Below are 57,047 nucleotides of genomic sequence, written 5' to 3' on the forward strand. Positions count from 1 at the left end.
GGGGCGGGGGGGGGCGGGGCGGCGGGGGGGGGGGGGGGGGGCCGGGGGGGGGGGGGGGGGGGGGGGGGCGGTGAGCGGAACCGGCGGCCGGGAACGGAGGGGTCGGTAGGGTGGTGCGGTGGAAGCGTTTGGGGTGTTGGCTGAGCGGGTTGTCGAGGCTCTACTGGAGTCGCGGCCGGGGGTTGCCACCGCGGCGGGTGACCACCGATTCGACGACCGGCTGCCGGACCTGTCAGTCGACGGGCTGACCGCCGATCGGGCGATGCTCTCCGACGCGGCCAACGCACTGTCCGAACTGGACCCGGACTCGCTCGACGTGGACGAGCAGGTCGACCACGCGCTGCTCACCTCATTCGTGGACCGGGAGCTGTTCGAGCTGACCGAGATCCGCTCGCACGAGTGGGATCCGCTGCGGCACAACCCCGGCCCGCTGCTGCACCCGCTGCTGGCCCGCCCGTACGCCCCCGCAGAAGTGCGGCTGACCCAACTCGCCGGCCGGCTCGCCGCCGTACCGGACGCCCTCGCCACCGCCCGCGCGACGCTGCGGGACATGCCGCGCATCCACGCGGAGACGGCGGTCGGGCAGTTCACCGGCACGGCAGCGCTGATCCGCGACGAGCTGCCGGCGTTGCTCGCCCAGGCGCCGGGCCACCTCGACCGCGTCGAGCCGGCGGCCACCGCCGCGATCGCCGCGCTGGACGAGTTCGTCGCCTGGCTGCGCACCGGCCTGGCCGCCGATGCCGGCCCCGGCCGTGACCCACGACTGGGCCGGCGCCGCTGGGAGGCCCGGCTCTGGCACACCCTCGACACCGAGTTGGGCGCCGCCGAGATCCAGCGTCGCGCCTGGGCCAACCTGGACCGGGTCACCGCGGAGATCCGCGAGGCCGCCGTCGAGCTGGTCGGTGGCCCGGCCGACGACGCGACGGTACGCCGGGCGTTGGACCTGCTCGCCGCCGAGCACCCGAACGACGCGACGATCGTCGAGCTGGCCGGGGTGACTCTGGACGAGGCGACCGACTTCGTCCGCGCACACGACCTGGTCACAGTGGTCGACGACCGGTGTGTGATCCAGGAGATGCCGGAGTTCGCCAGGGGGGTCGCCGTAGCGTACTGCGACGCGCCCGGCCCGCTGGAGACCGCAGTCGTGCCGACTTTCTACTGCATCGCGCCCACCCCGTCGGACTGGTCGGCGCAGCGGGTCGAGTCGTTCTACCGCGAATACAACGACCACATGATCCGCAACCTGACTGTGCACGAGGCGATGCCGGGGCACTTCCTCCAGCTCGCCCACGCCCGCCGCTACGTCGGCGGCACGCGGGTTCGCGCGTTGGCCGAGTCCGGCCCGTTCATCGAGGGCTGGGCGGTCTACGCGGAGGAGGTGATGACGGGGCTCGGCTTCGGTGGTCTGCCGGTGCGGTTGCAGCAGCTCAAGATGCAACTGCGGATGACCATCAACGCGCTGCTCGACCAGTTGGTGCACGCCGAGGACCTGCCCGAGGCCGAGGCGATGGCGTTGATGACCGGGCGCGGCTTCCAGGAGGAGGGCGAGGCGGCCGGCAAGTGGCGGCGCGCCCAACTGACCTCCACCCAGCTCTCCACCTACTTCGTCGGATACAGCGAGGTGGCCGAGATCGGCGCCGCCCGCCCGGACGGGGTGTCGGTCCGCGACTGGCACGACGCGATGCTCGCCCACGACTGCCCGCCCCCGCGCCACCTGCGCACCCTGCTCGGTCTCTGAGGAGAAACGCCGGGCCGCGCGGGTTTCAGCGCCGCCCGGCGGTCACCGTCGCGTCGATGAGCCAGCGAGAGATGGAGTACGCGGGCGGCAGTTGCGCCGGCAGCGCATCCAGGCCGAACCACTGAGCCTCGGTCAGCTCCCGCCCGTCGACCACCGGGTCGGCCTGCGGGTCGGCGGCACGGGCGGTGAAGCCGGCGAGCAGCACCCCCGGGCCGGAGATCGCCCACGGTTGGCTGCCAAAGTAGGCCAGCCCGTCGACGGGCAGCCCGACCTCCTCACCGACCTCCCGGCGTACCGCCGCCTCGAGTGTCTCGCCGGCCTCGACGAAGCCGGCCACCAGCGCCCACAGCCCGGTCGGCCCGGTGGCGTGCCGGACCAGCAGCAGCTCGTCAACGTGTCCGGGCGGACCGGGCCGGGTGATCGCCACCAGTACGGCGGCGGAGAGCTGCATCGGCACGTACAGGCCGCAGTCGGGGCACTGTCGGGCGGTCTCGCTGGGTCGGTCGGTCAGCTCCGCTCGGCAGGCGCCGCACCACCTGTGGGTACGCCGCCAGGTCAGCACCGCCAGCGCGCGGCCGGCGAGCGTGGCGTGCGGCTCCGGCACCTCGGCGGCGAGTGACGCCCAGCCGCGCGCCCGGCCGGCAAGGTCGTTGGCGGTGGTGGTCAGGTCGGCGCCCCAGGCGGGCACTCCGTCGAGCGTGCCCAGCGGCACCCAGTCGGTGTCGGCGGGCAGGTCGGCGACGCGGAGGGGGCGGCCGTCGACGCCGGTCAGCAGCTTCGCGCCGGTCACCGGCAGGGCCAGGTCGCCGGGGCCGGGAGGCCGGCTCCGGTCGGCCCCCGGCAGGAACCCGCCGGGCGGCGTGACGGTTCTGGGCTCGACAGGTGGATCGGTCACGAGCCGCCGGGGCGGCGGTCGACGACGTCGGCGCCGGCGGGCGGTTCGAACGCGCCCTCGTCGACGGCAGCGGAGTAGTTGCTCAGCGCCAGCTCCATCGGCTTGCCGTCGACCGGTCCGGTGAAGCTGCCGAGCACGCCCTCGGTGGTCACGCAGGCGGTGAAGTCGCCGGACGACGAGCTCTCGACCACGACGCAGGCGGCGTGGCGCCCGGCGACTGTGGTGTCACTCTGCTTGATCACCGCCTGTGGGTCGAGCGCTGCGGCGGTGAGCAGCCCGACCACCACTGGCGGCGTGACGAGGCCCTGCTGGTTGGCCTCGCCGAACAGCGTCACCGTGGGCTTGCTGCCCGGGGTGGGCGGGGTGATCAGCGTGCACTGCGGGCGCGCGGCGGTCGTCGTGCACCGGGTGATGGCCTCCGGGGTGACTGTGAGTTGCCCGCCCGGATAGGTGTACGTGGATCGCGCCGGGTCCTGCGCCTGCACGATCGCGGCGCGTTGGCCGCCGGGCAACTGGTAGTCGGCCGAGTAGGTCAACTCCAGTGCCCGATCGAGCCGGGCGGCGAGGTCGTTGACGAGTTCCGAGCGGCCCATGGCGACTCCGGCGTCCTCGAATGTCTGACAGCCGGTGACCGTGAGCGACGCGATGACCGACACGGCGAGCATGCGGAGGGTGGTCGAGGCGGCGGGCATGGCGACCAGCCTGGTGGATCTGGTCCGCGCAGCGCAAACCCGTTGCCGGTTGACGCCCGGAAATCCGGGAATGTCCGTCAACGCGGGGTGACCCGGGTGCGCGGGCGACGCCGTGCCCGTTCGCGTCGCCCGATACGCTGCGTTCAACACCTGCCTCAGCCGCACCGTCGCGGCCCACCCACGGACCGGATCACAACAACGAGGAGCGACTTAGTGGCAACCATCGAGGGAATCGTCGCCCGGGAGATTCTCGACTCGCGGGGCAACCCGACGGTCGAGGTCGAGGTCGGTCTGGACGACGGCACGGTAGCCCGCGCCGCCGTGCCCTCCGGCGCCTCCACCGGCGCCTTCGAGGCGATCGAGCTGCGCGACGGTGACGCCGACCGCTACCAGGGCAAGGGCGTGGAGAAGGCGGTCTCCAACGTCGAAGACAAGATCGTCGACCAGATCATCGGGTACGAGGCCAGCGAGCAGCGGCTGATCGACCAGAAGATGCTCGACATCGACGGCACGGAGAGCAAGTCGGAGCTGGGCGCGAACGCCATCCTCGGGGTCTCCCTGGCGGTGGCGAAGGCCGCTGCCGGCAGCGCCGAGCTGAGCCTCTTCCGCTACCTGGGCGGCCCGAACGCGCACCTCCTGCCCGTGCCGATGATGAACATCCTCAACGGTGGCGCGCACGCCGACTCGAACGTCGACATCCAGGAGTTCATGATCGCGCCGATCGGCGCGCCCACCTTCCGTGAGGCGCTGCGCTCGGGCGCGGAGGTCTACCACGCGCTGAAGTCGGTGCTGAAGAAGAAGGGCCTCTCCACCGGGCTCGGCGACGAGGGTGGCTTCGCGCCGAACCTGCCGACGAACGCGGCGGCCCTGGACCTGATCGCCGAGGCTGTCGAGAAGGCCGGTTACCGGCTCGGCACCGACATCGTGTTCGCGCTCGACGTGGCGGCCACCGAGTTCTTCGACAACGGCACCTACACGTTCGAGGGTGCCGCGAAGTCCGCCGAGGATATGAGCACCTACTACACGAAGCTGGCCGACGAGTACCCGATCGTGTCGATCGAGGACCCGCTGGCCGAGGACGACTGGAGTGGCTGGCAGACGCTGACCGCCTCGATCGGCGACCGGGTGCAGATCGTCGGTGACGACCTGTTCGTGACCAACCCGCAGCGCATCGCCCGCGGCATCGCGGAGAAGTCGGCGAACGCGGTTCTCGTCAAGGTCAACCAGATCGGCTCGCTGACCGAGACCCTGGACGCCGTGGACCTGGCCCACCGGGCCGGCTTCAAGTGCATGATGAGCCACCGCTCCGGCGAGACCGAGGACACCACCATCGCCGACCTGGCGGTGGCCACCGGCTGCGGCCAGATCAAGACCGGCGCCCCGGCCCGCTCGGACCGTGTCGCCAAGTACAACCAGCTGCTCCGGATCGAGGAGGAGCTGGCCGACGCGGCGCGCTACGCCGGCGCTGGCGCGTTCCCGCGCTACCGTTCGGCCTGAGACGCACGAAGCCTCGGGGGAGGGGTGTGACGATGCAGCAGCGCCGCACACCGGGTGGTCAGCGTCCCGCCCGCCGGCCGGGTCAGTCCGGCCGGCCGGGCGGTGGGCGCGCCACGCGGGGATCGGTCCGCGAGGCCGGCGTGCGCGCCGAGCCGCGCGCCGCCGGTCGCGCGCCGGGTGCTGCCCGCGGCGCGGAAGGCGTGCGCTCCGCGAATCGTCCCGCCGCCGCTCGGCGTACCGCTGCCGCTGGTGTCGTGAAGCGGCTCGCCGCACCCCACCCCCGTCGCTTCACCGGCCGGGCCACAGTGCTGTTCGCGGTCCTGATCGCGCTCGCTCTGGCCTACACCTATCCGGTCCGGGTCTACCTGGACCAGCAGGCCGACATCGAGCGGATGGAGGCGGCCCAGGCGGTGCAGGAGCGGGAGATCGCGAAGCTCGCCGCCGAGGCCGCCAACTGGAAAGACGACGAGTACATCAAGACGCAGGCTCGGGAGCGCTTCTTCATGGGCGAGCCGGGCGAGAAGATGATGGTGGTGCTGCACGACCCGGAGGGCGCCGCCCGGGACGCCGGGAAGTCGGCCGGTTCGGCCGCCCCGGCGGGGCCGTCGACCTGGTACGACACCCTCTGGTCGAGCGTGCGGGCGGCGGACAGCCAGCAGCCGGGCCAGTGATCCACCGACCAGCACACCAGGAGAGATGGGCACCGTGACTGTCGTACCACCGTCGGAGCCGGCGGCGGATTCCGTTCCCCTGCCGCAGCGCGAGCCGGCTACCGAGGCCGACCTGGCCGCGGTGGCCGCGCAGCTCGGCCGGACGCCCCGGGGCACCCGGGCGGTGGCCCACCGGTGCCCGTGTGGCCTTCCCGACGTGGTGGAGACGACTCCCCGCCTCGCCGACGGCACCCCGTTCCCGACGCTCTACTACCTGACCTGCCCCCGGGCCACAGCGGCGTGCAGCCGACTGGAGTCGGCGGGGCTGATGAAGGAGATGGCGGACCGGCTGACGACGGATCCGGAGTTGGCCGCCCACTACCGTGCCGCGCACGAGGACTACCTCACCCGCCGGGAGGCGATCGGCGAGGTGCCGGAGATCGCCGGCATCTCGGCCGGTGGAATGCCGGGCCGGGTGAAGTGCCTGCACGTGCACCTGGGCCACGCGCTGGGCGCGGGCCCCGGGGTGAACCCGTTCGGCGACGAGACGTTGGGCCTGGTCGAGCCCTGGTGGTCGGCGGGGCCGTGCGTGGACGTGCCGGCGGCCGAATGAGCACGCCGGCCGGGTCCGAGGCACCCGAGAGTCAGATTCTCGTACGGCGGGCCCGCACCGGGGACGTCCGGGGCATCCGACGGCTCGTCGACACCTACACCAATGACCGGCGGCTGTTGAGCAAGGCGACAGTCACCCTCTACGAGCAGGTGCAGGAGTTCCGGGTGGCGGCCCGCCCCGCCGACGGCGCGGTGGTGGGTTGCGGCGCGCTGCACGTCATGTGGGAGGACCTGGCCGAGATCCGCACGGTGGCGGTGGACCCGTCCTGCCGGGGCCAGCGCATCGGTCACCGGCTGGTTGGTGAACTGATCGACGCGGCCCGGGAGTTGGGCGTGGCGCGGATCTTCGTGCTCACCTTCGAGACCCGGTTCTTCGCCTCGTTCGGTTTCCGCGAGATCGACGGCGCGCCGGTGCCGCAGCCGGTCTACGAGCAGCTGCTGCGCTCGTACGACGAGGGTGTCGCGGAGTTCCTGGACCTGGAGCGGGTCAAGCCGAACACGCTCGGCAACAGCCGGATGCTGCTGCGCCTGTAGGTCAGGCCTTGCGGGGGTGGGCGGCGAAGAACTCCCACATCAGGTCGGTGGCGGACAGCCCCGCGGAGGAGGCGGCGAGTTGGCCCCTTGTCGCTCCCGGCCAACTGTGGCCCATGTCGGCGATCGTGTAGACGCTGACCTCGCTGCCGTCCGCGCACCCCGCCACCGTGTGCGTCACACCCGGCACCCTGGACGCCTTCGGGCTCGGCCGGCAGTTGAGCCGCTGCTGCCAGGTCCGCATGCCGGCCTGGAAGCTCGAGGCGTAGCGGTCCTGGCCGCCGATGAAGGTGATCACGGAGACCGGGCTCTTCGGCACGTAACTGTCGGCGGTGGTCAAGTTTCCGCTGTAGCCACCGCTGACCACCCCGATCGCTGCGAACGTGCCAGTGCTCTCCACCGCTGCCCGGAAGCTCATGTCGCCGCCGTTCGAGATGCCGGTGAGGAACACCCGGTTCGGGTCCGCGTGCCAGGTCTGCACCAGATGGTCGGTGAGGGCGTTGAGGAAGCCGACGTCGTCCTCGCTGCCGCAGCAGATCAGCGCGTTGAAGCCGCCGCCCTGCCCGTTGGGGTAGGCGACCAGCACGTTGTCCTTGTCGGCCTTGGCGTCCAGGCCCGCCAGCTCCCGCATCGAGGTTCCGAGGCCGGGATAGAAGTGCAGCGCGATGACCAGCGCGGAGGATCTGCCCGGGTCGTAGCCCGGTGGCGCGTGCAAGAGGTAAGTGCGGTCGAGTCCGTTGTGGTGGAGGGTGAGCTGGTGGTCACCGGCCGCCGGCCGTTCGCTCGACGCGGACGGTTTGGCCGGTGGGGCCGACGAGGGTTGCCCCCGCTCACCACAAGCTGCGGCAACGACCATGAGGCAGAGCCCCGTCAACACCGCCACTGTTCGCCGCACGCCGGCCACCCCCCGTCGACCCCGCGGTCCACACTGGAGATCATTCAGCGGCGAATCAACCCTTTCGGTCCTGGGCGAAGGCAGGCAGGCTGTTGCCATGCTTCGCCTCCAGCTCGGGTCGGCCGACCTGTGCCGTGTGCGGTTCGCCGATCGGCTGCATCCGGTCGGGATCGCGCTGCTGGCTGGTCAGTGGCTGCGCGATCCCACTGTCGCGGCGATGGCGCCGACCCTGGCCGAGCGGGTGGCGGCGGCCGAGGGCACGGCTGCCGCCCAGGCGGCCACAGCGGTCCTCCGGCATCTGCTGCCCGACCGTGGACGTCTGCCGGACTTCGTCACTCCCTTCGACGGCCTGGAGTCGGTGGAGGCCGGGCTGGAGGCGATCCTGGCGACTCCGGCGCGGCGGGTCCGCGCCGAGGTCACCCTGGCGTACGCGGACACGTCGGCCAGCCCGCTGCGGCGGCGGTTCGCGGCGGCCGACCCGGAGGTGCTGGACCTGTTCGGCGGGGCTGTGCGGACCTGGTTCGACGCGGTGCTCGAACCGCACTGGGCCGAGCTGGTGTCCGCGTACCGTCAGCAGGTGGCGTCTGCCAGCCAGCGGCTGGCGCAGCATGGCCTGGCCAGCCTCTTCGCCGGTCTGCACCCGGGGATCCGGTGGCGGGAGCCGGTGCTGGAGATACGGACGTGGTGGGACGGCGATCTGCCCGGCACCGGCCACGGGATCATCCTGCTGCCCTCCCCGTTGGCCGGGCCGCGGCCCCGGGTGCTTGTCGAGCAGGGTTACCCGATCCTGCTCGTCTACCCGGTGGTCATGCCCGCGCGAGGCGCTCCCGCCGACGACGATGCCCTCGGTCGGCTGCTCGGCGTCACCCGGGCGCTGGTGCTGCGCCGACTGGCGACCGACGGCGGGTTGACCACCACCCTGTTGTCCCGGGCCTCCGGGGTCAGTCTCTCCTCGGCCTCGGAGCACGCCACCGCCCTGCGGGCCGCCGGTCTGGTGGCCAGTGAGCGGGAGGGCGGGGCCGTCCGACATCGGCTGACCGTGCTCGGCGCGGAGCTGTTGGGTGCCGGTCGTCCTGTTGAGCGTGATGCCCCTGAGTCATCTTGATGCCTGTTAGTCATCGGGCTCAGTAGGGCGACCGGGCCCGCCAGGCTGGCTGCTGCCTGCTCGGCCCACCAGGCGGGCACCGCCGGTGCGCTGTCGTAGGGTGGCGGGGTGACGACGCGTGTGGCGGCCATCGACTGCGGGACCAACTCGATCCGGCTGCTGGTCGCCGACCTGCCCGACGCCTCGGCCGGGCCGCAGGCGCCGCTGGTCGACCTGACCCGGCGGATGGAGATCGTCCGGTTGGGGCAAGGTGTGGACCGCACCGGCCGACTGGCGCCGGAGGCGATCGAGCGGACCAGGGTGGCGTTGGCGTCGTACGCCGCAGACATTGAGAAGCTGGGCGCGCAGCGGGTGCGGATGTGTGCCACCTCGGCCTCCCGCGATGCCGCAAACGCCGCCGACTTCACCGAGATGGTGCGGGCCACCCTCGGTGTCGCGCCCGAGGTGGTCAGCGGCGACGAGGAGGCCCGGCTGTCGTTCACCGGCGCGGTGCGCGGGCTGCCAGCCGACGCGAAGGAGCCGTTCCTGGTCGTCGACATCGGTGGTGGTTCCACCGAGTTCGTGGTCGGTGACCGGGCAGCCGGGGTGCGGTCGGCGATCTCGGTGGACATCGGCTGCGTCCGGATGACCGAGCGGCACCTGCCCGGTGACCCACCGACGGCCGAGCAGGTCGCGGCAGCGCAGGCCGACATCGCCGCGGTGGTGGACCGGGCGCTCGCCGTGGTGCCCGGTCGCGAGGCGGCCACCCTGGTCGGCCTCGCCGGGTCGGTCACCACTGTGGTCGCCCTCGCGCAGGGCCTGCGGGAGTACGACCCGGGGCGCATCCACCACGCCCGGGTGTCGTACGAGGAGGTCGCCCGGGTGACAGCCGAGCTGCTGGGTCAGACCCGTGCGCAGCGGTTGTCGAACCCGGTGATGCACCCGGGCCGCGCCGACGTGATCGGCGCTGGTGCGCTGGTGCTTCGCGTGATCATGGAGCGGGCCGGGATGCCGTCGGTGGTCGCCTCGGAGCACGACATCCTCGACGGCATCGCCTGGAGTCTCCAGCCGGCCACGGCGCGCTAGCGAGAGCGCTTGATCAACTCGCCTTCATTGAAACCGCGGTGTCCGAGCGCCTCGGATGCCCCGACTTCCTGAAAACCGAGTCGATCTCGGCCGATCCCGGCCCGGGTGGGCTTCGCTTCAGTCCGTCGGCAGGTCAGGCCGGTGCTGCCGGATCCACTCTTCGACGTCGGTGCGCCGCCAGATCTGGCCCATCCGCAACACCTGATGTGGGGCCGGGAAATCGCGCCGGGACGCAACTACGGAAGCCCGGGCGCGGGACACTCCGCCGAGCATGTCTCGTATTTCAGCGATCCCCACGAACTCGCCCATGGGTTGACGGTAGGTAGCGTCGATTGTTCGACGACCGTTAACAGCGATCGAGGTTGACGATCGGCAACGGCGGTAGCACGATAGGGGGATGTCGGCGTCGAACGTTCCCCCAGCTCATGAGCGCCAGCGTCGGGCGGTACGGCCGCATCTGCCCATGCGGCCGCTGTGGCTGTGCCGGGTGTGTGCTGCCCCTTGGCCCTGCCAGCCCGCGCGACTGTTGCTGGTGTTGGAGTATCGACGGGACCGGGTTGGTCTGAGCATCTACATGGCTGGCCTGCTTCTCGAGGCCACCAAAGATCTGATCAAGCTCAATCCGAACCCCGCCCTGTCCCCGGCCGACCTGTTCGCCAGGTTCGTGGGCTGGACCGCCAAGGGGCGTGCTCACGATTCGATCGGCTCGGAACGCCTGGAATGGCCCTCGCGGGGCGAGTGATCAACTCGTCTTCATCGTCATCGGGATTTTCGGGCAGCCCTGCTGTCCCGACTTTCTGAGAACGAATCGATCGCCGTCCCCGTGCCCCGTGCCAAGATCCGAGCAACTTCCCTGGTGTTGCGGCCTGCGGAGCGCGGGAGGCAGCAACATCCCTGATGTTGCGCTGATTTCTCTCGTTGATCTCGCCGCACGCCCCTTGATCGCGCTCGATCGTTGAAATAGTGGCATCCTCGAACGCCGAGGCCACTGCATCCTGGATCGAGCACGATCAAGGCGTGTCCATGCCCCGTACTTCGCGCCCGTTGCCCCTGCTCGCGCCCGGCCCGGGCGTGTCGGACCGATCCGTTGACGCTACTTCGCAATACGCAGTAGTGTGCAATGCGTGGACACCACACAGTTGTTGAAGGGCGTGCTCGATCTGGCCGTCCTGGCCGTGCTCCGAGAGGAGGACGGTTACGGTTACGACATTCTGCGCCGGCTGCGCGAGGCCGGCCTGGAGGAGGTCGGTGACGCCTCTGTCTACGGGACGCTGCGCCGCCTCTTCGCCGCCGGCCTGCTCACCACCTACGTCGTGCCGAGCGAATCCGGGCCGCACCGCAAGTACTACTCACTCAACGTCGCGGGGCGCGACCAGCTGACCCGCTCCGGCAAGCTCTGGCGCTCGTTCGCCACCACAATGGACAGTCTGCTCGACGATCGGGGGATGGCGGCATGACCGTCGCGGAGCAGGAGATCACCGACTATGTGGCGCGGGTCCGGGCCGCTCTGGCCGACCTGCCCCCCGGGCAACGCGACGAGTTGACCGAGGATCTCGCCGACCACCTCACCGAGGTAGCCGCCGAGGCCGAGGGCACCCTGGTCGAGCGGTTGGGCGAGCCCGAGACGTACGCCGCCGAGCTGCGCGCCGCAGCCGGCGCCGCGCCGGGCAGCGGGCGCAACCTCGACCAGCGGGTGGCGAGCGCGATGGCCCGGGTCCGCGGCCGGCTGCGCACCATGGACACCCGTCTCGGCCCACCCCTGGGGTACGAGACGGCCAGCGACTTCCTCCGGCTGCTGCGCCCGGCCTGGTGGGTGCTGCGCGGCTATCTGGCGGCGATGCTGGTCACGGTGATCAGCACCGGTGGCGACTTCGGGCTGCTGCCGAGGCTCGGCGGCGAGCTACTTGCCGGCCTGATCATGCTGATCGGCTTCGTGCTCGCCTCCATCTGGATCGGTCGCCGTTCGGCCCAGCTGACCCGTTGGCCGCGCTCGGCCGTTCAGGTCGCCAGCGCGGTGCTTGTGGTCTTCGCGCTCGCCGGGCTGGTCGACGCGGAGAACGCGCGCGACAACGACTACTACTACGACCAGACTTCGGTTGACAGCCAGTACGGCCACATCCGGGACGTCTTCGTCTACGACGGGGAGGGCCGGCTGGTGGAGAACGCCCGGCTCTTCGACCAGAACGGCAATCCGATCCGGCTCGGCTACCACCCGGACTGCCCGAGCCCGCTCGACGTCTATGGCCAGCCGTTGCTGCGGCCGTACCCGTACTGCCCGGATCAGGCTCCCTTTGGGCCTCGTGGCCCGGGAGTGCCTCTCCTGCCGACGCCACCCACGACCACGCCCGACCCGAGCAGCACCTCCGGCTTGACCGGAACGCCGACGCCGACGCCAACTGCCACCGGTCAGTCCACGGCGGGCCCGAGCGCCACACCGAGCGGCACACCGACCCCCACCCCGACCGGCTGAACGGGGTGTGAACTGGATCATGCGGGTGCGGCTGGGAAATAGCTGAACGGACGAGGCGAGCGGGACGGCACCGGAAATCAATGATCGTTACGGTGTCGTCTGCTCATCAACCCCTCGGAAGGAACCCCCGTGCCAGAGCAGGTCGCACCGCCCACCGCGCCCGACGCCGCAACCCCTGAGCCGGCCGTCGAGACGCCGCAGGCGGCCGTGCCGCAGCAGGCCAAGCCGGAGTCGGCCACCGAGGCGCCGCAAGCGGCCGCGTCGGAGTCGGCCACCGAGACGCCGCAGGCGGCCGCGCCGCAGCAGGCCGAGTCGCAGCCGGCCACCGAGACGCAGCCGGCGGCCGAGCCGAAGGCGGAGAAGTCCGGTGCGAAGAAGGCCATCGGCATCGTCGGTGCGATCGTCGTCGTCCTCGTCATCGCCGGCCTGAAGTTCGGCGTCGCCTCGGCGATCGGCAACTACTTCAACAAGGACGAGACGGCAGCCGCCAAGACCGGCGACTGCATCGCCGAGCTGCCCGAGGTCACCGGCACCGAGCAGGAGGAGGTCGACGGCGCCAAGGTCGTCGAGTGCACCTCCACCGACGCGGCGTACAACGTGGTCGGTCGGGTGGACGGCCAGACCGAGGCGCAGGCCAAGGCCGACACCACCTGCACCCAGTTCTTCAAGGAGGGCCAGGAGGGGTACATCTTCTCCAGCATCGAGCCGGGCAAGACGGGCTACGTGCTCTGCCTCACCAAGAAGGTCTGACCACAGCGGTTAGCTCGGCATCGACGGCGGCGGGAGCAGACCCCGCCGCCGTCGGCGTACCCGGAGTCACCGGGGGGCGAACAGGAGGTGAATGCCACTGTTCCGGCGTCTTCCCGACGGCCGCGTGGCGTGGCAGGCTACCGGCACGTAGGACCACTGGGCGACCAGCCAACGATGACTGACCGCTAGGAGGACGGCCCATGGGCGAAATGGTGAGCTACCGCAGCAACGGGGGCACGAGCGAGGGGTATCTCGCGATACCCGCCAGCGGCACGGCCAGCCCCGCCGTCATCGTCATCCAGGAATGGTGGGGTCTGGTCCCGCACATCCGGTCGGTGGCGGACCGGTTCGCCGAGGCCGGCTTCGTCGCCCTCGCCCCGGACTTCTACCACGGTGAGACGACCAGCGAGCCGGACGAGGCACAGCGGCTCCTGCTGGCGATGAGGATGGACGAGGCGGCGAAGGACATCGCCGGAGCGGCCGACTATCTCGCCGGTCGGCCCGAGGTCACCGGTAAGGTCGGTGCCGTGGGCTTCTGCGCCGGTGGCAGCCTGGCCCTCTGGTCGGCCACCATCTCCGAGCGGATCGTCGCGACCGCCGGCTTCTATCCCGTGCTGCCCTGGGAGTCGATGCGCCCCGACTGGGCCGACTACGCCGGCAAGGCAGCGGTCATCCACTGCTCCGAAGAGGACGGCACCTCGGCCACCGACGGCGTACAGACCGCCCGGCGAGCCATCGAGGAGGCCGGCGGCGACTGCCACCTCTACGACTACCCGGGCACCTCGCACGCGTTCTTCAACGACGACCGGCCGGAGGCGTTCGACCAGCGCGCCGCCGCCAGCGCCTGGGCCCGCACCCTGGAACTCTTCCGGGCCAAGCTTGGCTGAGACGCGTACCCCCGCACAGGTGGTCGCCCGCGCAGCGCGGGCGGCCGACCTGGCCGACCTCGACGCGGCGGTGAGCGACTGTTTCGCCTGCCCGCGGCTGGTCCAATGGCGGGAGGAGGTCGCCCGCACCCGCCGGGCCGCCTTCCGCGACCAGGAGTACTGGGGTCGGCCGGTGCCGGGCCTCGGCACCGGTGACGCCCGGATCGCCGTCCTCGGGCTGGCGCCCGCCGCACACGGTGGCAACCGCACCGGCCGGATCTTCACCGGTGACCGGTCGGGTGACGTGTTGTTCGCCGCGCTGCACCGGGCCGGGCTGGCCAACCAGCCGACCAGCGTCGCCGCCGACGACGGGCTCACACTGCGCGACCTGCGGATCTTCTCGGCCGTCCGTTGTGCGCCTCCGGACAACAAGCCGACCCCACTGGAACGGGACACCTGCGCACCCTGGCTGCACCGCGAGGTCACGTTGATCCGGCCCACGCTGCGGGTCGTGGTCGCGCTGGGCGCGTTCGCCTGGGCGGCGTGGTGGCCGGTGCTCCGCGCCGTGTACGGGCAGCGCCCGCCCAGCCCGCGACCGGCGTTCGGTCATGGGGCACACTGGTCCGGCACGAACGCCCCGGACTTGCTCGGCTGCTACCACGTCAGTCAGCAGAACACCTTCACCGGGCGGTTGACACCAGGGATGTTGGACGACGTCTTCGGCCAGGCTAAACAGCTGGCCGGAGTGGACTGAGACGACGCGTGGGGTGGTGGCGATGACAGACGGAACACGCCCGCCCACACCGGTACCGTCCGCCGAGCCGGGTGTGCTGCGGCCGGTGCTCGGCCTGCTCCGCCGGTGGTGGCCGGTCGGCGCGGTCGCCGCCCTGCTGGCCGGTGCCGCGCTGGCGTCCGCTCACTCGTCGATAGGGGCCAGTCGCATCCCGCCGGCCGCGGACAACGTTCCCTGGGTTCCCGAGTACCCGACCGTCGAGCCGTCGCCGTCCATCCCGATCGAGCCACGCGACGCCGGCGAGGCCACCCAGGCGCACATCCCGCAGTGGGTCGGCACTGTGGCGGTGGTCCTGCTCGGGCTGGCCATCCTCGCCGCGCTCGGCTACCTCAGCTGGGTCCTGATCCGGGGAGCGCTGCGCCGTACCACCCGGGCACTACCCGCGCAGCGGGCCCGCCGTACCGCCGAGGGCACCGCCCGCGAGGTGGTAGCCGCCCTCGACGCCGGCCTGGTGGAACTCGACGACCAGGACACCGACCCCCGGGTGGCGGTGATCGCCTGCTGGGTGCGCCTGGAGGAGACAGCCGCCGCGGCCGGTGTGCCGAGGCTCGCCGGAGACACCCCGACCGACCTGGTCAGCCGACTGTTGCAGGGTGACCCTGCCGCGGGCGTGCCGGCCATCGCCAGCACCGACGTGCTGGCCGAGTTCGCGCACGTCTACCGGGAGGCCCGGTACGCCACCCACCCGGTCGGCGAACGCACCCGGGACCAGGCCCGTGCCGCGCTCGTCCGGCTGCGCGGAGAGCTCACCGCGGTGGTGACCTCATGAGCAGCACCAGCATCGACGATCTGCTCGCGTTCGAGGAGGAGGCCGCGCCGGCCGGTCCGCAGGCGCGCCCGTCCCGATGGCGTCCGGTGCTGCGTTCGCTCGCGTGGGCCGCCGCCGTGGTAGCTGTCCTGCTGGTCGGCCTCCGCGCTGTGGGCCTCCAGGTCTCGCTGCCCGTACTGATCGCCGGGGTGCTCGCCGTGCTGGCGGTCCGCCGGGTCACCGCCCTGCTGGCGCCGCCACCCCCGCCGCCGCCGGCTCGCCAGGCCGGCGCGGGCGAAGAGGACGGCAGCTACAACTGGGACGCCCGGGACGCGCTGCGTGGCGCGATCAACCAGTGGGAACGCCCCCTGGACTGGTCCTCGAACCGAACCGAACGTTTCACCGAGGTGGTCCTACCCCGGATCGGTGAACTGGCCGACGAGCGGATGCGGCTGAAACACGGCGTCACCCGTGAGTCGGATCCCGCCCGCGCTCGCGTCCTGCTGGGCGACCGCCTGTGGACGTTCCTGGAGACCCCGCCTCGCCGCACCCCGTCGCCGCGCGACCTCGCGGTGATCGTCGCCGAACTGGAGAGCATCTGATGAACGACGTGGACCGGAGCATTGCCCCCGCCGAGGTCGGGCACCTGGCTCGGGCGGTCCTGGACGCGGTCGGCACCGTCGTGGTCGGCAAACGGGACGCGTTGGAGCTGGTCCTCGCCGGCATCCTCGCGGGCGGGCACGTGCTCCTGGAGGACCTGCCAGGGCTCGGTAAGACACTGACCGCCCGCTCGTTCGCCCAGGCCCTCGGGTTGGACTTCCGTCGGTTGCAGTTCACTCCCGACCTGCTCCCCGCCGACGTCACCGGCTCCTTCCTGTACGACCAGCGCAACGGCGACTTCACCTTCCGGGCCGGCCCGGTCTTCACCAACCTGCTCCTCGCCGACGAGATCAACCGGACGCCGCCGAAGACCCAGTCCGCGCTGCTGGAGGCGATGCAGGAGAAGCAGGTGTCGGTCGAGGGTGTGACCTACAAGCTCGACGAGCCGTTCCACGTGCTGGCCACCGCCAACCCCATCGAGTACGAGGGCACCTACCCGCTGCCGGAGGCGCAGCTGGACCGGTTCCTGCTGCGGGTCTCGTTCGGTTACCCGCAGCACGAAGAGGAGTGGGAGGTGCTGCGCCGTCGGATGAGCCGGCGCCGGGAGGAGGCGGACATCAAGGCGGTGGTCGACGCGGCGACGCTGCGGGCCATGCAGGCCGCCCTGGAGGACGTGGTGGTGGAGGACTCCATCGGCCGCTACATCGTGTCGCTCACCGCGGCCACCCGGGAGCACCCGTCGGTGTTGGTCGGCGCCTCACCTCGTGGTTCGCTGGCGCTGCTGCTGCTGGCCCGGGTCCGCGCGGTGTTCGGCGGCCGGGACTACGTGGTGCCGGAGGACGTCAAGTCGGTGGCGGCGCCCGCCCTGGCCCACCGGATCACCCTGCGCCCGGAGATGTGGTTGCGCCGTGTCGACCCGGCGTTCGTGGTGGGCGAGGTGCTGGAGGCGACTCCCGCCCCGGCCAGTGGCGCGCTGCCCAGCTACGCCGCCGGCGGGCCCCGGCACTGATGACCGGACCGACAGTGTCGACGGCCACCGAAGCGGAACCGGCTGCCGGCTGGGCGCCCACCCCGGCGCTCGGCCGCGCGGTGCTGCTCGCCGGCCTGCTGCTGGTGGCCGGGGTGCTGCTGGGCCGGGTGGACCTCATCGTGCTCGCCGCTCCGTTCGCCTTGGGCACCGCGTACGCGCTGCGTCGACGGCCCACGTCGCTGCCCCAGGTGTGGATCACCCAGGGTGACGGTGGGCCGCTGGTCGAGGGCGGTGACGTGGCGGCGGCGGTGAGCGTCGGAAACCCGGACACTGTCGACTACGACCTGGTGGTGATGCGTACCCGCGTGTCGCCGTGGCTGCGGATCGACCGGGCCGGCTTCGCCCGTGACGGGGCCGTCGACGACGGGGAGCCGAGCGCCACGGCGGAAACCGGTGCGACGGCACAGGGCAACGGCGGGCGCCGATCCGTCGCGGACCGGCCGTTCGTGACGTCGGTGCCGATCGGCGCCGCCGTGGACCTGGAGCTGGCCGGCAAGGCAGTGCGCTGGGGCCGGCACCCGGTCGGCCCCGCCGGCGCCCGAGTCGCCACCGCCGGTGGTCTGCTGGTCTCCCGGGCGGTGATCATCGAGCCGGAACGGGTGCGGGTGTACCCCCGTACCGAGCCGTTCGAGGCGGTCGAGGCGATGCCCCGCGCAGCCGGCCTGGTCGGGGCGCACCACTCTCGTCGCCCGGGAGAGGGCGGCGAGCTTGCCGGCGTACGCGTCTTCGCCCCCGGGGACCGGCTGCGCCGGATCGACTGGCGCGTCTCGTTGCGGGCCCGGCAGCTGCACGTGGCCGCCACCCTCTCCGACCGGGACGCGGAGGTGGTGGTGCTGCTCGACGTGCTCGCCGAGGCGGGCCGCTCCGGTGGGGTGGGCGGCGCCGCCTCGGTGCTGGACACCACAGTCCGGGCCACCGCCGCGATCGCCGAGCACTATCTGCACCGTGGTGATCGGGTCTCACTGCTGGAGTACGGGCCGGCTGCCCGCCGGCTCCGGCCGGCCGCCGGACGGCGGCAGTACCTGACCGTCCTGGAGTGGTTGCTCGACGTCCGGGTCCACGCGTCCGCGCACGAACCGTACGACCAGGTCTTCGGCCCGCAGTTGCTCTCCTCGGACGCGTTGGTGGTGGTGCTCACCCCGCTGCTCGACGAACGGTCGGCGCAGATGCTCGCCCGGTTGGCCCGCGGTGGGCGGTTCGTGGTGGCTGTCGACACGCTGCCGACCGACCTGGCGTCGCCGAAGGACCGGGGTTGGGCCGAGGTGGCGTACCGGCTGTGGCGCCTGGATCGGGAGATCATGATCGGGCAGCTCCGGGAGCACGGCGTGCCGGTGGTGCGCTGGGCGGGTGCCGGCAGCCTGGACCAGGTGTTGCGGGACGTGGCCCGGTTGGCGACCGCCCCAAGGGTGGGTGGCCGGTGAGCGCGAGGAGTGAGCTTGCGAGCCCCGCAGTCGCGAACGGAGGGCGGGTGCGGTGAACGCTTTCGCGGAGCGGGTTCGGGCGGCGCAGTACGCCGTCGCTCGCGTCAGCGTGGCCCCGCTGCTGGTCCGGGCCGGGATCTTCGTCATCGTGTTTGCCGGGTTCGCCCTGGCGTTTCCCTCGGAGGTGCTTTCCGGGCGGCCGATCTTCTTCCTGGCGGTGGCCGCCCTGTTGCCCGCAATCGGGCCGCGCAAGGTCTGGACGACCTTCACGGCGTTGGTCACTGTCGGCGGCTGGCTGCTCGCCACCGACGGGTACGGCCGTCCGGTCACCCTCTGGCGGCTGCTCGCCGTCGCGGCCCTGCTCTACCTGGGTCACACCCTCTGCGCGCTTGCCGCCCTGTTGCCGTATGACGCGATGGTGGACCCCGAGTTGATCACCCGGTGGTTGGTGCGGTCGGCCGCCGTGCTGTTGGGTTCCGCAGTGCTCGGCGTGCTGTTGTTGCAGGCGACGGGGACGGGTGGCGGTGCCGGATACCAGTGGGTGACAGTGCTGGGGCTGCTGGTGGCGGTGGGGACGGCAGTGTTGCTGGGCTGGCTGCTGCGGCGTCGGTGACCGTTGTGACTTGAGGGTTACGCAGGTCACATGGGTTGTGCTCCGTCACAGATGGGGGGCGCGAGCGGGATTACCTGAGCCGGCCGGGGAAAGATAGACAACGTGAATCCGAAGCGGATCCTTGTGGTTGGTGCCGGGCACGTCGGTCTGTACGCGGCCCTGCGCCTGTCGAAGAAGCTCAGCTCCCGTGAGGCTGAGGTCATGGTGGTTGACCCCCAACCCCACATGACCTATCAGCCGTTCCTGCCGGAGGCGGCGGCGGGCAACATCTCCCCGCGGCATTCCGTGGTGCCGCTGCGTCGGGAATTGCGCCGGTGCAAGATGGTGGCCGGCACGGTCACGCGGATCGAGCACGACCGCAAGGTGGCCACCGTGCAGCCGATCAGCGGCCCGGCCCGGGAGATCACCTACGACCACGTGATCGTGGCCCCGGGTTCGGTCTCCCGCACCCTGCCGATCCCCGGTCTGCACGAGCAGGGCATCGGGTTCAAGACCATCGGCGAGGCGATCTACCTGCGCAACCACGTGCTGGATCGGCTCGACGTGGCGGCCGCCACGCCGGATCCGGACGTCCGCCGTTCGGCGCTGACCTTCACCTTCGTCGGCGGTGGGTACGCCGGCATCGAGGCGCTCGCCGAGATGGAGGACATGGCTCGCGACGCCCTGCGTTACTACCCGGAGCTCAAGCAGGACGAGGTCCGCTGGGTGCTCGTCGAGGCCACCCAGCGGGTGCTGCCCGAGGTCGACCGGGACATGGGCGCCTACACCGTGCAGCAGCTGATGAAGCGCAACATGGACATCCGGCTGGACACCCGACTCGAGTCCTGCGTCGACGGGGTGGTCAAGCTCTCCGACGGTGACAGCTTCCGCTCGGACACGATCGTCTGGACGGCCGGCGTGAAGCCGTCGCCGATGCTGGACTCGACCGACTTCCCGCGTGACGACCGTCGTCGGATCACCTGCCTGCCCACGCTCCAGGTGGTCGACGGTGACCAGGTGCTCGAGGGTGCCTGGAGCGCGGGCGACTGCGCCGCAGTGCCGGACCTGACCAAGGAACCGGGCAACTTCTGCTCGCCGAGCGCTCAGCACGCGGTGCGCCAGGCCGCCCGGATGGCCGACAACATCACGGCCGTGATCCGGGGTCGCGAGCCGGTTAACTACAAGCACAAGCACGTCGGCAGCGTGGCGAGCCTCGGCCTGCACAAGGGCGTGGCCCAGGTGTACGGCATCAAGATGACCGGTTGGCCGGCGTGGGTCATGCACCGGACGTACCACATGAGCCGGATCCCGTCGTTCAACCGCAAGGTCCGCGTGGTGGTGGACTGGTCGTTGGCGTTCTTCCTCAAGCGCGAGGTGGTCGCCCTGGGCCAGCTGCACGACCCGCGCGAGGAGTTCGTCGAGGCCTCCCAGCCGGTCGGCGCGCCCCGCGTCTGACCACAGACCGACGCTGACCCCGTCGATCTTGCACTTCCGGATGCTGTTATGCGCCTTCTGGTGCGTCTTGTCCGGACAGAAAATGCAAGATCGGCGGGGTTTCTGGTTGGTCTAGACCTTCCACGTCCAGGCGTCGGCGATGCGGGTGGGTGGGCCGTAGAGCTGTTCCAGGGTGGCGCGCAGGCTCTCCGCGTGGGGGGCGTCATCGGTGAGCGCCACGCAGGAGGCGTCCCAGAAGTCGGCGTCGCGGGCGGCCTGTCGGCGCTGCTCGTCGCCGATGGCCGGCTGGTCGCCGCGGCGGGCGACATCCGCCAGTAGCGCGGAGGTGGGCTGCTTGAACGTGCCCATCGCCGCGCTGCCACCCCTCCCGTACGGGCCGATGAAGAAGCCTTCCGGCAGCCCGAAGCCGGCGTCGGCGGCGGTCGCCCAGCGCATCGGCCAGGGCTCCTTCGGGGTGGGCAGTGGCACCGGGACCAGCACCCCGCCCGGCGGTACGCACTGCCGCCAGTGGCCGCCGGCGATGAACTCCGGCACGGCGGGTCGCCCGGCGGTCGGCAGTGGGGTCGGGAAGATCGGCAGCAGCGCCACGCCGACGGCCAGGGGCACCAGCCGCCGCGCCCGACCGGAGCTGCGCACTGCCCTGTCGACAGCGAGCGCCAGCAGCGTCGCGACGATCGGCAGCAACGCCAGCGCGAACCGCATCGGCAACGCCCCGTCCACCACCGGCAGCCCTCCGATCACTGCGTACGGGCCGGGGATCGCCGTCCTGGTGCCGCCGAGCACCACCTCCGGGCCGAGCGAGAGCGCCCCCATCACCAGGCCCGCCATCACGCAGGCGAAGACCAGCCGGCGTCGCCCGGCCCAGATCGCGCAGACCGCGGCGACCAGCAGCAGTGGCCAGCCGAGGAACGTGTTGTACTCGGCGGGGCCGGTGGTCAGCCGGGCGGATGCGTCGCTGCCGGCCACCGACAGTGGGGAGAGCGCCCACCAACTGCTCAGGTCGGCGGAGAAGTAGGCCGGGGTGAACATCCCGTCGGCGACTCCCTGCGGCCCGGCGAACTGGAACCACAGCGGATAGCCGAGCACCAGCAGGGCGAGCCCGGCGGCGATCGCCAACCCGCCGACGAACCCGGGGAGCGCCCGACGGGCCAGGTCCCGGTCCGCCACGGCGTAGCTGATCGCCATCACCAGCAGCGTGATCGCGGCGAGGAAGAGCACCTCCTCGCCGATGAAGACCTGCGCGCTGACCGCGCCGGCCAGCCCCGCCGCGGAGGTGAACAGGCGACGACGGTCCGGCCCGGTGGCTCGGGTACGGCCGGCCTCGTCGGGGATACCGGGCCCCGGGTCGGCCGCCCGCAACAGCCGGACCACCAGCCAGACGATCACCGGCACCAGCCACTGGGCGGTCATGTGCAGATGGCTGTTTGTCTGCGACACCATGCCGGGTCCGAATCCGCACAGCCCGCCGCCGAGGGCGGCGGCCACCCGGCGGACGCGCAGCGTCCGGTGGAACAGCAGGTACCAGGCGAGTGCGGTGCCGGCGAGGTTGCCGGCGGCGATCAGCGCGAAGGTGACAGGTGCGCCCAGTAGCAGGGTGACCGGCGCGAAGAGGACGCCGAGGGCGATCACGGTGGTGTTGGCCATCAGGTTCACACCGTCGGGAGCGTTGAGCCGGTCGGTGAGCAGGTCGAAGTCGCCGAGCAGCGCGCGGGCGTCCACCGCCAGGAACCACTCGTAGAGGGTCTGGTCCTCCGGGTTGAGCGCCAGGATGCGGCCGCCCGGGTCGGGCCACAGCCCGTTGGTGAGCCAGCCGGCCAGCACCGCGAAGAGCAGAGCGGCCAGCAGGTCCGCCCGGTGGCGGCGGACGCCGGCCAGCAGCCGGGTGGCCCGGGGTCGGCGGTTGACCTGATCGGCGAGGCGGAATGCCTGCTCAGGGGCGGCGTCGGGGGCCGTGGGGGCTGCGCTGCTCACGGCATCGACCCTAATGTGGCCGGGCCGGCGGGGTACGCCGGGTCGCCGCAGACCGGCTACGGTGACATTGCACCAGGCGTGTCGGCGCGCCGGTGCCACTCGCCCGGGTGGTGGAAAGGCAGACACGGCCGCCTTAAAAGCGGCTGCCGAAAGGCGTGCGGGTTCGACCCCCGCCCCGGGCACCGGTCGACTCACACATTCTCATTCGTGATCTCCAGGACTTGGCTCTGCCGTTTACTCTTGGAGGGCACGTTCACGTGCAAACGACCCCCTGAGGGAGGCCAGACAGTGAAGACCTCGAACCCGGTGCTCGCCCGGCTCGGCCAAGCGGCCGAGCGGGAGCGCTCCGCCGGGTACGCCCCGGCCGGGCCGTACGGACAGCCCGGCATTCCCCAGCAGTACCCGTCCCAGGCCGGTTACCCGGCCGCGCCGCCGACCGTGGCGCCGATGACCGTCGACGACGTTGTCGTCAAGACGGTCGCTCTGCTCGGCATCCTCGGCATCACCGCCGCGGCAGCCTGGGTGCTCGTGCCCGACGCGCTGGTCGGTACCGCGTGGATCGGCGCGGCGGTGGTCGGCCTGGTCCTCGGCTTGATCATTTCGTTCTCCCGGATGGCCAACCCGGCGCTCGTGATCGCGTACGCGGTCGTCGAGGGTGTCTTCGTCGGCATGGTCAGCAAGGCGTTCGAGACCCGTTACGACGGCATCGTGCTCCAGGCCGCCGTGGCCAGCTTCGGCATCTTCTTCCTGATGGCGATGCTCTACCGGGCGAAGGTCATCCGGGCCACCCCGGCCTTCGTCAAGGGCATGATCGCGGTGATGGTCGGCCTGTTCGCGGTCATGATGATCAACCTGGTGCTCGCGCTGTTCGGCGTCAACACCGGCCTGCGCGACGGCAGCCCGCTCGCCATCGGCTTCAGCCTGGTCTGCATCGTGGTCGCCTCGCTGAGCTTCGTGCTCAGCTTCAAGGAGATCGAGGACGGCGTCCGGATGGGCCTGCCGCAGCGCTACTCCTGGGTGGCCGCGTTCGGCATCCTGGTCAGCCTGGTCTGGCTCTACATCGAGATCCTGCGCCTGCTGAGCTACTTCCAGGGCGACGACTGACCTCGTCCGCACTGCCGACCGGCGCCCGTCCCCACTCCGGTGGGGGCGGGCGCCGTCGTCCGCGCCGTTTGCCCGCCACCGCCGGTCCGCCCGGGGCAGAGTGACTTCGGGGGGTACGCGGGCGAAGGAGGCGGCGGTGCGCAGCAACAACCCGGTGCTCAACCGGCTGGACGAGACCGGCCGGGTGGAGGCCCGGGTGCTCGGCGCCCGTGACGTCGAGCCGATGACAGTCGACGACGTGGTGGTCCGTACCGTCGGGTTGCTGCTGGTGACAGGCGTGGCCGCGGCGGTGTCCTGGGCGGTGATCCCCGACGCGGTGTGGCTGGGCGCCGCGTTGGCCGGCAGCGCGCTCGCCTCGATCGCGTTGGTCCTGGTCATCTCGTTGCGAGCGATCACCAACCCGGTGCCGATCGTCGGCTACGCGATCCTCCAGGGCCTGCTGCTGGGGGTGGCGAGCCGCACCTTCGAGCAGGTCTATCCGGGCATCGTGGTGCAGGCGGTGGCCGGCACCTTCGGCGTCTTCCTCGGCATGGCGGCGCTCTACCGGGCCCGGGTGATCCGGGCGACGCCCCGCCTGGCCCGCCTGGTGATCGGCACCCTGCTCGGCATCGCCGTGCTCAGCGTGGTCAACCTGGTGTCGTACCTGATCACCGGGCGGTCGGGTCTGGCGGTCTACAGCGTCAGTGGGGAGGTCGGCTGGCTGCCGTATGCCTTCTCGGTGGTGGCCATCATCGCGGGGGCGTTCAGCTTCATCCTCGACTTCGATCTCGTCGAGCGTTCGGTCCGCGACGGCCGAGCCCGTCGGTACGCGTGGCTGAGCGCGTTCGGCCTGCTCACCGGGTTGGTCTTTCTCTACTGGCAGCTGCTGCGGCTGCTCAGTTATCTGCGCCGCTGACCGGCCCGACCCGGCGTGGTCGGTGCCGGCCGTAGACTCGGCGGCGATGAGCGCAGCGGAGTTGGACAAGGCCGTGCAGTTGCTGGTCCGTCAGATCGCGCACTGGCAGCAGCCCCGGTGGGCGGCGGTCGCGACCACCGGCAACGTGTCCCGCGCCGACCTGGTGCACCGCCTGGTGCAGGAGGTCGCCAACCTGGCCGCCGACGCCGAGGGGGAGCCCCGTCGGGTGGTGCCCCGGCTCGACAACGACCTGGCCCTACCCGATCAGTTGCGGGTCGTCGCGGCGGACCTGCTGGCCGCCGACCCGGGGGCCGAGGCGCTGGCCCGGGTCGCCGCCGAGGTGACGGCGACCCGCAGCGCGCTCTGAGAGCAGCTCGGCTCAGCTGAGCCGTTCCAGCACCATGGCCATGCCCTGGCCACCGCCCACGCACATGGTCTCCAGACCGATGGTCTTGTCGTGCCACTCCAGCGCGTTGAGCAGGGTGCCGGTGATCCGGGCGCCGGTCATGCCGAACGGGTGGCCGACCGCGATGGCCCCGCCCATCACGTTCAGCTTCTCCTCCGGGATGCCCAGCTCGCGGTAGGAGGGGATGACCTGCGCGGCGAACGCCTCGTTGATCTCGACGAGGTCGACGTCGTCGATGGTCATGCCGGCCCGGCGCAGCGCCTGCCGGGACGCCTCGACCGGCCCGAGACCCATGATCTCCGGCGACAGGGCTGTCACACCGGTCGAGACGATCCGGGCCAGCGGGGTGAGCCCGAGTTCCTCGGCCCGCTGGGCGCTCATCACCACGACGGCGGCGGCGCCGTCGTTGAGCGGACAGCAGTTGCCGGCGGTGATCCGACCGTCCGGGCGGAACACCGGCTTCAGGCCGGCGACCGCGTCGAGGGTGACGCCGGCCCGGGGCCCGTCGTCGGTGCTCACCACGGTGCCGTCCGGCGTGGTGACCGGGGTGATCTCCCGGGCCCAGAAACCGTCGGCGATGGCCTTCTCGGCGAGGTTCTGGCTGCGTACGCCGAACTCGTCCATGTCGGCGCGGGTGACGTCGTACACCTGGGCCAGGTTCTCCGCGGTCTGTCCCATGGTCAGGTAGATGTCCGGCAGCTCGCCGGCCTCGCGCGGGTCGGACCACACCTCGGCGCCGCCCTGCGCGCGGCGCTTCGAGCGCTCACCGGCCGGCCCGAAGCGGGGGTTCTCCCAGCCGCCGCCGACCAGGGCCTGTGCCTCGGGCGGCAGCCCGTCGGAGCTGCCCCGGGCGTAGCGGGAGACCATCTCCACCCCGGCGGAGACGAACACGTCGCCCTCGCCGGCCCGGATCGCGTGCATCGCCATCCGGGTGGTCTGCAACGAGGAGGCGCAGTAGCGGGTCAGCGTGGCGCCGGGGACAGTGTCCAGACCGAGGAGGGTGGACACCACGCGGGCCATGTTGAAGCCCTGCTCGCCGCCGGGCAGGCCGCACCCGAGGTAGAGGTCGTCGATAGTGGTCGGATCGAGCGCGGGGACCTTGTCCAGCGCGGCCCGGACGATGGTCGCGGCGAGGTCGTCGGAGCGGACGTCGCGCAGGGACCCCTTGTGCGCCCGGCCGATGGGGGAGCGGGCGGTGGCGACGATGACGGCGTCGCGGGACGACTCAATCGGCATGGACCAACGTTAACCCGCCGGTAACATGGCGCGGAAGAAGCCGGCGCGGCGGGAAATGTCACCCTGGCCGGGAACGATCTAGCGCCGGGTCGTGGCAGCCGCCGCGGCGACGATGGCGGGCAGCAGCGCGTGCGCCCACACCCGGTAGCCGTCGGCGGAGGGGTGGAAGCCGTCCTGGCAGAGGGTGCCGGCGTCGGCCCGGAACACCGGCCCGGTCTCGGTGGCCAGATCGACCACTGAGCCGCCCGCCTCCAGCACGGCAGTGGTCTGCGCGCGAGCCACCCGACGCCCGGACCAGCCGACCACCTGGCGCAGCGGAGGCGCTATGGCACGCACCGCCCCGAGGTCGGGGCAGGTGCCCACCACCACCTCGACGCGCGCCTCGCGCAGGCGGTGCACCGCCGCGCCGAGATAGGCCGCCGCGTCGGAGGGTCGGCGCAGCCCGGTGGCGTCGTTCGCGCCGATCAAAATCAACGCCACGTCGGGCCGCTCACCGAGCAGGGCCCGGGCCACCTGGGTTGCGAGGTCCGTCGAGCGGGACCCGGAGACGCCGACGCTGGACAGATGCACCCGGCGGCCGGTCGGGCCCTCGGCGAGCAGGTTGGCCAACTGCCCGCCGATGGTGTCCTCCAGACGGTCGACACCGACGCCCAGTGCCGACGAGTCACCCAGCAACACGAGTCGCAGCGGGGAGGCGCCCGCCCTGCCGATCGTCGCGCGCAGCGCAAGGCCGAGCTCCGGTTCGGCGTAGCGTCGGTGCCGGGCGATGAAGGCCTCACCTGCGAGGACGGCGGCGCCCCCGACGGTGCCGGCGAACAGCGAGATCGCCGCCGCCCGACCCAGTCGGCCGGCGAGGCCGGAGGTCACGCTCCGCGCGCTGCGCTCGTTCATGCCAGTCCCTCCACTGTCGAGGTGTCCGAGGCGGACCCGTGCTGCGGCACCGCGCCGACACCGAAGAACGCCCGTCGGCGCAGCTGCGCCCACCGGCCGGCCGGCCCTCGGTCGCGGCCCCGGACCTGGACGCCGCTGACCTCCGTGCCGGCGTGTCGAGCCGCCTCCTGCGCGGCCTTCGGCAGCGACCGTACGCCGTCGCCGCGCGTCGGTGTGGCCCGTCGTTCCGGGGTCGCGTCGAGGGCGGAGAGCATCGTCGGCAGGAGCGCGGCGGCGGCCATCGCGTACCCCTCGGCGGAGGGATGGAACCGGTCCCAGGCGAACATCCGGGTCGGCTCGGCCGCGAACCGGGGGCCGAGCAGGTCACCGAGGGAGACCGTCCACCCGCCCGCCTCGACCACGGCCACCGTCTGGGCGGCCGCGAGCTGGCGGCTCCAGCGGTGCGCCAGCCAGCGCAGAGGCGGCTGGATCGGGCGGATCGCGCCCAGGTCGGGGCAGGTGCCGACGACCACCTCGCACCCCGCGTCGCGCAGTGTGTGCACCGCCTCGACCAGGTAGCGCACCGCCAAGCCGCGTGGGGTGCGGTTGGTGATGTCGTTGCCGCCGATGAGGATCACCGCGATGTCGGGTCGGCACTCCAGCGCCGCCTCCACCTGGTGGCGCAGCGCCGCCGAGATGGCGCCGACCACCGCGAAGCGGTGCAGCTGCACCGGCCGGTGCAGTCGACGGGACAGGCCGGTGGCGAGCAGCGCCCCGGGGGTCTCCCGACGGCGGTGCACCCCGTAGCCGGCCGCCGACGAGTCACCGAGCACGACCATGGTGAGCGCCGGACCGGGGAACTTCGCGCCGTACATCCCGTCGCAGCGGGGCGGCGGCGCCTCGGCCATCGGGATGGTCCGTCGAGCCTGGCGGGCCTGGCCGACCAGCACCCCGCCGGTCGCCACCGCGGCCGCCGCGGTGGCGCCTGTCCCGATGGCAGCCAGCCGGGCGAGCCGCCGGGCCTGCCGCCAGCGCTCACCACCGGGTACGACGGAATGTGCCACCCCCATACCGCGACATTATCGCGCTGGCCCGACACACCGCTGTCGTCGTGACGGCACCCGGGTGCCTGGAAACCGACGCGACGGGGTACCTGGGTTCCAGAGGCCGGCCGACTTGCGCCGACCCGCCACGCTGATCCGGCGGAGAGGAGCGCGACGATGGGTAAGACACTGAAGCGCAGCGCGGCGTTCACGGCCCTGGCGCGGGCCCTGGCGACCGGGGCGCGCAACGGGCCGTCGATCGGCACGCGGTTGGCAGCGCTGCCCCGGATGATCAGAGCCACCACCAAGGGGGAGTACGACGGCGGCCTTCGGCTGGCCCTGATGACCGCGGCGACGGCGTACATCGTCTCGCCGATCGACCTGCTTCCGGAGATCCCGCTGGCGATCTTCGGGCTGGCCGACGACGCGGTAATGGTCACCTGGTTGGCCGGAAGCGTGCTCGCCGAGACCGACCGGTTCCTGGAGTGGGAGGCCCGCCGCAGCTCGGTCATCCCCGGGGGGTTGGTGCCCTGACGACACGTACGCTGGGCGGTGAGCAAACGTCTTCCCGGCCGCCCACCGCCGGCGCCGCAACGAAGGGCACACCGTGCAGTACTACGACAACGTCGTCGACATGATCGGAAACACCCCGCTGGTGCGTCTGCGTAACGTCACCGAGGGCATCCAGGCCACAGTGCTGGCCAAGGTGGAGTACGTCAACCCGGGCGGCTCGGTGAAGGACCGGATCGCGCTGCGGATGGTGGAGGACGCCGAGGCCGCCGGCCTGCTCAAGCCCGGCGGCACCATCGTCGAGCCGACCAGCGGCAACACCGGCGTCGGGTTGGCCCTGGTGGCCCAGCTCAAGGGCTACAAGTGCGTCTTCGTCTGCCCCGACAAGGTCAGCCAGGACAAGCAGGATGTGCTCCGGGCGTACGGCGCCGAGGTGGTGGTCTGCCCGACCGCCGTCGCGCCGGAGGACCCGCGCTCGTACTACAACGTCTCGGACCGGCTGACCCGGGAGATCCCCGGCGCCTGGAAACCCAACCAGTACAGCAACCCGGCCAACCCGCGCTCGCACTACGAGACGACCGGTCCGGAGCTGTGGAAGCAGACCGACGGCGAGCTCACCCACTTCGTGACCGGCGTCGGCACCGGCGGCACCATCTCCGGCATCGGCCGGTACCTCAAGGAGGCGTCCGACGGCCGGGTGCGCGTCGTCGGGGCCGACCCGGAGGGCTCGGTCTACTCCGGCGGCACCGGCCGGCCGTACCTGGTGGAGGGCGTCGGCGAGGACTTCTGGCCGGAGACGTACGACAGGGGTGTCGCCGACGAGATCGTGGAGGTCTCCGACAAGGCGTCCTTCGAGATGACCCGGCGACTGGCCCGCGAGGAGGGGCTGCTGGTCGGCGGTTCCTGCGGAATGGCGGTCGTGGCCGCCCTGGAGGTCGCCCGCCGGGCCGGCCCGGACGACGTGGTGGTGGTGCTGCTGCCCGACGGCGGTCGTGGCTACCTCTCCAAGATCTTCAACGACTCGTGGATGGCCCGGTACGGCTTCCTCGACAACTCCGGCGCAGAGCCGACGGTGGCCGACGCGCTGGCCAGCAAGCCGGGCGGGCTGCCCGAGCTGGTGCACGTGCACCCGACCGAGACCGTCCGCGACGCGATCGACTACATGCGTGAGTACGGCGTCTCGCAGCTGCCGGTGCTCAAGGCCGAGCCGCCAGTGGTGACCGGTGAGGTCGCCGGCTCGATCGCCGAGCGGGACCTGCTCGACGCGCTGTTCACCGGCCAGGCCCACCTGCACGACACGATCGAGCGGCACATGGGCGACCCGCTGCCGATGATCGGTGGTGGTCAGCCGGTGAGCGAGGCGGTGGGCATGCTGGAGAAGTCCGACGCCGCCCTCGTCCTGGTCGACGGCAAGCCCAAGGGCGTCCTAACCCGCCAGGACCTCCTGTCCCACCTGGGCGCCCACTAAGCCCACCCCGCCCCGCCCCCGCCCCGTCCCGCCCCCAGCCCTCGCCGATCTTGCACTTCTTGTCGCCTGAATGTCGCTAACGCGGCGTTTTGTCACGACAGAAAGTGCAAGATCGGCGAGGTGGGAAGGGCGGGGTTTGGGGTGTGGGGTGTGGGGTGCGGGGGGTGGGGTGGGATGGGGGTTAGAGGGGGCGGGTGTAGCGGAGTTGTCGGGTCGGGGCCGACCCGATTGCCTCGTCCCGTTCGTCGCCGGTGGGAGTCCAGCCGCCGCGCTCGTAGAACGAGCGGGCGTGGCTGTTGTCCCGCAGCACCCAGAGCACGGCGCGCCGCCAGCCCTGCGCCCGCATGGCGTCCAGGGCGTCCACCATCAGGGTGCGACCGACGCCGCGGCCCTGCTCGGCAGGGTCGAGGTGGATCGCGTTGAGCAGCCCGGTGGCGGGGTCGTCCTCGTCGTCCGGGCCCAGGTGACTGAACCCGACCAGCGCCCCGGCCCGCTCGGCCACTGTCATCCGGTGGGTGTCCCGCTCCCAGATCCACCGCTCGACCCAGTACCGCCCCATCGCCTCCGGTGTCGGGTCGGCCAGCGCCTCGGCCGGCAGGAAGGCTGAGTACGCGGCGACCCGGGAGCGCTGGTGCAGGGCACCCACCGCCATCAGGTCGCCTTCGGTCGCGGGGCGGAGCGTGACGGTCACCCGGCCGAGGCTACCCGGCGCGGCGGAAGCTGCACCGTGGTCAGATCCTCGGCGATGATCAGTTCACCGTCGAAGTGCTCGCGCGCCTCGTCGTGGAACCGGCGGGGATCGGAGTAGCGCTGGGAGAAGTGGGTGAGCACGAGTCGGCGTACCCCGGATTCGGTCGCCACCCGGGCGGCCTGCGCCGCGGTCAGGTGGCCGACCTCGGCGGCGAGCGCGGCCTCCGACTCCAGGAACGTCGACTCGATGACCAGCAGGTCGGCGTGCTCGGCGAGGGCGTACACCCCGTCGCAGAGGCCGGTGTCCATCACGAACGCGAATCGCTGCCCCGGCCGGGCCACGCTCACCTCGGCCCGGGTGACGCGGCGTCCGTCGAGGTCCAGGTGCCCGACGCGGATCAGCTCGCCGACGGCCGGCCCGGCGACGCCGTACGCGGCCAGCTTCTCCGGCAGCATCCGGTGCCCGTCCGGCTCGACCAGTCGGTAGCCGTACGTCTCTATGGGGTGCCGGAGCCGGCGTGCCTCCAGCGTGCCGCAGCGCAGGGCGACCCGCTGCCCGTCGGCCTCGATGGGCTCGACCCGCAGTTCGGCGGTCTCGTAGAAGGAGGTGGCGTACCGCAGTCGGGCGAAGTATTCGGCGCCGCCGGCGGGGAAGTGCACGGCGACCGGGTGCGCAACGCGGTCCAGGGAGAGTCGCTGGATGGTGCCGGGCAGGCCGAGGCAGTGGTCGCCGTGGAAGTGCGTGACGCAGATCCGGGTCAGGTCTGTGGCGGTGACAGTGGTGTGCAGGAGCTGACGTTGGCTGCCCTCGCCCGGGTCGAAGAGGATCACCTCGTCGTCCCAGCGCAACACGTACCCGTTGTGGTTGCGCTGACGGGTCGGCGCCTGGCTGGCCGTCCCCAGCACCACCAGCTCGCGCATGGACATCGCCACTCCTGCGGATATGGAGCGACCCCCGGGGCGCTCCGCGCATGTGCGCGGGCCGGCTGGACTTGGCCGGCACCCCGGGGGTCGGGTGGCTGTCGTGGATTCGCCGCACCGCTGCCACACGGTCTCGACGATGGTGCTTTTTGCCCGCCTCGCGGCAGGCCGATCACTGTCGAGGACAGCGGCTAGCTGACAGCCACCTCACGAGTCCGATTGCTATACAAGTCTGGACCACCTCCTTTCACGTGTACGGCCACGTTATCGAGTTCTCGTCGGGCTCGGCAACGGATTTCGATCACAGGGTCAGATGGGAATGCCCGGCCACCTCCTGGGCGGCCGGACATCACACTTGTGCGGGTGGCGGTGGTCAGCCGCCGACTCGGGCGACTCCGACCGGGCAGCTCAGGCCGTTCGGGCCGTGGTTGCAATAACCATTCGGGTTCTTGGTCGGCGCCAGGTACTGCTGGTGGTAGTCCTCGGCGAAGTAGTAGCTGCCGAGCGGGGCGATCTCGGTGGTGATCTCGCCCTTGCCGGCCCGCGTCACGATCGGCTGGAACGCGTCCCGGGACGACTCCGCGATGGTCCGCTGCTCGTCGGTGGTCGTGTAGATGGCCGAGCGGTACTGGGTGCCCACGTCGTTGCCCTGGCGCATGCCCTGGGTCGGGTCGTGGTTCTCCCAGAAGACCTTCAGCAGATCCTCATAGTTGATTTTGCTGGGGTCGTACACCACCTGGACGACCTCGGCGTGCCCGGTCCGGCCGGAACACGTCTCCTCGTACGTCGGGTTCTTGGTGATGCCACCCGCGTAGCCGGCGGAGGTGGTGTAGACGCCGGGCAGCGTCCAGAACAGCCGCTCGGCGCCCCAGAAGCAGCCCATGCCGAAGACCGCTACCTGAAGGCCCTCAGGAAACGGGCCCTTCAACGGGGTGCCCAGCACCTCGTGGCGGTCGGCGACCGGCATAGCGATCTGACGGCCCGGCAGGGCCTGGTCGGGCGAGACCATATCGGCGTTCATACGGCGCAAAAACACGTGGGGATCTCCTCTCGTACCTCTCCCAGCGTGTAACACCGGAGGGTCAACCTTCCTTACCCGCATGACCGTGACTCAGGCCCCGGGGGAGCGCCGCCGCGATGCGGTCCGCGTACGTCTGGGCCTCGGTGTCGTCGTCGTACCGGGTACGTGGCCAGAAGAAGCCCCGCAGCCCGTCGCCCTTGGTCCGCGGGACCACGTGGGTGTGCAGGTGAGGCACCGATTGGGACACCTTGTTGTTCATCGCCACGAACGTCCCACCGGCGCCGAGAGCGGTCTCCACCGCCACCGCCAGCCGCTGAACCATGGCGAAGTAGTCGGGCAGTAGGTCGGCCGGCAACTCCGCCAGGGTCACCAGGTGCACCCGGGGCACCACCAGGACATGCCCCTTGAACACCGGCCGGGTGTCCAGGAACGCCACCCCGTCCGGGGTGTCGGCCACCCGGAACGCCGGCACCTCGCCCGCCACGATCCCGCAGAACACGCAACCGCTCATCGCGCCAGGCTATGCCGGCGACCTCGCGGGTCACGCCGCCCCCCACGCGCGGATCGACTGTGGTATTCATCTATGTAAATGGATGAACACGGGGTGACCCCGGCCATCGGCGTGCGCGTCGATGCTCCGAAAGGACCAAGCTTGCAGATCAGAAGAGGCCTGACCCTGGCGCTGGCGGCGCTGACCGCCGGGCTGCTCACCGGCGCGGCCCCGGGCCACGCCCAGGCGGCTGCCGCGCCGACCGCCACCGCACTGCCGCTGAGCACTGTGGCCGACGTGGTGTCGGCCGGTGACCGGGTCTTCGTCAGCGGTGGCAGCTCCGCAACCGATGTCGTGGTGACCAGCGCGGCCGGCACCGTGGTCGGCACGCTGTCGGGCCTACCCGGCCCCACCGACCTGCTGCTCAGCGCCGACCGGCGGACCCTCTACGTGGCGCTGCCCACCGCCAACGCCATCGCCGCCTTCGACACCGGCTCGCTGGTCGAGTCGGCCCGGTACGACACCGGCGCGGGCGAGTGCCCGTCGTCGCTGGCGCTGACCGGGCGGTACCTGTGGTTCGGCTACGGCTGTGGCCAGGGGGACGGCAACATCGGGCGGATCGACCTGGGACGCCAGCCGGCCCGGGTGGCCACGGGGGTGGCGGTCGGCCAGTACTTCTACGGCTCTCCGCTGCTCGCTGCCGCCAGCCAGAACCGCTCGGTGCTGCTGGTCGGGCAGCCGGGGTTGAGCCCCGCGTCGGTCTACGCGTACGAGATCGGTGCCGCGGGCGCACTGAGCGCACCGAGGACCAACGCCTTCAGCGCGGTCGGCAGCAACCTCCGTGACGTCGCCCTCGACCCGACCGGCACCACCCTCTACACGGCCGCCGGTTCACCGCCCCTGGTGCAGGCGTTCCCGTTCGCCGAGATCGCCACGCCCAGCGCGACGTACGCCACCGGCCCGTACCCGCGCGCCGTAGAGCTGTCGCGTACCGGCACCATGATCGCCGCCGGGGCCCACGCCTACTACGCCCCGGACGTCTTCATCTTCGCCCTGGACGGCACCGAACTGGCCCGCTACGAGCTGGGTGACGAACTCCCCGCCGGAGGGTTGGCCTGGTCGCCGAACGGCGCCCGGGTCTACGCGGTCAGCTGGGACTGGACCGGAGCCCGTCCGGCGATGCTGCACGTGCTGCCGGTCCCGGTCGGCTGACGGGATCGCCCTGGCGCGGGGCCGGGCCACCCGGCCCGGCTCCGCCCGGGAGCGCGGGTTCCGTTCCAGCCTGCGGGACGGGGGCACTAGCCTCACCAGAATGAGTCACGGCTTCGAGACGCTCGCCATCCACGCCGGTCAGGACCCCGAGGCCCGGACCGGCGCGGTGATCCCACCGATCTACCAGACCAGCACGTACGCCCAGGACGCCGTCGGCGCACCCCGTCTCGGCTACGAGTACAGCCGCTCGGGCAACCCGACCCGTGACGCGCTCCAGGAGTGCCTGGCGGCGTTGGAGGGTGGGCCGGTGGGGCTCGCCTTCGCCAGCGGCCTGGCGGCGGAGGACACCCTGCTGCGGGCCGTGTGCCAGCCGGGCGACCACGTGGTGATCCCGGACGACGCGTACGGCGGCACGTACCGGCTCTTCGCCCGGGTCGCCCAGCGCTGGGGCCTGGAGTTCAGCCCGGCCAAGGTCTCCGACCCGGATGCGGTCCGGGCAGCCGTGCAGCCCGGCCGCACGAAGATCGTCTGGGTGGAGACGCCGACCAACCCGCTGCTCGGCATCGCCGACATCGCCGCCCTGGCCGCCGTGGCACATGACGCGGGTGCCCTGCTGGTGGTGGACAACACCTTCGCCTCGCCGTACCTCCAGCAGCCGATCGCCTTCGGCGCGGACGTGGTGGTGCACTCCACCACCAAGTACGTCGGCGGGCACTCCGACGTGGTCGGTGGCGCCCTCGTCGTCGCCGACGCCGGGCTCGGCGAGGAGTTGCGCTACCACCAGAACGCGATGGGCGCTATCAACGGCCCGTTCGACGCCTGGCTCACCCTGCGGGGCATCAAGACCCTCGGGGTACGCATGGACCGGCACTGCGACAACGCCGAGCGGCTCGCCGCGTACCTCGACGGTCACGCCAAGGTCGCCCAGGTGCTCTATCCGGGGCTGCCCTCGCACCCCGGTCACGAGGTGGCTGCCAAGCAGATGCGCAGGTTCGGCGGCATGATCTCGTTCCGCGCCGCAGGTGGTGAGGACCACGCCGTGGACATCTGCAACAGGGCCAAGCTCTTCGTGCTCGCCGAGTCGCTGGGTGGTGTGGAATCCCTGATCGAGCACCCGGGTCGGATGACACACGCAAGTGCTGCCGGCTCGCCGCTTGAAGTTCCCGGCGATCTCGTGCGACTGTCTGTCGGCATCGAGACGGTCGACGACCTACTCGCCGATCTGGAGCAGGCGCTGGGCTGACCGCTGGGGGAGGATGGCCGTGCAGGACATCATGGCGACCTGGGTCGGAGCGACCGCCAAGCAGATCGCCCGGGGCGTACGCCGAGGTGACGTCTCGGCGACCCAGGTCGTCGCCGACCACCTCGAGTACATCTCCCGAGCCGACCGTGAGCTGGCCGCGTTCCGCGCCGTTCGCGGCGGTGAGGCGATCACCGAGGCGGAGAAGGTCGACGAGCAGGAGGACCTGGCCAACCTGCCGCTGGCCGGGGTTCCGGTGGCGGTAAAGGAGAACACCCCGGTCGCCGGCCTGCCCACCTGGAACGGGTCGGCCGCCGCCCGCACCGACGTGGCGGAGGCCGACCACGAGGTGGTGCGTCGGCTGCGCGGCGCCGGCGCGGTGATCCTCGGCGTGACCCGGATGCCGGAGCTGGGGCTGTGGGCACTGACCGACGACGACAGCGCGGTGACCCGAAACCCGTGGGACAGCACGCGTACCCCCGGTGGGTCCTCGGGTGGTGCCGCCGCCGCGGTCGCCGCCGGGCTGGTGCCGATCGCGCACGCCAACGATGGTCTCGGCTCGATCCGGATTCCCGCGGCCTGCTGCGGACTCGTCGGGCTCAAGCCCGGTCGGGGCGTGGTCCCCTGCCAGCTCGGAGCCGACGACTGGTTCGGCCTCACCGAGCACGGCATGTTGACCAGCACCGTCGCCGATGCGGCGGTCGGCTTCTCGGTGCTCGCTGGCCGGCGTCCCGAGAAGCTGGTCCCCCCGCAGCGGCTGCGGGTGGGTGTCTCGCTGCGCTCCCCGGTGCGCGGTGTCGCACCGGACGCGCCCAACCGTGACGCGGTCGCCGCCGCCGGTCGGCTCCTCGCCGCCGCCGGGCACGACACGGTGCCGGCCGATCCGGTCTACCCGACCGCGCTCGGTCTGCAGGGCATCGCCACCTGGTTCGCCGCAGCCGCAACCGACGTCAGGGCCTCCGGTCTGGACCGGCGTGGGCTGCAACGGCGTACCCGGCGGCACGTCGCGCTGGGCGAGTGGGCGCAGCGTCGCGGCTACGTGCGGGAGGCGGACCGAGCCGCCTGGCGGCAACGGTCTGTCGACTTCTTCACCGACCACTCGGTCGACCTGCTGCTCACCCCGGCGCTGGCCAGCGCGCCACCGGAGGCGGCCCGCTGGTCGGAGCGGTCCTGGCGGGCGAACATGACGGCCAACATCCGGTACGCCCCGTATGCCGCACCCTGGAACATCGCCGGCCTGCCGGCGGTCGTCGTGCCGGTCGGCCGCCGCCCGGACGGCCTGCCGGTCGCCGTGCAGCTGGTCGGTCCGCCCGGCTCGGAGCTGCTGCTGCTCGGTGTGGCCGGTCAGTTCGAGATGGCCGCCCCGTGGACGCGCCACGCCCCCGGCTACCCCCGGGTCGGCACGGAGTCGCCGGCCACCGCCTGACCGTCGACGGTGTGCGCTGTCGGCACTGCGGTGTCGCCGCCGAGGGCTCCGGAGTCGGGTGGCACGATCGGGGCATGACGGAACTGGTCGGTCTCGACGACGTGCGGGCCGCACGGGAGTTGCTCGCTGGCGTCACCCGCACCACCCCACTGGAGCCCTCCCGGCCGCTCAGCGCGGCGCTGGGCGGGCCGACGTGGCTCAAGTGCGAGAACGTGCAGCGCGCCGGCTCGTACAAGGTGCGGGGCGCGTACGTGCGGATCTCCCGGTTGTCGGCGGCGGAGCGGGAGCGCGGCGTGGTCGCGGCGAGCGCGGGCAACCACGCGCAGGGCGTGGCTCTCGCCGCCGGTCTGGTCGGCACGCACGCCACAGTCTTCATGCCGGTCAACGCGCCGCTGCCGAAGGTGGCCGCCACCAAGGGATACGGCGCGCAAATCGAGTTGGCCGGCAACACCGTCGACGAGTCGCTGGTCGCGGCGCACACGTACGCCGAGCGCACCGGCGCGGTGCTGATCCACCCGTTCGACCATCCCGATGTGATCGCCGGGCAGGGCACCGTGGCGCTGGAGATCCTCGAACAGTGCCCGGACGTGAAGACGATCATCACCGGGGTGGGTGGCGGCGGTCTGATCTCGGGCATGGCGGTGGCCGCGAAGGCGTTGCGCCCGGACGTCCGGATCATCGGCGTGCAGGCGGCCGGGGCGGCGGCGTTCCCGCCCTCACTGGTGGCCGGGGAACCGGTCCGGCTGCCCATCTTCTCCACCATCGCCGACGGCATCGCTGTCGGCCGGCCGGGCGAGATCACCTTCAACCACGTGCGCAAGCTGGTCGACGAGATCGTCACGGTCTCCGAGGAGGACATCTCCCGGGCCCTGCTGATGCTGCTGGAGCGGGGCAAGCAGGTGGTCGAGCCGGCCGGTGCGGTCGGTGTGGCAGCGCTGCTGGCCGGCGTGGTCGAGGTGGAGACACCGGTGGTAGCGGTGCTCTCCGGCGGCAACATCGATCCGCTGCTGATGTTGCGGGTGATCGAGCACGGGTTGGCCGCCGCGGGGCGCTACCTGCGGGTGACCGTGCGCTGTTCGGACCGGCCGGGGCAGCTCGCGTCGCTGCTCACCCAGATCGCCGAGCACCGGGCCAACGTGGTGGACGTGGAGCACCAGCGGGCCAACCCGCACCTCAGCCTCGGCGAGGTGGAGGTGGCGCTGTCGGTGGAGACCCGGGGCGTCGAGCACTCGGACACCCTGATCAGCGCCCTACGGGCCAGCGGCTACCAGGTGGTCTTCGCGGCCGAGGCGTGACACCGGTGGGTGCCACGCCTCGGATGCGCGGTGTTTCGACAGCGGGTGCCGGCGTCGGTCGAGCCGGCCGGCAGCGGGTGGCGCTACCGGCGACGGTCAGCCGGAGAACGGCTCGAAGCTGACCACTGTCACCTTGATGTCGGCGCCGCTCGGCGCCGTGTAGGTGCAGGTCTGCCCGGCGCGACCGCCCAGGATCGCCTTGCCCAGCGCGGACTCGGGGCTGTAGACGGTCAGGTCGGTGGTGGCCGCGATCTCCCGGGAACCGAGCAGGAAGGTCTCGGTGTCGTTGGTGTCGTCGTCGAAGTAGATCGTCACCACCATGCCGGGCGACACCGCGTCGGCGGTCGGGGCCTCGCCGACCTTCGCGGTGCGCAGCAGCTCCTGCAGGTAGCGGATGCGACCCTCGGCCTTGCCCTGCTCCTCGCGGGCGGCGTGGTAGCCGCCGTTCTCCCGCAGGTCGCCCTCCTCGCGCCGAGCGTTGATCTCGGCTGCGATCGCTGGACGGTTGGCGATGTGCTCGTCGAGCTCGGCCTGGAGGCGGTCGTACGCGTCCTGCGACAGCCAGGTGGCGGGCGCCTCGTTGCCAGTGGACACAGGCGTTCTCCTCAGTTGTGCGTGGCTGGCTGACAGGTGAACTACCAAGTTACCAGTGCGGTACGACACAGCGTGTCGGCCATCACCGCCGGTGTCCGGGTCCCACACCGGCGGTAGGCGCCCCGTAAGCCCCGCTTTTGATGCTGTTCGAGCAGCTCAGGACGGTGGTCGGCAGCGCAGGACCTCACCGATGAACGGCCGTGCGGTGGTCGCCAGGCGGTGCTGGGTCGTGACGTGCCGATCCCCGGGATCGGCGGTCACTGTGACCTGTTCGCGGCCGACCTCGGCACCGGCACGGTCCCGGGCGCGCAGCACGCAGACCGCCGATCCACCGGGCGGGACTGTCACCCGAAAGTCGACAAGCACCTGCTTGTCCGTGATGTCGGTGTACGTGATCACCTGGGCGTCGTAGACCGGGTCGCCGTACTGGCGGTAGAGCCGGACCGAGATCACTGTCAGCGTCGCGACGAGGGCCAACAGCGCCAGCGCGGCCAGCAGCGTACGGCGGCGCTTTCCGCCCGGTGCCCGACGGCGGCCGTAGCGACCGGCCGGGAATACCGGCGCGCCTGGTGAAATTGTGGCGTGCGTCTCGGTCACCGGCGGGTATCTCCTGGCGTTGTTGTCGGCGGCATCGGCAAGAATGACAGAGCCCCATCCTCCCACCCGGTCCAGCGGCAGGAATGGCAGGTCATGCCCGGCGCTGGTGGCCGGTGACAGGGTGCGGTGAGGAAAGATCCCGGCAGGTCAGCCGGTCGAGCCCGGTCGGGTCCACCGTCCGGCACAGACGAGGAGCGCCGAAGTTGGCAGAGCAACTGCGTCTCATGGCCGTGCACGCGCACCCGGACGACGAGTCGAGCAAGGGCGCGGCGACGACGGCGAAATATGTCGCTCAGGGGGTGGACGTCCTGGTCGTGACGTGCACCGGTGGCGAGCGCGGGAGCGTGCTCAACCCCAAGCTCGACCGACCCGACGTGTGGGCCAACATCGGCGAGATCCGGCGTGCCGAGATGGACGCCGCGCGGGCGATCCTCGGCGTCGACCAGGCATGGCTGGGCTTCGTCGACTCGGGTCTACCCGAGGGTGATCCGCTGCCGCCGCTGCCCGAGGGCTGTTTCGCCCTCCAGGACGTCGAGGTTGCTGCGGGCCCGCTGGTGCGGCTGATGCGCGAGTTCCGCCCGCACGTGGTGACCACGTACGACGAGGAGGGTGGCTACCCGCACCCGGACCACATCATGTGCCACAAGGTGAGCGTGGCCGCGTTCGAGGCCGCTGGCGACCCGGAGCGCTACCCGGAGCTGGGCGCGCCCTGGCAGCCGCTGAAGCTCTACTACGACATCGGTTTCTCCAAGGGCAAGATCATGGCCCTGCACGAGGGCATGCTGTCCGCCGGCCTGGAGTCGCCCTACGAGGAGTGGCTCAAGCGGTGGGAGGACCGCCCCGACAAGGGCCCGCGGATCACCACCCGCGTCGAGTGCGCCGAATACTTCCCGGTCCGCGATGACGCGCTGCGCGCCCACGCCACCCAGGTCGACCCCGACGGCTTCTGGTTCCACGTGCCGATGGAGCTCCAGAAGCGCGCCTGGCCGACCGAGGATTACGAGCTGGCCCGCTCGATGGTCGACAGCCCGCTGCCCGAGTCCGATCTCTTCGCCGGGGTGCGGGAGACGGCGCACGCGCGCTGATTCCCGGCGGGGCTACCCTGGTTACCAACCGCACATCGGAGGAACGCCATGCTGACCGCTGCCCAGGTGCTCGCGGAGAACAACTTCGGGGACACCCGCACGGGTGGTCTGGCCGGGCCGATGGGCCTCTTCCTCATCCTGCTGCTGGCCACCGCGACCATCCTGCTGATCCGCAACATGAACGCCCGGCTGCGCCGCCTGCCGGACCGTTTCCCCCAGCAGTCCGGTCCGACCGACCCGACCAGGGCCGATGCGGCAGTCGTCGATCCGACAGACGGGACCGGGGGGCGTGATTCATCCACGCCCGCTCCCAACGGGCACCAGCAGCACCTGAACGGGTAGTCCGCACGTGAATCACGCCGAACCGGGTGGTCGCCCCCTGTTGCGGCCACCCGGTTTGGCTTAGCCTTCCGCCGGGGGGACCAAAAGTCCCCGAGCCGTGTGCGGGAGGGGGCGCCGATGACCAGCACAGCACCGGCCGCCCACCGCGACGTCGGTCGGTCGGCTGACGGGGGAGGTCGATGACCTCCGATCCGGCCGACGACCCGTTCGATCGGCTCGGGGTGCGTGGCACACCGGGCCGGCTGCTCGTGCTCACCGCCGCCGTCACGCTGACCGCCCTGGCCGCCGCCGCTGTCGGGTTGACCCTCCCGGTCCGGCTGCCGGCCGACGACCCCCTCGGCGGTCCGGCCCGCTTCGGCATCGCCGTCGCCGTCCTGGCCCTCGCCCAGTTCGCCCGGCTGCGGTTCCGCTCGGCCGCGGGCATGGTCAGCATCACCTGGGGCGAGGCGGCCCTGATCGTCTGCCTCTACCTGACTCCCGCCGGCTGGCTCCCGTCCGCCACGCTGCTCGGCACCGGCCTGGCCTGGACGTTGCTGTCACTGCACAACGACCGCCGCCCGGCCCTGGAGATCGTCCGGATCGCCGCGTCGCTGGCCGCCGCCTCGGCACTGGCCGTCTCCGTGACCACCGCGCTCGGGCGGCCGCTGCTCTCGCCGCCAACCCCGATCCTGGCGCTGGCCGTGATCGCCGGCTCGGTGACGTATCTCCTGGTGACCGCCTGGCTGGGCGGCGTGACGCTGGGCCTGCGGCACGGGCTGCCGATCGGGCCGCCGCTGCTCGCCGCGCTGCGCGGCAAGCTGCTGATGTTCGTCGGCAACGTTGCGGTCGGCCTCGTGGTGGTCGCCCTGCTGGAACTCGACCCGCGCTGGTTGCTGTTGCTGCCGCCGCTGCTGTGGCTGTTGCAGCAGACCTACCGTTACCGGTTGCGCTCCGATCAGGAGCGCCGCACCTGGCGTGCCTTCGCCGAGGCCACCGCGGCCCTCAACCAGCTCGACGAGCGGGGCGTGGCCAGTGCGGCGGTCACCGGGGCGCTGACGCTGTTCAACGCCGAGCTGGTGGACGTCGACGTGGCCCGGGCCGACGGCCGGTGGCACCTCTACCGAGGCGACGCCGGCGGTCAGCTGGTCGACCGGGAGACCGGCCCGCCAGATCAGTCGGGGCCGGACGAGCACGAGCTGAGCCGGGCGCTGTCGGTCGGTGCCACGCCGGTCGGTCGGCTGCGGGTGCGGTTCCCCCGCTCGGCCCCGCCCACGGCCCGGGAACGTGACGCGGTGGCCGCGTTCGGCGATGCCCTCGCCGCCGCGCTGCACGACGCCGCGACCCACCACGAGCTGCGGCTGGTGACCGCCCGTTCGTCGTACGAGGCGGTGCACGACCCACTCACCGGGCTCGCCAACCGGGCGGCGATGTTGAGCAAGGGCGACCAGTCGCTGCGACAGCTCAGCCACGACCACCCGGTGGCGCTGCTGCTGCTGGACATCAACCAGTTCAAGGAAGTCAACGACACCCTCGGCCACGCGGCGGGTGACCAGTTGCTGCGACTGACCGCGAACCGACTCAACTCGCTGGTCCGCGCCGGTGACCTGCTCGGTCGACTCGGTGGCGACGAGTTCGCCCTCCTGCTCACGGCGGTGCCGGTGCTCGGCGACCGGGCCGCCCCGATGGCCCACGCGTTGCGTCAGGCCCGTGAGATCGCCGAACGGCTGGCCGCACCGACCGAGGTGGCCGGCGTACGGATGTCCATCGAGGTCTCGGTCGGGGTGGTGGTGGCCGCCGCGGGCACCGCGGACCTGACCGAGCTGCTGCGTCGGGCCGACATCGCGATGTACCAGGCCAAGGAGGGTGGTGGCAACGTCGCCGCGTACGACGGCTCACGCGACGCGGCCAGCACCGACCAGCTCGCCCTGCTGGCCGAGCTGCGTGAGGCGTTGAAGGTCGACGACCAGCTGGTACTGGCGTTGCAGCCGGCGGTCGACCTGGCCACGGGTGCTCCCACTGGCGTGGAGGCGCTGATCCGTTGGCAGCACCCCCGGCGTGGGTGGCTGAACCCGGCCGACTTCATCAGGCCGGTGGAAAACAGCGAGCAGCTCGGCACCTTCACCCGCTACGTGCTGAACAAGGCGCTCAGCGTGGCCGCCAGTTGGGCCCGGGAGGGGTTGGACGTTCCGATCTCGGTCAACCTCTCGGCGCGCAGCCTGCTCGACCCCCGGTTACCGGCGGAGATCGCCGAGGCGTTGCGCCGCCACCAGGTGCCGCCGCACCGGCTCGTTCTGGAGATCACCGAGACGGTGGTGATGAGCGAGCTGGAGGTCATCGACGAGGTGCTGGCGACGCTCCGGTCGATGGGCGTGCAACTCGCCGTCGACGACTTCGGCACCGGCTTCTCGTCGCTGACCTTCCTCACCCGGATCGCTGTGGACGAGTTGAAGGTGGACCGTTCCTTCGTCATCCGGATGGCCGACTCGCCGGAGGCCGCCGCGATCGTCCGGACGACAGTCGGCCTCGCTCACGAGTTGGGGCTGCGGGTGGTCGCCGAAGGGGTGGAGACCGCCGAGCAGCGAATGGCCCTGGCCGAGTTGGGCTGCACCTCCGCGCAGGGCTACCACTTCTTCAAGCCCATGCCGGCGGACAAGATCGGCGCGGTGCTGGGGTCGCTGCGCGACTCGGCGGAGTCGAACGTGTTCCGGCTCCGCGCCGACGGCGCATCCTGACCGTCCGGGTGGAGCCCGCGCGGTCCGCGCCCGGGCTGGCTATGGTCGTCAGGTGAACCGACTCGTCGACGCCACCAGCCCGTACCTGCTCCAGCACAAGGACAATCCGGTCGACTGGTGGCCCTGGTCCGCCGAGGCGTTCACCGAGGCGGCGCGGCGGGACGTACCGGTGCTCATCTCGGTGGGTTACGCGGCCTGCCACTGGTGCCACGTCATGGCGCACGAGTCGTTCGAGAACGAGCAGGTCGGCGCCCTGCTGAATGACAACTTCGTGTCGATCAAGGTGGATCGTGAGGAGCGCCCGGACGTGGACGCGGTCTACATGACCGCCACCCAGGCGATGACCGGCCAGGGCGGTTGGCCGATGACGGTCTTCGCCACCCCGGACGGCACCCCGTTCTTCTGCGGCACCTACTTCCCGCGTCCCAACTTCGTCCAGTTGCTCCAGTCGGTCGCCACCGCCTGGCGCGAGCAGCGCGAGGCGGTGCTGGGCCAGGGCGCAGCCGTGGTCGAGGCGATCGGCGGCGCGCAGGCCGTGGGCGGCCCCACCGCGCCGCTGGACGCCCCGCTGCTCGACGCGGCGGCCGCAAAGCTGGCCAGCGAGTACGACGCCACCAACGGCGGATTCGGTGGCGCCCCGAAGTTTCCGCCGCACATGAACCTGCTCTTCCTGCTGCGCCACCACCAGCGCACCGGCGACCCGGGCAGCCTGGAGATCACCCGGCACACCGCCGAGGCGATGGCCCGGGGCGGCATCTACGACCAGCTGGCGGGCGGCTTCGCCCGCTATTCGGTGGACGCGCACTGGACGGTGCCGCACTTCGAGAAGATGCTCTACGACAACGCGCTGCTGCTGCGGGTCTACACCCAGCTGTGGCGACTCACCGGTGACCCGCTGGCCCGCCGGGTGGCCCGGGACACCGCCCGCTTCCTCGCCGACGAGCTGCACCGGCCGGGGCAGGGGTTCGCGTCCGCGCTGGACGCCGACACCGAGGGCGTCGAAGGGCTCACCTACGCCTGGACGCCCGCCCAACTCGTGGAGGCGTTGGGCGAGGAGGACGGCCGGTTCGCCGCCGACCTGTTCACCGTCACGGAAGAAGGCACCTTTGAACACGGCATGAGCGTGCTCAAGCTCGCCCGGGACGTGGACGATGCCGCGCCCGAGGTACGCGCCCGCTGGCAGCAGGTGGTCGGGCGACTGCTCGCCGCCCGGGACACCCGCCCCCAGCCGGCCCTCGACGACAAGGTGGTGGCCGCCTGGAACGGTCTGGCGATCACCGCCATTGCCGAGTTCCAGCAGGTCGCCGCCGTGTACGCGTCCCCGAAGGACGAGGACGCCAACCTGATGGACGGTGTCACCATCGTCGCCGACGGGGCGATGCGCCAGGCCGCCGAGCACCTGGCAAGCGTGCACCTGGTGGACGGCCGGCTGCGCCGGGTCTCCCGGGACGGCAAGGTCGGCGAGCCCGCCGGTGTCCTGGAGGACTACGGCTGCGTCGCCGAGGCCTTCTGCGCGATGCACCAGCTCACCGGCGAGGGCCGCTGGCTCACACTGGCCGGCGAGTTGCTGGACACCGCCCTGGCGCACTTCCCCGCGCCCGGTGGCGCCTTCTACGACACCGCCGACGACGCGGAGCGGCTGGTCGCCCGGCCGGCCGACCCGACCGACAACGCCACCCCGTCCGGCCGGTCGGCGTTGATCGCCGGGCTGGTGGCGTACTCGGCGCTGACCGGGGAGACGCGCTACCGGGAGGCCGCCGAAGCGGCCCTCGGCACCGTCGCGCCGATCGTCGGCAAGCACCCCCGGTTCACCGGGTACGCGGCCACTGTCGGGGAGGCGTTGCTCTCCGGGCCGTACGAGATCGCCGTGGTCACCGACGACCCTGCCGGCGACCCCCTGGTGGCTGCCGCTCGCCGGCACGCCCCGCCCGGAGCGGTGGTCGTCGCCGGGCGTCCGGACCAGCCGGGTGTGCCGCTGCTCGCCGACCGTCCGCTGGTCGAGGGACGCTCCGCCGCGTACGTCTGCCGGGGTTTCGTCTGCCAGCGGCCGGTCACCTCGGTCGAGGAGCTGGTAGCCGAGCTGGGCTGAGCGCACCGCCACGCCCGGTAGTCGCCCGCGCGGCCCGCCGGGTGGTCCCGCCAGCGCTTCGGAGGCGGGTCGCCGGCCCTCCCGGTGAGCCCGTCGGCGGCCCGGATAGGCTGGCCGCGCTATGGATTCCCGTACCGGTCTGCCAGTTGTCGGCATGGTGGGTGGCGGCCAGTTGGCCCGGATGACCCACCAGGCCGCGATCGCCCTCGGCCAGTCACTGCGTGTGCTCGCGACCGCCCCCGACGACGGCGCGGCACTGGTCGCCGCCGACGTCCAGTACGGCGACCACACCGACCTTGCCGCGCTGCGCACCTTCGCCAAGGGCTGCGACGTCGTCACCTTCGACCACGAGCACGTGCCCTCCGAGCACATCCGCACGCTGGCGGCGGAAGGGGTGCCCCTCTACCCGCCGGCGGACGCGTTGCTGCACGCCCAGGACAAGCAGGTCATGCGGGAACGCCTGACCGAGCTGGGTGCGCCCAACCCGGCCTGGCGTCCGGTCGGGGAGCCCGCTGATCTCGTCGGCTTCGGCGAGCAGGTCGGCTGGCCGGTGGTGCTCAAGGCGGCCCGGGGTGGGTACGACGGCCGGGGCGTCTGGATGGTCGACGACGCCGCCCAGGCCACCGAGTTGGCGACCACGCTGCTCGCTGGTGGCACCCGGCTGATCGTCGAGGAGCGGGTGCCGCTGCGGCGGGAGTTGGCAGTGCAGGTGGCCCGTTCGCCGTTCGGTCAGGTGGCCGCGTACCCGGTGGTCGAGACCGTGCAGCGCGACGGCATCAACGTGGAGGTGCTGGCCCCGGCGCCCGGCCTGGACGAGGAGCTGGCGGTCGCCGCTCAGCAGCTCGCCATCGACCTGGCCACAGCGCTCGGTGTGATCGGCCTGCTGGCCGTGGAGTTGTTCGAGGTGCGCGACGACGCCGGTCGGCCCGCGATCGTGGTCAACGAGCTGGCGATGCGTCCGCACAACTCCGGGCACTGGACCATCGAGGGTGCCCGGACCTCACAGTTCGAGCAGCACCTGCGGGCCGTGCTGGACTACCCGATGGGTGACACAGCGCTGACCGCCCCGGTGGTGGTGTCGGCGAACGTGCTCGGCGGTGAGCCGGGCGGGATGTCGATCGACGAGCGGTTGCACCACCTCTTCGCCGCCGAGCCGGGTGCCAAGGTGCACCTGTACGGCAAGCAGGTGCGACCTGGCCGCAAGATCGGCCACGTCACGGTGCTCGGTGACGACCTGGACGACCTGCGCGCGCGGGCCGCGCGGGCCGTGCGGTGGCTGCGCGAGGGCCACGAGTGAGTAAGGGTTTCGGGAACGAGGAGAGGGCCGCAGTGAGCACGGTTGGCTTGATCATGGGCAGCGACTCGGACTGGCCGACCATGCGGGCTGCGGCCGAGGTGTTGGACGACTTCGGCGTGGCGTACGAGGTGCGCGTGATCTCGGCGCACCGGACTCCGGTCGCGATGATCGAGTACGGGCGCGACGCCGCCGACCGGGGCCTCAAGGTGATCATCGCGGGGGCGGGGGGTGCCGCCGCACTGCCCGGCATGGTCGCCTCGGTGACGCCGCTGCCGGTGATCGGTGTGCCGGTGCCGCTGAAGCACCTCGACGGCATGGACTCGCTGTTGTCCATCGTGCAGATGCCGGCCGGGATCCCGGTCGCCACCGTGTCGATCGGCAACGCCCGCAACGCCGGCCTGCTCGCCGTACGGATCCTCGGTGCCGCCGACGAGGGCCTGCGCGGCAAGATGGCGACCTACCAGCAGGATCTGGAAAAGCTTGTAGCAACAAAGGAAGCCGCTCTCCAAGCCACCCTGCACTAATCCCCCGCACCCCACCCCCGCCCCCGCGATCTTGCACTTTCGGTCGGTGCTTCGCGGCTTTTACCCCTTATGCCGCGACAGAAAGTGCAAGATCGCGCGAGACGGAGGCGGGTGACGCGAACCCGTCCCCACTCGTCCTCGCCGCCGGGACCCTGCGTCTTATCGCATGCCGCGTAGGGCGGTCTGTAGGCGTTCCTGGGCGCGGCGGCGGCGCTCGTTGCTCGCGCCGAGCACCAGCAGCAGGATGCCCACCGGGATCAGCGCCAGCCACGGGCCCAGGCTGAACAGGGCGTGGATCGCCGTGATCGCGGTGACCGACGCGCCGACGATCACCGGGGCCTGCTGCCGACTGGACGAGCCGAAGATCAGCACCGCGACCGCGCCGAGCAGCAGCAGCATCTGCCGCACCGTGCTGGACTCGGTGGCCAGCACGATCGCCAGCGTCGGCACGAAGGCCGCGATCAGCGCCGGCCCGTACGCCACCCAACTGCTCATGTCGGGCCGGTGGCGCAGCTCCAGGACTCCGACGAGGAGGGCCAGCACGGCGAACGGCAGCGTGTACGCCTCGGGCAACGCCACGTCGGCGACTCGCATCAGGATCCACCACGCGGTGATCTCACAGACCACCACCGCCCAGAACAGGATCCGGCGTTCGACCGGCCGGCGACCGGGTCGGGTCGCCGCCACGCCGAGGACAGCGCCCCAGGCGGCCAGCAGGGCGGCGATGTGACGGGGCGAGTCGAAGGCGAGGGCCAACGCGATCAGCGCGGCAGCGTACCCGGTCCACTCCACGGTGGAGGCCTCCCGCTGCGCCTCCGGGCGGCGCAACCGGGGCAGGGTCGCGGCTAGCACCTGGAGGACCGCACCGACGGCGAGCACCCCGAACGCGGACCACACCGCCGCCAGCCCGGCGACCAGGCCGGCGGTGAGCACGAAGAGCTGCGCCATGAGTGAGGCGAAGAGCCAGCCGAGGATGCGCGCCCGCTGAGTGGTGCCGAACAGCGCCGCCACCGCGCCCACCCCGACCGCGCTGCCGAGGGTGAACAGGGTCATCTGCCGGTCGGCCAGGCTGCCGGCGAGCCCGGCGCTGCCACCGGCCAGACCGATGGCGAACACCAGCACCCGGGCCAGCCGCAGCGAGCGGGCCCGCTCGACCAGCGCCGGCGGTGGGGTCAGTGCGAGACCGAGCATCGCGATGGTGAAGACGGAGAGCGCGGCGACGGTGCTGGCGGGCCAGCCCTGGCCCAGCGCGATGGGCGCGATCAGCAACGTGACGGCAGCCCCGGGCAGCACCACCGGCACGGCCCGGGACCGCCGTCCACCGCTGAAACCGGTGGCGGCCAGCGCGGCGGTCGCGGTGAGCAGCAACGCCGTCAGCACATGGGTCGGGTTGACCACGTCCGACGGTGGGGTGAGCAGCTCCGGCGGCGGACCCTGCCAGATCCGGGTGAGTGTGCGGTGCGGCTCGACCAGGGCGGTGACCAGCGCGGGTGCGATCGAGGCGAGCGCCAGGGCGGTCGGCAGCGCTGCCGCTGCCAACGCACCCGCGGCCGGGTTGACCCGCCACCGTCGTCGCTCCGGGTCGTCCGGCAGCCGCCGTAGAGCGCCGTCGAGTCGTACCGACCAGCGCCGGACCGGCTGGGCCGCGCCGGTGGGCGGCACCGTGGCCGCGCGGATCAACTCGGCCAGTACGCCGAGCAGGGCGGCGGCGGCCGCGTAGACCCCGGCGGCGAGGCCGGTGGGGATGGCGGCGAGGGCGCTGATGGTGGCCCCACCGACCACCGCGACGCTGACCCAGGGCAGATATTGCGGCACCAGCCGGCGGACGGCGGCCACGGCGGCCAGGCCGAGGCTGGTCGCGGCCAGCGCGGCGGTCAGCACCACCTGCGCCGAATGATCGAACTCGGCGGACAGTGCCGCCACCGCACCGGGGAGGGCCAGCAGGGCGGCACCGATTGCCGCGCCGCCGATCTGCGCCAGGTGCGGCGGCATGCCCTCGGATTCGATGTCGACGACCTGTGGACCAGCGAGGACGCGGGCCAGCGTGGCCACCACCACGCCGATCAGCGCGATGCTGCCCAGCGCCAGGGCCGTGGTCCACGGGCGGACCAGTCCGGCTCCGGCGGCGTGCAGCGCGACGACCCCGGCCACTGTGGCCCGGGACAGCCCGGCGCGCGCCTCCTCCGTGGCCACCGCTGCCATGCCGAACACGGTGGCGACCATTCCGCCGACCAGGACCGGTGACCACCAGGCCAGATCGAATGCGGCCGGCGCGCCGATCGTGGCGAGCACCACCGCCACGCCGGACACGTCCCAGCGCCACGGCGGCGGGAGCAGGATGCCGGCGGCGAGGGCCAGCAGCGCCAGCGCCACAGGCGCCTGCCAGGTGGCACCGCCGACGGGGGCGGCCGGCCAGTCGCTCAGGTCGCCCCTCCAGATCGGGCCGGGGGTGGCCAGCACGCCGACCCCACCGCGCACCGCCGACCAGCCGGCGAGGACGCCGATCAGGACACCGCCGACTGTGAGGCCGAGGATCGGCCCGCGTCGCCACTCCTCCGGCATGCTGCGGGCACCCACGGCGACCACCAGGAGCAGGGCGGCGGCCACCGCCAACTGCCCGCCCGGGGCGAGCACCGCCCCGATCCGTACCAGCGTGGCGATCAGGGCGGTGGTGACCGCCGCGGCGGCCAGGTCCGAGCCGTCGAGGGTGAGGTCGGCTCGACGGCCGGCGTCGATGGAGGGGGCCAGGAAGAGCAGCACCGCCGCGACCAGCAGAAGCGCACCCACCCAGGCGTCGGCGACTGTCGCGCCGGGCGCCCCGAACGCGGCGGCGGTGACCATCAGCGCGCCCAGTCCGGTGCCGACCGACAGCGGCGCGGGGATGTGGCGCTGGGAGACCTGCACGACGGCTGCGTAGCCCAGGGTCACGCAGACCGCCAGGAAGCTGGCCGCCAGGATCGGGACTGTCACCTCGCGCAGGCTCGCCGGGGTGGGGGTCGGGTCGCTCGGCATGGTCGCGGCCACGAACGCCGCCACCGCCCCGGGCAGCGCGAACGCGGCGCCACCGGCGGCCCAGGCGGTGACCGTGTCCGAGGCGGCCGAGGCGATCCGAATCCGGGGCGCCAGCGTGACCAGCGTGCCGGCCACGAACACTGTGATCAGGACCGCGGCGGTGAGTGTGGGGCTGGCCAGGCTGGCACCCGCGCCGAACAGGCCGACCACTGCCGCCCCGATGGCGTGCGCCACAGCGGCCCGGTCGGTGCGGGCGGACAGCCCGATGACACCGATGCCGATCGCGGCGATCACCATGGGCCAGGGTGCTGTCGCCCAGCCGAGACCGAACGAGGCCGGGACGGCGAGCGCGGTCAGCGCCGCGCCGGCGACAGCGAACTCCCGGCGGATCTCGGTGGGCAGGGCCAGCACCGCCGCGATGGTGAGCAGGAACGCGGCGCCAGCGAGCTGCCAGGTGGTCGGCCCGACGGCGGCGGCCAACTCACCCGGGTACCGGCTGAGGTCGGGGTTCCAGGCGGGCAGTGCGGCCCGGACCGGTGCCACCCCGGCGCGTAGCGCGCCGCCGGCGACCACCAGCCCACTGACGGTCAGCGCCACCGCGGAGGCGAGCTGCGGGCCCCGTCGAGCCGCCTCCGGGACCGCGCGCACCGCCAGCCCGGTCACAGTGATGACCGCCGCGATCAGCAGCAGCGCCCGGCCGGGGAGTGCCACCGAGGCGATTCGGCTGAGCGAGCCGATCACCGCCAGGGTGACGATGCCGGCTGCGACGTCCGGCAGCGGCGGGCGACGCAGCACCAGCGCGCCGGCCAGCCCGATCACGGCGGCCAGCAGCAGCACCACCCCGGCGCCGGTCGCGGTCGGCACTGTCTGTGCCCGCAGCAGGGCGGTGACCGCGTACGCCAGCGAGACGGCGACCGCCACGGCGTGCAGCGACCAGGTCAGCTCACGCAGGCCGGGTACCGGTCGGGTCGGCTGGGGGTCGGCGGTGCCGCCGCTGGCGTCGATCAGCTCCGCGGCCTCCTCCGGGTCGCCCTCCGGCCGGCTCTCGGCGTCGCGTTGGCGGGGCGCGGACGGGGTGCCCGGCGTTGGCAGGTCCTGCCGCACGGGGCGTTCGACTGTCACGCCGGAGCGGGCCAGGCCGAGGTTGACGAGGGCGACCACTGCCAGCACCAGGGCCCAGCCGCCCGGCCCGGTGATCTGGTCGTACGCCAGCAGAGGCAGCACCGGCTGGGCGGCGAGCACTGTGGCGAAGCGGGGCGCGCGCAGACCGGTCCAACCGGCGTACCCGAAGGCGACGGCGGCGGTGACCGCGAAGATCACCCCGGCGAAGACAGTGCCGGAGCCGCCGCCGGCGCCGATCCGGTCCACCGCCCAGAGGGCGTTGCCGGCGAGCGGCACCAGCAGCAGGCCGACAGCGGCGATGGTCTCGGCGGTCGAGGTGAGCCCGCGCCGGGCCAGTGCCGGTGGGGCGAGCAGCATCAGCACGGTGGCCAGGAGCAGGATGCCGAGCCGGGCCAGCGCGTCCATCGAGCTGGTTGCCACCGCGGCGAAGACCACAGCGGCCACGCCGAGCAGCAGCGCGCCCAGCCCGAGCGGGATGTTCTGCACCTCGCGCGAGGACGCCTCCGGCGGGTGCTCCGGGTCGTCCACGTCCAGCCAGGCGGCCCGGGGCGGGGGCGGCGGCGGATCCTCCGGGGCGGGCGGAGTGCCCTGGCGGGGCACCCGGGGCGGCGTTCCCATGGTGGCCGTCGGTGGCCGGCGGCTTGGGCGGCGGCGCAGCACCCGGCGCGGCCGGGTCGCCTGCTTGATCCGCTCCTCGCCGGCGTGGGCGAGGATGTCCCGCTGGAAGAGCGCGGCCTGCATCTTGGCGGCGATCTGCCGCTGCTCGCGGGCGATGGCCGCGTCGCGCGCCTTCATCTCCGCGATCGAACGCTCAATGTCGGCCAGGTGCTCTACCCACTGTGGTTGATCTGCCCCACAGTGCGGGCATCGGACGGCCGGCTTGATCTCCCGGCCGCACGAGGAGCATTGAAAGGTCGCCACGACACCCCTCCACCCGCACTGTGGACATCCACTGTCGCAGCATGCCCAAAGCTGGCGCGGATTTCGACTCTTGTCGGCGGGTCCGGGGCAAACAACGACACCGGCCGGTCACCGAGATGCGCGATGGCCGGCCGGTGGTGCGTCGGTGGGGTCAGGGGCGACCCATGCCCCGGTACTCCCAGCCCGCCTGTGCCCACAGTGCCGGGTCGAGGCAGTTACGGCCGTCGACGACCTTGCGACCCTTGACCAACTCGCCGAGGGCGACCGGATCAGCGTTGCGGAAGTCGGCCCACTCGGTGAGGACGCAGACCAGGTCGGCCCCGTCGACCGCCTCGTTGATGCTGCTCTCGTAGGTCAACTCGGGGACCGCGCGGCGGGCGTTCTCGGTGCCCTGCGGGTCGTACACGTGCACGTCGGCGCCGGCCTTGTGCAGCAGCGCGGCGACGGCGAGCGCCGGGGCGTCGCGGACGTCGTCGGTGTTGGGCTTGAAGGTGGCGCCGAGCACGGCGATCCGGGTGCCGGAGAAGTCCGGGCCGGCCGGGCCGGAGCGGCGGCCGAGCAGGTCCGCGGCGAGCTGAAGCACCCGGGTACGACGGCGCAGGTTGATCAGGTCGACCTCGTGCAGGAAGCGCAGCGCCTCACCGGCGCCCAGCTCCTGGGCGCGGGCCTGGAAGGCCCGGATGTCCTTGGGCAGGCAGGCGCCTCCGAAGCCGAGGCCGGCCTGGAGGAACCGGTTGCCGATCCGCGGGTCGTAGCCGATCGCGCGGGCGAGCTGGGTGACGTCGCCACCGGAGGCCTCGCAGACCTCGGCCATCGCGTTGATGAAGGAGATCTTGGTGGCCAGGAAGGCGTTCGCGGCGACCTTGACCAGCTCGGCGGTGGAGAAGTCGGTGACCACCAGGGGCACCTCGCGGTCCTCCGTGGCGGCCAGGTCGAACACGCCCTTGTGCGCGGCGTAGAGCATGCCGTTGGCCCACTCGCTCTTGACGCCGACGACGATCCGGTTGGGCCGCAGGACGTCGTCGACGGCGAAGCCCTCCTGGAGGAACTCGGGGCTCCACGCCACCTCGACGTCCAGGTCGTTCGGGGTGTGCTTGCCGACGAGCTGCTCGACCCACTCGGCGGTGCCGACCGGCACGGTGGACTTGCCGACGATCAACGCCTTGCGGGTCAGGTGCTGCGCGAGGCTGGTGACCGACGCCTCGACGTACGACAGGTCGGCGCCCATGCCGTCGGCCCGCTGCGGGGTGCCGACGCAGATGAAGTGCACGTCACCGAACTCGGCGGTCTCGGCGATGTCGGTGCTGAACCGGAGGCGGCCGGCGGCGAGATTGCGCCGGAGCAGCTCGTCCAGGCCGGGCTCGTGGATCGGCACCTGACCAGCGTTCAGCATTGCGATCTTGTCGGCGTCGACGTCGAACCCGAGAACCTCGTAGCCCAGTTCGGCGTAGCAGATGGCGTACGTCGCACCGAGGTAACCAGTCCCTAGGAACGTCACCCGCGGCCGGGGTGCGCCCGAGGGCGGGGTCACCGCGGCGATGGCGGGGGTCGGCTGGATGGTGGGGTAGGGGATCGTCACGCCTGTCTTCTCCGCTCGCGCTGGCGTCGCGTCGTCGCGTCGCATTCTGCTGCGGCGCCTGGGCGGGGCACCGGAGGGTGGCTCACTGTCTCAATCTCCATCATCGCTGAGCGCGTCAGGTGCACCGTCCTGCCCATACCTACGCGCCGGTAACATCACCTGAACTGCAGTCGCTAGTCTTCAGTCTGCGCGGTCGGCGGTCAGGAGTCGTCACAGACTGCGCATGATAGTGGTGAAGGGGAGGGCCGAGATGGCCGCAGGTGAGTCGTTCGACGTCTACCGGTTGCCCGAGGAGCACCAGGCGATCCGGGAAGCCGTGCGAGAGGTCTGCGCCGCGAAGGTGGCTCCGCACGCCGCGGAGGCCGACGAGACCGGGGAGTTCCCCAAGGCGTCCTACGACGCGCTGCGAGCGGCCGACTTCCACGCACCGCACATCCCCGAGGAGTACGGCGGCGCGGGCGCGGACGCGCTGGCCACCGCCATCGTGATCGAGGAGGTGGCACGCGCCTGCGCGTCCTCCTCGCTGATCCCGGCGGTGAACAAACTCGGCACCATGCCGCTGTTGTTGTCCGGTTCCGCCGATCTCAAGACTCGTTACCTGACGCCGGTCGCGGCCGGTGACGCGATGTTCTCGTACTGCCTCTCCGAGCCGGAGGCGGGCAGCGACGCGGCGTCCATGACCACCAGGGCGGTACGTGACGGGGATCACTGGGTGCTCACCGGTGTGAAGCGCTGGATCACCAACGCCGGGGTGTCCGAGTTCTACACCGTCTTCGCCGTCACCGACCCGTCCGCCCGGTCCCGGGGCATCTCGGCGTTCGTGGTCGAGAAGTCCGATGCGGGGGTGAGCTTCGGCGCGCCCGAGAAGAAGCTCGGCATCAAGGGCTCGCCCACCCGCGAGGTCTACCTCGACAACGTGCGGATCCCGGCCGACCGGATGATCGGCGCGGAGGGCACCGGCTTCGCGACAGCGATGAAGACCCTGGACCACACCCGGGTCACCATCGCCGCGCAGGCCGTCGGGATCGCGCAGGGCGCGCTCGACTACGCGAAGGGGTACGTGGCCGAGCGCCGGCAGTTCGGCAAGGCCGTCGCCGAGTTCCAGGGGATCCAGTTCATGCTGGCCGACATGGGCATGAAGCTCGAGGCGGCCCGGCAGCTCACGTACGCGGCCGCCGGCAAGTCGGAGCGGGGCGACGCGGATCTCACCTACTTCGGGGCGGCGGCGAAGTGCTTCGCCTCCGACGCGGCCATGGAGATCACCACCGACGCGGTGCAGTTGCTCGGTGGCTACGGCTACACGCGGGACTACCCGGTCGAGCGGATGATGCGGGACGCCAAGATCACTCAGATCTACGAGGGCACCAACCAGGTGCAGCGGATCGTCATGGCGCGGCAGTTGCTGGCCGACGTCTAGGGCGCGTTCCGGTGCTCCGGGATCCCGGAGCACCGGAACGTCAGTCACCGGTCGGGGGCCGTCTCGCTCAGCGGCCGCACGGGGCAACCCCGCAGGGCGTACGCGAGCAGACCGGTCACCGCCAGGACGGCGGCGCAGGTGGTGGCGGCGGTTGTCCCGGCGGGTTGGATCAGCCAGCCGGCGACCTGCATCCTCAGATCCGGGCTGGGCCCCATCATCGGCAGCACCGCGATGAGGGTCCAGATCAGCGGAGCGATCCAGGCCAGGGCGGCGCCCAGCAGTGTGGCGCCGAGCGCGGTGAGCCCGAGTAGCCCCGCGGTGTTGCGCAGCACCAGGGCGAACGGTTCGTAGCGCGTGTCGGTGATCATGCTGAGCGACAGCAGCGCGGCGATCACGGCGGCGGCGAGCAGCAGGTGTCCGGCGCGGCGTACCGGCCAGTTGACCGCCATGGTGTGGTCGAGGGAGTTGTCGGCACCGGTGAGGGTCGTGCCGACGGCGACCGCCGCCAGCATGATGGCCAGGCTGGCAGTCCGAGCGTTGATGGTCGGCGAGTCGGTGTAGGCCAGCGACAGCGCCCACGCCAGCGCGATCAGGGCGGTCCCGGTGGCCGTGGCGAGGGGGACCCGGCGGGAGCGCAGGTGGAGCTGGAGCAACCTCACGGCCGGTCCTCCGACATGATCGCCACCAGCTCGTCGTCCCGGCAGGCCAGTGCGCCCTCGCGTGCCGTTGCCATCCGGCGTCGTTGCTCGGCCTCCGGCAGGTTCACCAGCGCCTGGTACGCGTTCTCCAGCAGTGCCATCTCCTCGGGTGCCCATGCGGGCTGCGGGGCCGGTGGCTGCCCGGTCAGCCAGGCGGCGGCGACGGTCCGGGCCCGGTACACGTCGCCCAGAATCGGCTGTTCGCCGCACTCCTGCCGCCAGGCGGCCTCCAGCAGGGACGGCAGGAAGTAGTCGCCGGACAGGTCGGCGTGCCCGAAGCGGTCGATCGTGGGAGTGTCGAAGACGAGGGTGTCGGCGGAGTTGCGGGGCGGTGCCATGTCCGGTTCCAGCATCGCCCAGAAGGTGACCCGTTCGGTCTCGACCGCCCGGACCGGTGCGTTGGGCAGCTTCGCCGCCATCAGGCCCAGCGCCTGCCGGGCGGGGCCGACGACATCGGGCAGCAGCCCTGCGTGCACTCGCCGCACGCAGACCTGCGGGCCGTCGTTGTCGCAGACCAGCTCGACGGCGACCGGGTCGACGGCCGCCGCCCCGCGGGCTCCGCCGACGGGCAGGAGCGGTAGGGCGACCGCGACGCCGAGCACCGCGGGGAGTACGGCGAACGCGATGGCGCGGCGGCGGACCGCGCCGAGCAGCAGCAGGCCGGTCGCGGCCAGGGACACCAGCCACAGCGCCTGGACCAGGCTGACCCGCGTCATGACCGTCTGGAAGTCGTCCAGACTGTTGATCGTCGGTAGGAGCAGCATCGCCGCCGGTTCCGGCCGGAACCGCGCGATCCCCGTGCTCGTGTCGGGTGCCATGGCCAACTCCGGAACCAACCCAACCACGGCGAACCCGA

General features: G+C 72.0%; 53 protein-coding genes and 1 tRNA gene (1 of these 54 running past the window's edge). 36 read left to right on the plus strand and 18 right to left on the minus strand.

The annotated features are described in order from the left end of the window. The first annotated feature begins 118 nt into the window (after positions 1-118). Positions 119-1,738 carry a DUF885 domain-containing protein gene (locus AB0C19_RS29065; protein ID WP_357190435.1) on the plus strand — a complete coding sequence of 540 codons (1,620 nt, stop codon included), beginning with the start codon at positions 119-121 and terminating at the stop codon, positions 1,736-1,738. 25 nt (positions 1,739-1,763) lie between these two features. On the opposite strand, the gene nudC is transcribed toward AB0C19_RS29065, so the two are convergent. Beyond that, positions 1,764-2,633 (minus strand): NAD(+) diphosphatase, encoded by an 870-nt coding sequence (nudC, locus tag AB0C19_RS29070; protein WP_357190437.1) that lies wholly within the window; start codon positions 2,631-2,633, stop codon positions 1,764-1,766. Continuing rightward, positions 2,630-3,325, minus strand: coding sequence for a hypothetical protein (locus tag AB0C19_RS29075; RefSeq protein ID WP_357190439.1), 696 nt, complete (start codon positions 3,323-3,325; stop codon positions 2,630-2,632). The genes nudC and AB0C19_RS29075 overlap by 4 nt, the downstream gene beginning before the upstream one ends. A 213-nt stretch (positions 3,326-3,538) precedes the next feature. Here AB0C19_RS29075 and eno point away from each other — a divergent pair, with 213 nt between their 5' ends. The 4 genes from eno to AB0C19_RS29095 are packed head-to-tail and all read left to right on the plus strand — an operon-like array spanning position 3,539 to position 6,618. After that, positions 3,539-4,822 (plus strand): phosphopyruvate hydratase, encoded by a 1,284-nt coding sequence (eno, locus tag AB0C19_RS29080; RefSeq protein WP_238683158.1) that lies wholly within the window; start codon positions 3,539-3,541, stop codon positions 4,820-4,822. 32 nt (positions 4,823-4,854) lie between these two features. Continuing rightward, the gene (locus AB0C19_RS29085; protein ID WP_357190441.1) at positions 4,855-5,493 is read left to right on the plus strand and encodes a septum formation initiator family protein; all 639 of its coding nucleotides are present in this window, start codon (positions 4,855-4,857) and stop codon (positions 5,491-5,493) included. Positions 5,494-5,527: 34 nt separating this feature from the next. Continuing rightward, on the plus strand, positions 5,528-6,085 hold the full coding sequence (locus AB0C19_RS29090) for a DUF501 domain-containing protein (protein ID WP_091397196.1): 558 nt from the start codon (positions 5,528-5,530) through the stop codon (positions 6,083-6,085). Then, complete coding sequence (locus tag AB0C19_RS29095; protein WP_357190443.1) at positions 6,082-6,618, plus strand: amino-acid N-acetyltransferase; 537 nt, start codon at positions 6,082-6,084, stop codon at positions 6,616-6,618. The genes AB0C19_RS29090 and AB0C19_RS29095 overlap by 4 nt, the downstream gene beginning before the upstream one ends. 1 nt (position 6,619) lies before the next feature. Here AB0C19_RS29095 and AB0C19_RS29100 read toward each other — a convergent pair whose 3' ends face one another. Next, positions 6,620-7,330 carry a PHB depolymerase family esterase gene (locus tag AB0C19_RS29100; RefSeq protein WP_357190444.1) on the minus strand — a complete coding sequence of 237 codons (711 nt, stop codon included), beginning with the start codon at positions 7,328-7,330 and terminating at the stop codon, positions 6,620-6,622. A gap of 277 nt (positions 7,331-7,607) precedes the next feature. On the opposite strand from AB0C19_RS29100, the gene AB0C19_RS29105 reads away from it, so the two are divergent. Together AB0C19_RS29105 and AB0C19_RS29110 are read left to right on the plus strand one after the other, a co-directional pair. Then, entirely contained in the window at positions 7,608-8,615 is a 1,008-nt protein-coding gene (locus AB0C19_RS29105; protein WP_357190446.1) for a helix-turn-helix transcriptional regulator, read from the plus strand. Between the two features lie 120 nt (positions 8,616-8,735). Further along, positions 8,736-9,680, plus strand: coding sequence for a Ppx/GppA phosphatase family protein (locus AB0C19_RS29110; protein WP_357190538.1), 945 nt, complete (start codon positions 8,736-8,738; stop codon positions 9,678-9,680). Positions 9,681-9,797: 117 nt separating this feature from the next. Here the strand turns inward: AB0C19_RS29110 and AB0C19_RS29115 are convergent, their stop codons facing one another. Next, entirely contained in the window at positions 9,798-9,989 is a 192-nt protein-coding gene (locus AB0C19_RS29115; RefSeq protein WP_357190448.1) for a hypothetical protein, read from the minus strand. Between the two features lie 88 nt (positions 9,990-10,077). Between AB0C19_RS29115 and AB0C19_RS29120 the strand changes: the two genes are divergently transcribed. From AB0C19_RS29120 to AB0C19_RS29175, 12 genes are all read left to right on the plus strand, one after another. Next, complete coding sequence (locus tag AB0C19_RS29120; protein WP_357190450.1) at positions 10,078-10,422, plus strand: hypothetical protein; 345 nt, start codon at positions 10,078-10,080, stop codon at positions 10,420-10,422. A 382-nt stretch (positions 10,423-10,804) separates the two neighbouring features. Continuing rightward, the gene (locus tag AB0C19_RS29125; protein WP_238683163.1) at positions 10,805-11,137 is read left to right on the plus strand and encodes a PadR family transcriptional regulator; all 333 of its coding nucleotides are present in this window, start codon (positions 10,805-10,807) and stop codon (positions 11,135-11,137) included. After that, positions 11,134-12,150, plus strand: coding sequence for a hypothetical protein (locus AB0C19_RS29130; protein WP_357190452.1), 1,017 nt, complete (start codon positions 11,134-11,136; stop codon positions 12,148-12,150). The genes AB0C19_RS29125 and AB0C19_RS29130 overlap by 4 nt, the downstream gene beginning before the upstream one ends. A gap of 129 nt (positions 12,151-12,279) precedes the next feature. Beyond that, positions 12,280-12,900 (plus strand): hypothetical protein, encoded by a 621-nt coding sequence (locus tag AB0C19_RS29135; RefSeq protein WP_357190454.1) that lies wholly within the window; start codon positions 12,280-12,282, stop codon positions 12,898-12,900. A 200-nt stretch (positions 12,901-13,100) separates the two neighbouring features. Continuing rightward, the gene (locus AB0C19_RS29140; protein ID WP_328650945.1) at positions 13,101-13,787 is read left to right on the plus strand and encodes a dienelactone hydrolase family protein; all 687 of its coding nucleotides are present in this window, start codon (positions 13,101-13,103) and stop codon (positions 13,785-13,787) included. A gap of 19 nt (positions 13,788-13,806) precedes the next feature. Next, positions 13,807-14,520, plus strand: coding sequence for a uracil-DNA glycosylase (locus AB0C19_RS29145; protein ID WP_357190456.1), 714 nt, complete (start codon positions 13,807-13,809; stop codon positions 14,518-14,520). A 22-nt stretch (positions 14,521-14,542) separates the two neighbouring features. Beyond that, positions 14,543-15,328 (plus strand): DUF4129 domain-containing protein, encoded by a 786-nt coding sequence (locus tag AB0C19_RS29150; protein WP_357190458.1) that lies wholly within the window; start codon positions 14,543-14,545, stop codon positions 15,326-15,328. After that, on the plus strand, positions 15,325-15,909 hold the full coding sequence (locus AB0C19_RS29155) for a hypothetical protein (RefSeq protein WP_357190460.1): 585 nt from the start codon (positions 15,325-15,327) through the stop codon (positions 15,907-15,909). Before AB0C19_RS29150 ends, AB0C19_RS29155 begins: the two co-directional genes overlap by 4 nt. After that, complete coding sequence (locus tag AB0C19_RS29160) at positions 15,909-16,916, plus strand: MoxR family ATPase (protein WP_091394243.1); 1,008 nt, start codon at positions 15,909-15,911, stop codon at positions 16,914-16,916. Before AB0C19_RS29155 ends, AB0C19_RS29160 begins: the two co-directional genes overlap by 1 nt. Continuing rightward, positions 16,916-18,358, plus strand: coding sequence for a DUF58 domain-containing protein (locus AB0C19_RS29165; RefSeq protein WP_357190462.1), 1,443 nt, complete (start codon positions 16,916-16,918; stop codon positions 18,356-18,358). Before AB0C19_RS29160 ends, AB0C19_RS29165 begins: the two co-directional genes overlap by 1 nt. A 52-nt stretch (positions 18,359-18,410) precedes the next feature. Then, positions 18,411-18,971, plus strand: coding sequence for a hypothetical protein (locus tag AB0C19_RS29170; RefSeq protein ID WP_357190464.1), 561 nt, complete (start codon positions 18,411-18,413; stop codon positions 18,969-18,971). A gap of 102 nt (positions 18,972-19,073) precedes the next feature. Then, on the plus strand, positions 19,074-20,405 hold the full coding sequence (locus AB0C19_RS29175; protein WP_091394234.1) for an NAD(P)/FAD-dependent oxidoreductase: 1,332 nt from the start codon (positions 19,074-19,076) through the stop codon (positions 20,403-20,405). A 111-nt stretch (positions 20,406-20,516) separates the two neighbouring features. On the opposite strand, the gene AB0C19_RS29180 is transcribed toward AB0C19_RS29175, so the two are convergent. Continuing rightward, positions 20,517-22,376, minus strand: a complete 1,860-nt coding sequence (locus AB0C19_RS29180; protein ID WP_357190466.1) for a hypothetical protein — start codon at positions 22,374-22,376, stop codon at positions 20,517-20,519. Between the two features lie 101 nt (positions 22,377-22,477). Here AB0C19_RS29180 and AB0C19_RS29185 point away from each other — a divergent pair. From AB0C19_RS29185 to AB0C19_RS29200, 4 genes are all read left to right on the plus strand, one after another. After that, positions 22,478-22,558, plus strand: a tRNA-Leu gene (locus AB0C19_RS29185). Between the two features lie 106 nt (positions 22,559-22,664). After that, a complete protein-coding gene (locus AB0C19_RS29190; RefSeq protein ID WP_357190468.1) occupies positions 22,665-23,480 on the plus strand; it encodes a Bax inhibitor-1/YccA family protein in 816 nt (271 codons plus the stop codon). 136 nt (positions 23,481-23,616) lie between these two features. After that, positions 23,617-24,375 carry a Bax inhibitor-1/YccA family protein gene (locus AB0C19_RS29195; protein ID WP_357190470.1) on the plus strand — a complete coding sequence of 253 codons (759 nt, stop codon included), beginning with the start codon at positions 23,617-23,619 and terminating at the stop codon, positions 24,373-24,375. Positions 24,376-24,421: 46 nt separating this feature from the next. Continuing rightward, positions 24,422-24,742, plus strand: a complete 321-nt coding sequence (locus AB0C19_RS29200) for a hypothetical protein (protein ID WP_357190472.1) — start codon at positions 24,422-24,424, stop codon at positions 24,740-24,742. A 12-nt stretch (positions 24,743-24,754) separates the two neighbouring features. Here the strand turns inward: AB0C19_RS29200 and AB0C19_RS29205 are convergent, their stop codons facing one another. The 3 genes from AB0C19_RS29205 to AB0C19_RS29215 form a co-directional block, all read right to left on the minus strand. Then, positions 24,755-26,017: an acetyl-CoA C-acetyltransferase gene (locus AB0C19_RS29205; protein ID WP_357190474.1), complete on the minus strand. Its 1,263-nt coding sequence runs from the start codon at positions 26,015-26,017 to the stop codon at positions 24,755-24,757. A gap of 78 nt (positions 26,018-26,095) precedes the next feature. Further along, positions 26,096-26,908, minus strand: a complete 813-nt coding sequence (locus AB0C19_RS29210; protein WP_238683177.1) for an SGNH/GDSL hydrolase family protein — start codon at positions 26,906-26,908, stop codon at positions 26,096-26,098. After that, positions 26,905-27,957, minus strand: coding sequence for an SGNH/GDSL hydrolase family protein (locus AB0C19_RS29215; protein ID WP_357190476.1), 1,053 nt, complete (start codon positions 27,955-27,957; stop codon positions 26,905-26,907). The genes AB0C19_RS29210 and AB0C19_RS29215 overlap by 4 nt, the downstream gene beginning before the upstream one ends. Before the next feature lie 150 nt (positions 27,958-28,107). Here AB0C19_RS29215 and AB0C19_RS29220 point away from each other — a divergent pair, with 150 nt between their 5' ends. After that, on the plus strand, positions 28,108-28,464 hold the full coding sequence (locus tag AB0C19_RS29220) for a YkvA family protein (RefSeq protein ID WP_238683179.1): 357 nt from the start codon (positions 28,108-28,110) through the stop codon (positions 28,462-28,464). Positions 28,465-28,537: 73 nt separating this feature from the next. Beyond that, positions 28,538-29,908, plus strand: coding sequence for a cystathionine beta-synthase (locus AB0C19_RS29225; protein ID WP_112679028.1), 1,371 nt, complete (start codon positions 28,538-28,540; stop codon positions 29,906-29,908). Between the two features lie 181 nt (positions 29,909-30,089). Here the strand turns inward: AB0C19_RS29225 and AB0C19_RS29230 are convergent, their stop codons facing one another. From AB0C19_RS29230 to AB0C19_RS29245, 4 genes are all read right to left on the minus strand, one after another. Beyond that, positions 30,090-30,599 (minus strand): GNAT family N-acetyltransferase, encoded by a 510-nt coding sequence (locus AB0C19_RS29230; protein WP_357190478.1) that lies wholly within the window; start codon positions 30,597-30,599, stop codon positions 30,090-30,092. Further along, on the minus strand, positions 30,596-31,525 hold the full coding sequence (locus AB0C19_RS29235) for a ribonuclease Z (protein WP_357190480.1): 930 nt from the start codon (positions 31,523-31,525) through the stop codon (positions 30,596-30,598). Before AB0C19_RS29235 ends, AB0C19_RS29230 begins: the two co-directional genes overlap by 4 nt. Before the next feature lie 367 nt (positions 31,526-31,892). Then, a complete protein-coding gene (msrA, locus tag AB0C19_RS29240) occupies positions 31,893-32,555 on the minus strand; it encodes a peptide-methionine (S)-S-oxide reductase MsrA (RefSeq protein ID WP_091394206.1) in 663 nt (220 codons plus the stop codon). Positions 32,556-32,601: 46 nt separating this feature from the next. Next, positions 32,602-33,051: an HIT family protein gene (locus AB0C19_RS29245; RefSeq protein WP_357190482.1), complete on the minus strand. Its 450-nt coding sequence runs from the start codon at positions 33,049-33,051 to the stop codon at positions 32,602-32,604. A 141-nt stretch (positions 33,052-33,192) separates the two neighbouring features. On the opposite strand from AB0C19_RS29245, the gene AB0C19_RS29250 reads away from it, so the two are divergent. The 4 genes from AB0C19_RS29250 (at position 33,193) to ilvA (ending at position 38,203) form a co-directional block, all read left to right on the plus strand. Next, a complete protein-coding gene (locus tag AB0C19_RS29250; protein ID WP_357190484.1) occupies positions 33,193-34,242 on the plus strand; it encodes a hypothetical protein in 1,050 nt (349 codons plus the stop codon). Positions 34,243-34,342: 100 nt separating this feature from the next. Beyond that, the gene (locus AB0C19_RS29255; protein WP_091394199.1) at positions 34,343-35,485 is read left to right on the plus strand and encodes a cystathionine gamma-synthase; all 1,143 of its coding nucleotides are present in this window, start codon (positions 34,343-34,345) and stop codon (positions 35,483-35,485) included. 13 nt (positions 35,486-35,498) lie between these two features. Next, a complete protein-coding gene (locus tag AB0C19_RS29260) occupies positions 35,499-36,908 on the plus strand; it encodes an amidase family protein (protein WP_112733108.1) in 1,410 nt (469 codons plus the stop codon). Positions 36,909-36,982: 74 nt separating this feature from the next. Beyond that, on the plus strand, positions 36,983-38,203 hold the full coding sequence (gene ilvA / locus AB0C19_RS29265) for a threonine ammonia-lyase (RefSeq protein WP_357190487.1): 1,221 nt from the start codon (positions 36,983-36,985) through the stop codon (positions 38,201-38,203). 96 nt (positions 38,204-38,299) lie between these two features. Here ilvA and greA read toward each other — a convergent pair whose 3' ends face one another. Beyond that, on the minus strand, positions 38,300-38,797 hold the full coding sequence (gene greA / locus AB0C19_RS29270) for a transcription elongation factor GreA (RefSeq protein WP_091394193.1): 498 nt from the start codon (positions 38,795-38,797) through the stop codon (positions 38,300-38,302). Between the two features lie 156 nt (positions 38,798-38,953). After that, the gene (locus AB0C19_RS29275) at positions 38,954-39,394 is read right to left on the minus strand and encodes a DUF4307 domain-containing protein (RefSeq protein ID WP_112601904.1); all 441 of its coding nucleotides are present in this window, start codon (positions 39,392-39,394) and stop codon (positions 38,954-38,956) included. A gap of 203 nt (positions 39,395-39,597) precedes the next feature. On the opposite strand from AB0C19_RS29275, the gene mca reads away from it, so the two are divergent. The 6 genes from mca (at position 39,598) to purE (ending at position 47,442) form a co-directional block, all read left to right on the plus strand. Further along, complete coding sequence (mca, locus tag AB0C19_RS29280; RefSeq protein ID WP_357190489.1) at positions 39,598-40,479, plus strand: mycothiol conjugate amidase Mca; 882 nt, start codon at positions 39,598-39,600, stop codon at positions 40,477-40,479. Positions 40,480-40,527: 48 nt separating this feature from the next. Then, positions 40,528-40,821, plus strand: a complete 294-nt coding sequence (locus AB0C19_RS29285; protein WP_091394183.1) for a hypothetical protein — start codon at positions 40,528-40,530, stop codon at positions 40,819-40,821. Between the two features lie 179 nt (positions 40,822-41,000). Continuing rightward, complete coding sequence (locus AB0C19_RS29290) at positions 41,001-43,532, plus strand: bifunctional diguanylate cyclase/phosphodiesterase (RefSeq protein ID WP_357190491.1); 2,532 nt, start codon at positions 41,001-41,003, stop codon at positions 43,530-43,532. A gap of 52 nt (positions 43,533-43,584) precedes the next feature. Next, positions 43,585-45,621, plus strand: a complete 2,037-nt coding sequence (locus tag AB0C19_RS29295; RefSeq protein ID WP_357190493.1) for a thioredoxin domain-containing protein — start codon at positions 43,585-43,587, stop codon at positions 45,619-45,621. A gap of 121 nt (positions 45,622-45,742) precedes the next feature. After that, complete coding sequence (locus tag AB0C19_RS29300; protein ID WP_357190495.1) at positions 45,743-46,918, plus strand: 5-(carboxyamino)imidazole ribonucleotide synthase; 1,176 nt, start codon at positions 45,743-45,745, stop codon at positions 46,916-46,918. Between the two features lie 32 nt (positions 46,919-46,950). After that, complete coding sequence (gene purE, locus AB0C19_RS29305) at positions 46,951-47,442, plus strand: 5-(carboxyamino)imidazole ribonucleotide mutase (RefSeq protein ID WP_357190496.1); 492 nt, start codon at positions 46,951-46,953, stop codon at positions 47,440-47,442. 159 nt (positions 47,443-47,601) lie between these two features. Here the strand turns inward: purE and AB0C19_RS29310 are convergent, their stop codons facing one another. Next, positions 47,602-52,497 carry a permease gene (locus AB0C19_RS29310; RefSeq protein WP_357190498.1) on the minus strand — a complete coding sequence of 1,632 codons (4,896 nt, stop codon included), beginning with the start codon at positions 52,495-52,497 and terminating at the stop codon, positions 47,602-47,604. Positions 52,498-52,648: 151 nt separating this feature from the next. Continuing rightward, positions 52,649-54,076 (minus strand): UDP-glucose/GDP-mannose dehydrogenase family protein, encoded by a 1,428-nt coding sequence (locus AB0C19_RS29315; RefSeq protein ID WP_238683194.1) that lies wholly within the window; start codon positions 54,074-54,076, stop codon positions 52,649-52,651. Between the two features lie 250 nt (positions 54,077-54,326). Between AB0C19_RS29315 and AB0C19_RS29320 the strand changes: the two genes are divergently transcribed. Continuing rightward, entirely contained in the window at positions 54,327-55,493 is a 1,167-nt protein-coding gene (locus tag AB0C19_RS29320) for an acyl-CoA dehydrogenase family protein (protein ID WP_357190500.1), read from the plus strand. 44 nt (positions 55,494-55,537) lie between these two features. Here AB0C19_RS29320 and AB0C19_RS29325 read toward each other — a convergent pair whose 3' ends face one another. Next, complete coding sequence (locus AB0C19_RS29325; RefSeq protein WP_357190502.1) at positions 55,538-56,152, minus strand: hypothetical protein; 615 nt, start codon at positions 56,150-56,152, stop codon at positions 55,538-55,540. Continuing rightward, on the minus strand, positions 56,149-57,047 hold the 3' portion of the coding sequence (locus AB0C19_RS29330) for a hypothetical protein (RefSeq protein WP_357190504.1). The gene runs 490 nt beyond the window's last position; the window shows 899 of its 1,389 coding nt (coding positions 491-1,389); the start codon falls outside the window, past its right edge — the gene reads right to left on this strand; the stop codon is at positions 56,149-56,151. The genes AB0C19_RS29325 and AB0C19_RS29330 overlap by 4 nt, the downstream gene beginning before the upstream one ends.

Origin of the sequence: Micromonospora sp. NPDC048842 (genome assembly GCF_040649935.1) — a bacterium.
Classification (GTDB): Bacteria; Actinomycetota; Actinomycetes; order Mycobacteriales; family Micromonosporaceae; genus Micromonospora; species Micromonospora hortensis.

What these genes read in the sequence shown, in the direction of transcription:
- AB0C19_RS29115 (WP_357190448.1), bottom strand. Translation starts at nt 9,989, where the DNA reads ATGGGCGAGTTCGTGGGGATCGCTGAAATACGAGACATGCTCGGCGGA.
- AB0C19_RS29245 (WP_357190482.1), bottom strand. Translation starts at nt 33,051, where the DNA reads ATGAGCGGTTGCGTGTTCTGCGGGATCGTGGCGGGCGAGGTGCCGGCG.
- ilvA (WP_357190487.1), top strand. Translation starts at nt 36,983, where the DNA reads ATGACGGAACTGGTCGGTCTCGACGACGTGCGGGCCGCACGGGAGTTG.
- AB0C19_RS29320 (WP_357190500.1), top strand. Translation starts at nt 54,327, where the DNA reads ATGGCCGCAGGTGAGTCGTTCGACGTCTACCGGTTGCCCGAGGAGCAC.
- AB0C19_RS29260 (WP_112733108.1), top strand. Translation starts at nt 35,499, where the DNA reads ATGGCCGTGCAGGACATCATGGCGACCTGGGTCGGAGCGACCGCCAAG.
- AB0C19_RS29095 (WP_357190443.1), top strand. Translation starts at nt 6,082, where the DNA reads ATGAGCACGCCGGCCGGGTCCGAGGCACCCGAGAGTCAGATTCTCGTA.
- AB0C19_RS29085 (WP_357190441.1), top strand. Translation starts at nt 4,855, where the DNA reads ATGCAGCAGCGCCGCACACCGGGTGGTCAGCGTCCCGCCCGCCGGCCG.
- AB0C19_RS29215 (WP_357190476.1), bottom strand. Translation starts at nt 27,957, where the DNA reads ATGGGGGTGGCACATTCCGTCGTACCCGGTGGTGAGCGCTGGCGGCAG.
- AB0C19_RS29235 (WP_357190480.1), bottom strand. Translation starts at nt 31,525, where the DNA reads ATGTCCATGCGCGAGCTGGTGGTGCTGGGGACGGCCAGCCAGGCGCCG.
- AB0C19_RS29150 (WP_357190458.1), top strand. Translation starts at nt 14,543, where the DNA reads ATGACAGACGGAACACGCCCGCCCACACCGGTACCGTCCGCCGAGCCG.
- AB0C19_RS29205 (WP_357190474.1), bottom strand. Translation starts at nt 26,017, where the DNA reads ATGCCGATTGAGTCGTCCCGCGACGCCGTCATCGTCGCCACCGCCCGC.
- AB0C19_RS29290 (WP_357190491.1), top strand. Translation starts at nt 41,001, where the DNA reads ATGACCTCCGATCCGGCCGACGACCCGTTCGATCGGCTCGGGGTGCGT.
- AB0C19_RS29120 (WP_357190450.1), top strand. Translation starts at nt 10,078, where the DNA reads ATGTCGGCGTCGAACGTTCCCCCAGCTCATGAGCGCCAGCGTCGGGCG.
- AB0C19_RS29165 (WP_357190462.1), top strand. Translation starts at nt 16,916, where the DNA reads ATGACCGGACCGACAGTGTCGACGGCCACCGAAGCGGAACCGGCTGCC.
- AB0C19_RS29210 (WP_238683177.1), bottom strand. Translation starts at nt 26,908, where the DNA reads ATGAACGAGCGCAGCGCGCGGAGCGTGACCTCCGGCCTCGCCGGCCGA.
- AB0C19_RS29105 (WP_357190446.1), top strand. Translation starts at nt 7,608, where the DNA reads ATGCTTCGCCTCCAGCTCGGGTCGGCCGACCTGTGCCGTGTGCGGTTC.
- AB0C19_RS29285 (WP_091394183.1), top strand. Translation starts at nt 40,528, where the DNA reads ATGCTGACCGCTGCCCAGGTGCTCGCGGAGAACAACTTCGGGGACACC.
- AB0C19_RS29300 (WP_357190495.1), top strand. Translation starts at nt 45,743, where the DNA reads ATGGATTCCCGTACCGGTCTGCCAGTTGTCGGCATGGTGGGTGGCGGC.
- AB0C19_RS29130 (WP_357190452.1), top strand. Translation starts at nt 11,134, where the DNA reads ATGACCGTCGCGGAGCAGGAGATCACCGACTATGTGGCGCGGGTCCGG.
- AB0C19_RS29255 (WP_091394199.1), top strand. Translation starts at nt 34,343, where the DNA reads ATGAGTCACGGCTTCGAGACGCTCGCCATCCACGCCGGTCAGGACCCC.
- AB0C19_RS29155 (WP_357190460.1), top strand. Translation starts at nt 15,325, where the DNA reads ATGAGCAGCACCAGCATCGACGATCTGCTCGCGTTCGAGGAGGAGGCC.
- AB0C19_RS29200 (WP_357190472.1), top strand. Translation starts at nt 24,422, where the DNA reads ATGAGCGCAGCGGAGTTGGACAAGGCCGTGCAGTTGCTGGTCCGTCAG.
- AB0C19_RS29220 (WP_238683179.1), top strand. Translation starts at nt 28,108, where the DNA reads ATGGGTAAGACACTGAAGCGCAGCGCGGCGTTCACGGCCCTGGCGCGG.
- AB0C19_RS29160 (WP_091394243.1), top strand. Translation starts at nt 15,909, where the DNA reads ATGAACGACGTGGACCGGAGCATTGCCCCCGCCGAGGTCGGGCACCTG.
- AB0C19_RS29075 (WP_357190439.1), bottom strand. Translation starts at nt 3,325, where the DNA reads ATGCCCGCCGCCTCGACCACCCTCCGCATGCTCGCCGTGTCGGTCATC.
- AB0C19_RS29140 (WP_328650945.1), top strand. Translation starts at nt 13,101, where the DNA reads ATGGGCGAAATGGTGAGCTACCGCAGCAACGGGGGCACGAGCGAGGGG.